Source organism: Yinghuangia soli, assembly GCF_021502675.1.
GTDB classification, from domain to species: Bacteria; Actinomycetota; Actinomycetes; order Streptomycetales; family Streptomycetaceae; genus Yinghuangia; species Yinghuangia soli.
In genome coordinates this window covers 1-40,840 of sequence record NZ_JAKFHA010000052.1, presented here as the reverse complement: position 1 = coordinate 40,840, position 40,840 = coordinate 1, and the positions used below count along the sequence as shown (strand labels likewise).

At 70.0% G+C, this 40,840-nt stretch carries 34 protein-coding genes; 20 read left to right on the top strand and 14 right to left on the bottom strand.

All coding sequences use genetic code 11. The features are described 5' to 3' along the window. Positions 1-251, top strand: a 251-nt coding sequence (locus LZ495_RS41135) for an AMP-binding enzyme (protein WP_443732568.1), incomplete at its 5' end; no start/stop codon positions are given. 56 nt (positions 252-307) lie between these two features. Next, the gene (locus LZ495_RS41130; RefSeq protein ID WP_235058360.1) at positions 308-1,243 is read left to right on the top strand and encodes an aldo/keto reductase; all 936 of its coding nucleotides are present in this window, start codon (positions 308-310) and stop codon (positions 1,241-1,243) included. A 46-nt stretch (positions 1,244-1,289) separates the two neighbouring features. On the opposite strand, the gene LZ495_RS41125 is transcribed toward LZ495_RS41130, so the two are convergent. After that, positions 1,290-1,922 (bottom strand): TetR/AcrR family transcriptional regulator, encoded by a 633-nt coding sequence (locus LZ495_RS41125; RefSeq protein ID WP_235058359.1) that lies wholly within the window; start codon positions 1,920-1,922, stop codon positions 1,290-1,292. Between the two features lie 134 nt (positions 1,923-2,056). Between LZ495_RS41125 and LZ495_RS41120 the strand changes: the two genes are divergently transcribed. Together LZ495_RS41120 and LZ495_RS41115 are read left to right on the top strand one after the other, a co-directional pair. Beyond that, on the top strand, positions 2,057-3,250 hold the full coding sequence (locus tag LZ495_RS41120; RefSeq protein ID WP_235058358.1) for an amidohydrolase family protein: 1,194 nt from the start codon (positions 2,057-2,059) through the stop codon (positions 3,248-3,250). Next, the gene (locus LZ495_RS41115) at positions 3,247-3,723 is read left to right on the top strand and encodes a nuclear transport factor 2 family protein (RefSeq protein ID WP_235058357.1); all 477 of its coding nucleotides are present in this window, start codon (positions 3,247-3,249) and stop codon (positions 3,721-3,723) included. Before LZ495_RS41120 ends, LZ495_RS41115 begins: the two co-directional genes overlap by 4 nt. Positions 3,724-3,804: 81 nt before the next feature. On the opposite strand, the gene LZ495_RS41110 is transcribed toward LZ495_RS41115, so the two are convergent. From LZ495_RS41110 to LZ495_RS41095, 4 genes are all read right to left on the bottom strand, one after another. Further along, positions 3,805-4,542, bottom strand: a complete 738-nt coding sequence (locus tag LZ495_RS41110; protein ID WP_235058356.1) for a TetR/AcrR family transcriptional regulator — start codon at positions 4,540-4,542, stop codon at positions 3,805-3,807. 96 nt (positions 4,543-4,638) lie between these two features. Beyond that, positions 4,639-5,421: a glucose 1-dehydrogenase gene (locus LZ495_RS41105; RefSeq protein ID WP_235058355.1), complete on the bottom strand. Its 783-nt coding sequence runs from the start codon at positions 5,419-5,421 to the stop codon at positions 4,639-4,641. A 49-nt stretch (positions 5,422-5,470) separates the two neighbouring features. Next, on the bottom strand, positions 5,471-6,025 hold the full coding sequence (locus tag LZ495_RS41100; protein ID WP_235058354.1) for a hypothetical protein: 555 nt from the start codon (positions 6,023-6,025) through the stop codon (positions 5,471-5,473). 84 nt (positions 6,026-6,109) lie between these two features. Then, entirely contained in the window at positions 6,110-7,051 is a 942-nt protein-coding gene (locus LZ495_RS41095) for an alpha/beta hydrolase (RefSeq protein WP_235058353.1), read from the bottom strand. 323 nt (positions 7,052-7,374) lie between these two features. On the opposite strand from LZ495_RS41095, the gene LZ495_RS41090 reads away from it, so the two are divergent. Beyond that, positions 7,375-9,327 (top strand): flavin-containing monooxygenase, encoded by a 1,953-nt coding sequence (locus LZ495_RS41090; protein WP_235058352.1) that lies wholly within the window; start codon positions 7,375-7,377, stop codon positions 9,325-9,327. Between the two features lie 48 nt (positions 9,328-9,375). On the opposite strand, the gene LZ495_RS41085 is transcribed toward LZ495_RS41090, so the two are convergent. Further along, the gene (locus LZ495_RS41085; RefSeq protein WP_235058351.1) at positions 9,376-10,419 is read right to left on the bottom strand and encodes a LacI family DNA-binding transcriptional regulator; all 1,044 of its coding nucleotides are present in this window, start codon (positions 10,417-10,419) and stop codon (positions 9,376-9,378) included. Positions 10,420-10,604: 185 nt separating this feature from the next. On the opposite strand from LZ495_RS41085, the gene LZ495_RS41080 reads away from it, so the two are divergent. Beyond that, a complete protein-coding gene (locus LZ495_RS41080; protein ID WP_235058350.1) occupies positions 10,605-12,851 on the top strand; it encodes a glycoside hydrolase family 3 C-terminal domain-containing protein in 2,247 nt (748 codons plus the stop codon). Between the two features lie 208 nt (positions 12,852-13,059). Then, a complete protein-coding gene (locus tag LZ495_RS41075; RefSeq protein WP_235058349.1) occupies positions 13,060-14,667 on the top strand; it encodes an ABC transporter substrate-binding protein in 1,608 nt (535 codons plus the stop codon). 90 nt (positions 14,668-14,757) lie between these two features. Here the strand turns inward: LZ495_RS41075 and LZ495_RS41070 are convergent, their stop codons facing one another. After that, positions 14,758-16,314, bottom strand: coding sequence for an ABC transporter substrate-binding protein (locus LZ495_RS41070; protein WP_235058348.1), 1,557 nt, complete (start codon positions 16,312-16,314; stop codon positions 14,758-14,760). A 193-nt stretch (positions 16,315-16,507) separates the two neighbouring features. On the opposite strand from LZ495_RS41070, the gene LZ495_RS41065 reads away from it, so the two are divergent. After that, complete coding sequence (locus tag LZ495_RS41065) at positions 16,508-17,119, top strand: TetR/AcrR family transcriptional regulator (RefSeq protein ID WP_235058347.1); 612 nt, start codon at positions 16,508-16,510, stop codon at positions 17,117-17,119. A 287-nt stretch (positions 17,120-17,406) separates the two neighbouring features. Beyond that, entirely contained in the window at positions 17,407-20,223 is a 2,817-nt protein-coding gene (locus LZ495_RS41060; RefSeq protein WP_235058346.1) for a family 78 glycoside hydrolase catalytic domain, read from the top strand. 67 nt (positions 20,224-20,290) lie between these two features. On the opposite strand, the gene vanX is transcribed toward LZ495_RS41060, so the two are convergent. Genes vanX through LZ495_RS41045 form a run of 3 tightly spaced genes read right to left on the bottom strand, consistent with a single transcriptional unit; the run spans position 20,291 to position 22,969 of the window. Further along, positions 20,291-20,899 (bottom strand): D-Ala-D-Ala dipeptidase VanX, encoded by a 609-nt coding sequence (gene vanX, locus LZ495_RS41055; RefSeq protein ID WP_235058345.1) that lies wholly within the window; start codon positions 20,897-20,899, stop codon positions 20,291-20,293. Then, positions 20,896-21,936, bottom strand: coding sequence for a D-alanine--(R)-lactate ligase (vanA, locus tag LZ495_RS41050; protein ID WP_235058344.1), 1,041 nt, complete (start codon positions 21,934-21,936; stop codon positions 20,896-20,898). The genes vanX and vanA overlap by 4 nt, the downstream gene beginning before the upstream one ends. After that, on the bottom strand, positions 21,929-22,969 hold the full coding sequence (locus tag LZ495_RS41045; RefSeq protein WP_235058343.1) for a D-isomer specific 2-hydroxyacid dehydrogenase family protein: 1,041 nt from the start codon (positions 22,967-22,969) through the stop codon (positions 21,929-21,931). The genes vanA and LZ495_RS41045 overlap by 8 nt, the downstream gene beginning before the upstream one ends. 266 nt (positions 22,970-23,235) lie before the next feature. Between LZ495_RS41045 and LZ495_RS41040 the strand changes: the two genes are divergently transcribed. After that, a complete protein-coding gene (locus tag LZ495_RS41040) occupies positions 23,236-24,579 on the top strand; it encodes a UDP-N-acetylmuramoyl-tripeptide--D-alanyl-D-alanine ligase (RefSeq protein ID WP_235058342.1) in 1,344 nt (447 codons plus the stop codon). 7 nt (positions 24,580-24,586) lie between these two features. On the opposite strand, the gene LZ495_RS41035 is transcribed toward LZ495_RS41040, so the two are convergent. Continuing rightward, positions 24,587-25,735: a lipid II:glycine glycyltransferase FemX gene (locus LZ495_RS41035; RefSeq protein ID WP_235058341.1), complete on the bottom strand. Its 1,149-nt coding sequence runs from the start codon at positions 25,733-25,735 to the stop codon at positions 24,587-24,589. Positions 25,736-25,932: 197 nt separating this feature from the next. On the opposite strand from LZ495_RS41035, the gene LZ495_RS41030 reads away from it, so the two are divergent. The 3 genes from LZ495_RS41030 (at position 25,933) to LZ495_RS41020 (ending at position 28,368) form a co-directional block, all read left to right on the top strand. Then, positions 25,933-26,628 carry a response regulator transcription factor gene (locus LZ495_RS41030; protein WP_235058340.1) on the top strand — a complete coding sequence of 232 codons (696 nt, stop codon included), beginning with the start codon at positions 25,933-25,935 and terminating at the stop codon, positions 26,626-26,628. Further along, the gene (locus LZ495_RS41025; RefSeq protein ID WP_235058339.1) at positions 26,621-27,736 is read left to right on the top strand and encodes a sensor histidine kinase; all 1,116 of its coding nucleotides are present in this window, start codon (positions 26,621-26,623) and stop codon (positions 27,734-27,736) included. The genes LZ495_RS41030 and LZ495_RS41025 overlap by 8 nt, the downstream gene beginning before the upstream one ends. A 434-nt stretch (positions 27,737-28,170) precedes the next feature. Further along, positions 28,171-28,368, top strand: coding sequence for a hypothetical protein (locus tag LZ495_RS41020; protein ID WP_235058338.1), 198 nt, complete (start codon positions 28,171-28,173; stop codon positions 28,366-28,368). 439 nt (positions 28,369-28,807) lie between these two features. Here the strand turns inward: LZ495_RS41020 and LZ495_RS41015 are convergent, their stop codons facing one another. Together LZ495_RS41015 and LZ495_RS41010 are read right to left on the bottom strand one after the other, a co-directional pair. Beyond that, positions 28,808-29,131, bottom strand: coding sequence for a DMT family transporter (locus LZ495_RS41015; protein ID WP_235058337.1), 324 nt, complete (start codon positions 29,129-29,131; stop codon positions 28,808-28,810). 26 nt (positions 29,132-29,157) lie between these two features. After that, the gene (locus LZ495_RS41010; protein ID WP_235058336.1) at positions 29,158-30,579 is read right to left on the bottom strand and encodes an APC family permease; all 1,422 of its coding nucleotides are present in this window, start codon (positions 30,577-30,579) and stop codon (positions 29,158-29,160) included. A 218-nt stretch (positions 30,580-30,797) separates the two neighbouring features. Here LZ495_RS41010 and LZ495_RS41005 point away from each other — a divergent pair, with 218 nt between their 5' ends. The 3 genes from LZ495_RS41005 (at position 30,798) to LZ495_RS40995 (ending at position 34,479) form a co-directional block, all read left to right on the top strand. Next, positions 30,798-32,246 (top strand): aldehyde dehydrogenase family protein, encoded by a 1,449-nt coding sequence (locus tag LZ495_RS41005; protein WP_235058335.1) that lies wholly within the window; start codon positions 30,798-30,800, stop codon positions 32,244-32,246. 185 nt (positions 32,247-32,431) lie between these two features. Beyond that, positions 32,432-33,856 carry an NAD(P)/FAD-dependent oxidoreductase gene (locus LZ495_RS41000; protein ID WP_235058334.1) on the top strand — a complete coding sequence of 475 codons (1,425 nt, stop codon included), beginning with the start codon at positions 32,432-32,434 and terminating at the stop codon, positions 33,854-33,856. Positions 33,857-33,894: 38 nt separating this feature from the next. Further along, a complete protein-coding gene (locus LZ495_RS40995; RefSeq protein WP_235053065.1) occupies positions 33,895-34,479 on the top strand; it encodes an Lrp/AsnC family transcriptional regulator in 585 nt (194 codons plus the stop codon). Between the two features lie 103 nt (positions 34,480-34,582). Here the strand turns inward: LZ495_RS40995 and LZ495_RS40990 are convergent, their stop codons facing one another. Further along, entirely contained in the window at positions 34,583-35,032 is a 450-nt protein-coding gene (locus LZ495_RS40990) for a hypothetical protein (protein WP_235053066.1), read from the bottom strand. Between the two features lie 524 nt (positions 35,033-35,556). Here LZ495_RS40990 and LZ495_RS44500 point away from each other — a divergent pair. The 4 genes from LZ495_RS44500 to LZ495_RS40975 all read left to right on the top strand — a co-directional run bounded on the left by LZ495_RS44500 (position 35,557) and on the right by LZ495_RS40975 (position 40,800). Next, positions 35,557-35,685, top strand: coding sequence for a hypothetical protein (locus LZ495_RS44500; protein WP_268822910.1), 129 nt, complete (start codon positions 35,557-35,559; stop codon positions 35,683-35,685). Positions 35,686-36,275: 590 nt separating this feature from the next. Continuing rightward, entirely contained in the window at positions 36,276-37,187 is a 912-nt protein-coding gene (locus LZ495_RS40985; RefSeq protein ID WP_235053067.1) for a site-specific integrase, read from the top strand. Between the two features lie 223 nt (positions 37,188-37,410). Beyond that, a complete protein-coding gene (locus LZ495_RS40980) occupies positions 37,411-39,336 on the top strand; it encodes an HEXXH motif domain-containing protein (RefSeq protein WP_235053068.1) in 1,926 nt (641 codons plus the stop codon). Positions 39,337-39,444: 108 nt separating this feature from the next. Then, positions 39,445-40,800, top strand: coding sequence for a glycosyl hydrolase family 28-related protein (locus LZ495_RS40975; RefSeq protein WP_235053069.1), 1,356 nt, complete (start codon positions 39,445-39,447; stop codon positions 40,798-40,800). Positions 40,801-40,840: the final 40 nt, after the last annotated feature.

Here is a 40,840-nt window from a genome sequence, read left to right as displayed (position 1 = left end):
CCGCCGTCGCCGAGGCAGCCGTCTTCGGGATCACCCACCCGTACTGGATCGAAGCCGTCACCGCCGTCGTCGTCCCCAAGCCCGGCGAGAAGATCGAACCCGACGAGATCACCGCGCACTGCCGCGAACACCTCGCCGGGTTCAAGATCCCCAAATACGTCGTGATCACCGAAGCCCTACCCAAGAACCCCAGCGGCAAAATCCTCAAACGCGAACTGCGCGACGCCTACGCGCACTTGGCCGACGGGTAGCGGCTCGCCGACTCGCCGACCCGGCCGAAGGCATCACCCACGAGCAAGGAGCACGCGTGCAGTACTCGAACGTCGGCCGATCCGGCCTGAAGGTGTCGTCCCTCGGCCTCGGCTGCAACAACTTCGGCATGAAGATCGACCAGAGCGCCGCCGACGCGGTGGTCGGCACCGCCCTGGACGCCGGGATCACTCTCTTCGACACCGCCGACATCTACGCCAAGGGCAAGTCCGAGGAGATCCTTGGCAAGGCCCTCGGCGCACGCCGGGACGAGGTGGTGATCGCGTCGAAGTTCGGAGCACCGATGGTGCCCGGCCCGTACGGCGGGGGCTCATCGCGCCGGTACATCATCCGAGCCTGCGAGGCCAGCCTCCAGCGGCTGGGGACCGACCACATCGACCTCTACTACCAGCACTACCCCGATCCCGAGACACCGGTCGAAGAGACACTGGCCGCGCTGGACGAACTCGTCCGGGCCGGCAAGGTGCGCTACGTGGCGGCGTCCAACCTGGCGGCATGGCAGCTGGCCGACGCTGCACACACGGCCCGCCGCGACGGGGTGGCCCAGTTCGTCGCCGTGCAGGCGGAGTGGAATCTGCTCACCCGCGGCGCAGAGCGCGAACTCGTACCGGCAGCCGAGCGTTTCGGCGTTGGCGTGATCCCGTACTTCCCTCTGGCGTCCGGGCTCCTCACCGGCAAGTACCGGCAGGGCGCCGACTACCCCGAGGGCTCCCGGCTCGCCGCCTTGCCGTACTTCGCGTCGGTGGCGACCGAGGCGAACTTCGCGGCGGTCGAACGGCTTCGCGCGGTAGCGGACAAGGCCGGTCTGAGTCTGGTCGGGGTGGCACTGTCCTGGCTTGCCGCTCAGCCGTCGGTGCCTTCGGTGCTGGTCGGCGCGACGTCCGCGGAGCAGGTGACCTCCAACGCCGAGGCACTGTCCGTCTTGACGCCGGACCTGCTCGCGGACATCGAAGCGGCGGTGTCCGCCTCCTGAACCGCGCGGGCCGCCTCGGCCGGGGAGGGGCGGCTCGCGCTCGACCTCACCGGCGATCAGCCTCGAGCGTGTTGCACCACACGGACGCCAGGGTGTCGAGCATTGCGGACCGTTCGCGTACCCACCGTCCGGCCATCCACGACGGCATGAACGTCTCCAGCTGGGTGATCAGCAGGTACGCGCGGCGCCGGGCCTCGGGCTTGGAGAAGTGCGCCCAGCGCTCCGGCGGCTGCAGCAGCGAGGCCACGAAGACCTTCAGGTGCTCTTGGTGCTGCTCGCGCAGCGTGTGCGGCAGTTGGTCGGCGAACATGCGCAGCGCCTGCTTGTTCTCCAGGCCGCCGGTGACGTACTCCTCCAGCCAGGCGCGGATGGTCGCGTGCGACCAGTCGGGGAGTTCGCCGAAGGCGGCGAACCGCGCGCCGGTGGTCGTCCAGATGCGGTCGGCGAGCAGGGTGACGATGTCGGCCTTGCCGGTGAAGTGCAGGTAGAACGTGGCGCGTGCGGCGCCGGCCGCGGCGACGATGTCGTCGACGGTGGTCGCGTCGTACCCCTTGGCCTCGAAGGAGTCGCAGGCCGCCGCGAGGAGTCGCTCCCGCGTGTACTGCTTCTGCTGGGCCCGCAGGTCCGGAGCCGACGCGCGGTCCGCGGAGCCGGACGACCGGCGAGTGGTGGCAGACATGCCGCCCAGCCTAGCGGCCGGTCCCTGACGGTGGGGCGATATGCGTCCACTCACTGGTCACTATGTCTTCCATTTGCCGCATCCTCGATTTAGCGTAACGGCAACGTTTAATTGTGCTTCCGGAAGGATGTGCCGTGTACGTCTACGACGTCGACTCCCACTTCGAACCGCCGTCGGACTGGCTGGACGCCTTCCCCGCGCTCAAGGCGAGGATCCCCGAGCTCTTTCCGCAGCACGAACCGGAGTTCGCGCTGCGCGGCCCGGAGCAGTTCGCCTACTTCGTCTCCGACGGCATCCGTCCGATGGCTCCGCGGTCCGAGCGGGTCCCGCTGGACCGGCTGGTGACGCCGTTCCTCCGGGCGATGTACCCGGAGAGCGGGCCGGCCACCATCGACGGCCACTGCCAGCACCCGTCCGTGGACGCCGATGCGCGGGTCGCCACCTTGGACGCCCAAGGCATCGACGCGCAGAACGTCATCACCGGGGCCGGCTACACCCTGATGCGCTGTCTCGAGGACCCCGGCCTGGCCCGCGAGACAGCCGAGGCTCTCAACACCTGCCTCAGCGACGCGATGTCGGGCCACCGCGAGCGGCTGCTGCCGGTCACCGTCACGCACTTCGACGACCTGGACTGGGTGGTCGGCGAGATGGCGCGTATGCGTGCTCGCGGCAGCCGGGCCTTCCATGTCACGACCGAGTTCAGCAACAACATCCCGCCCTACCACCCGGAGTTCGACAAGGTCTGGTCCGCCGCGACGGACCTGGGCATGGTGGCGGTGCTGCACGTGGGCCTCATGCCGCCCCGCTACCACCCCGCCTACGCCAACACGTCCGACCCGGCGCTGATCACCCGGATGAGCACCAGCCAGTCGTTCCAGGCCGCCCAGGTCTACCTGAACGCGCTGGTGTTCGGCGGGGTCTTCGAGCGTCACCCGAACCTGACCCTGCTGCTCTGCGAGACAGGGATCGACTGGCTGGAGTTCGCGGTGGCGAACATGGACGGGCGGGCCGCACCAGGCTCCGCCGCCTTGCTCGGACCCTACGAACTCCCTCTCAAACCGAGCGAATACATCATGCGCAACGTCCGCATCAGCCCACTCCCCCAAGCCGCCCAGTCCCCGGTCCGGCTGTTCGAGAACCTGCCGGGTGTCGCCGTCTTCTCCTCCGACATGCCGCACTTCGAGGGGAACCTGGCGCCGGTCGAGTTCTGGCGCGGCGAACTGGCCGACGCCGGCACCGGCGATTGGGAACGCTTCATCGGCGGCAGCATGGCCGAGGCGTACGCACGCATGGGCGACCCGCTGCCCGCTCCGGTGGCAGCGGCATGACGGCCCCCACCGCGACCACCGAGTCCGCCGATTCCTCCGATGCATGGCCTTCGCTGTCCGCGGCAGACCGCCAGGCGATCGCCGAGCTTCCGGCCCGGTTCTGCCACCACTCCGACTATGCCGAGTACGAACGATTCGCCGAGTTGTTCACCGAGGACGTGGTCACCGAGCTGATCGGCATCGGCGAATACCAAGGCCTTGAGGCGCAGATCCGGCATGCCCGCGACACGGCGGCCTGGACGTCGGGGCACGCCTGGCATCTCGTCGCCAACATGTGGATCGAACCGACGCCGACCGGCGCCACGGTCCGCTACTACCTGATCGGCATGCTGCGGATGGGGGCCGAGGGCGGTGGGACGGTCAACACCACCGGCCGCTTCGTCGACCATGTCACCCGGACTCCGGTCGGCTGGCGTATCCACCGGCGCGAGTTCACGATGGACCGGCCGATCGTGCCGCCCGACCTGAGCTGATGCTTCGGCTCGCCTGAACCGCCCGGGCGGCACGTCACCTCCGCCGACATGCCGCCCGGGCCTGTGCCGTATCCGAAGCGGCTACGACGGCGAGGAGTTGCTGAATATCGGGGACAAGGGCGCTTTGCGGGCGGCCGGCTTCGACCGGCTGCGCCGCGCCGGGGACTTGCCGGCCAGTGCCTCGATCGCAGCGATCGTGTTGTCGATCACCACGTCGTACAGGCGCGTGAAGGCGTTGGGCAGTTGGTCGAGGACCGGAGCGACGCGTTGTTGGTCGGCCGGCGTCTCGGCGCGCAGCGCCTCGTGAAGGGTCGGGAGCATCTCTCCGACGGGGCGGCGCTGGGCGGCCAGTGTGGCGTGTCCGACGATGGTCGTGCCGATGAGCGCGACCGCGAGCGCGACGTCTTCGTCATCGAGGCCGAGCGGCTGGAGGATCTCGGTGAGCACGATGAACGACGGCAGCCATGCGGGCTTGCGGGTCGACGCGATGTAAGGCAGCAGCTGCGGGTAGGGCTGCAGGTGGTCCAGGCTCAGCAGCATCCACTGGCGCAGCTGCTCCTGCCACGTCGCGCCGGCCGGCCGGTCGAACCGCATGTCGGCCGCGACCCGGTCGGCGACCGCGTGCAGGAGGTCGTCGCGGTCCGGGAAGTACCGGTAGAGCGCCATGGGCGCGGAGTTCACGGCTTCCGATACCCGCTTGATGGTCAGCGGGGTGGCCGGGTCCGCGTAGACCAGCGCGACGGCCCCGTCGATGATCTGGTCGCGGGACAGGCGCGGGGGGCGACCGCGCCCCCGCGCGCCACCGGTCTCCTGAGGCATCCACGTCCCTTTCACCGCGCCCCGCCGGCTCCGGCGGGGTGTGGCTCAAGGTTACGCACCCTGCCTGCAGGTTCGCCGCAGGCAGGGGTCGGGGTGTCAGTGGAAGAGCATGGGTGCGTCCGGTCGCGGTGCGGCCACCGGGCCGGCCAGCAGGCCGCCGTCGACCACGTAGTCGGCGCCGGTGAGGTACGACGCGCCCGGCGAGGCCAGGAAGGCTGCCATGTGGGCCACCTCGTCGACGTCCCCGGCGCGGCCCAGGGGCAGGCGTGCGAACCGGGTGTCGGCCTCGGTTCCGCTGCGGTCGCCCGGCAGCATCGCGGTGCGGATCGGCCCGGGGACCAGCGCGTTGACGCGGATGCCGGCCGGGCCGAGCTCGATGGCGGCGGTCCGGGTCAGCCCGCGGATGCCCCACTTGCTCGCCGAGTAGGCCGCGGCCCAGGCCTGGCCCTGCATGCCGCTGGCCGAGGCGACGTTGACGATCGCGCCTCCCCCGGCCTCGCGCATCACGGGAGCGGCTGCGCGTATGCCCAGGAACGCGCCGACCAGGTTGATGTCGAGGATGCGGCGGAAGGCCTCCGCCGATTCGTCCTCGACGGCTACGAGGCGCATGGCGGCTGCGTTGTTGACCAGGGCGTCGAGCCGCCCGAACCGGGCCAGTGCCGTATCGACCGCGGCGGCCCAGTCCTTCTCGTCGCTGACGTCGTGGCGGATCCAGGCTGCCGCATCGCCGAGCTCGGCGGCGACGGCCGCCACGGCGTCCTCCTGGACGTCGGTCAGCAGCACCCGCGCGCCGCAGCGGGCGAACATGCGTGCCTCGGCTGCGCCTTGCCCCTGTGCGGCACCGGTGATGAGAGCGACGGTGCCGTCGAGGTCGTACATGGGGTTGCTCCTTGGAAGTGTGGGGGTGCGTGCCGCGTGATCGCCGCAGCTAGCGGGGGACGTGCCACTGCAGCTCGATGTGCTGGCCGAAGGTGAGCAGTCCGCAGGCGAGGACGTCGGTGTGCACGAAGACCTGCATCATCGTGTCGGTGGCAGCGCCGGGGTCCTCTGGCCGGTAGACGCCGGAGATGCTGATGCGTCCGGCAAGTTCGGGGTCGCTCTTTGCCGCGGCTTCGATGTCGACGATGGCCTGTTCAAGGGCTTCCCGGGTGGGGAGGCGCATGCCGAAGTGGAATGAGTACTGCGGATTGGCACGCACGTGTGCGGTCCAGACGTCGGCAGTAGCGGCCAGGTCGCCGGTGAGCCGTCCGGCGAGCGTCTGCTCGAAAGCCCATTGCCCCGGGGTGACTTCGGACGCGTACAGCGTGTTGGTGGTGTAGTCCTCGACGGCCGGGTCGACGAAGGCGGTGAACCAGTGCCCGCCCCGGTCCTTGACGCGGCACCCGAGGAGTTCGAAGACCCGTGCGGCCAGGGCGCGCTCGCCGGGGCGATGGACGAGTTCGGCGTGGGTGATGCGGCGCGTGGCCGGGTCGGGGGCAGCCATTCGATTACCTCCACGGGCGGGTGGCTTGCAGGCGGAAGGCCGGGCCGGATTTTACGTATGCCTTACACTTATCAAAGCGATGCGTCAGGCGACACCCTCGGCAGCCACCGCCGCCCGAAGGGCCGACAGGGCGTGGTCCAGTGCGGCCGAGGCCGCGGGGACCTGCGCGTAGTACGAGAGGAATCCGTGCACCGCCCCCTGCACCTCGAGCACCTCGACCGCGCCGCCGGCCTTGCCGACCGCCTCGGCGTAGGCGTGGGCGTCGTCGCGTCCCATGTCGTACTGCGCGGTGACGACGATCCCGGGGGGAAGCCCGGTGAGGTCGTCGGCGTGCAGCGGCGAGAGGTAGGGGTTCCGCAGGTCGGCGTCCCCGGCGTAGGCGCGCCACATCGACTGCGACGTCTCGCGGTCGAGCATGGGCGCGCTGCCGTTCTCCACGGTGGACGGCCGCTCGGAGAGGGCGTCGAGCCCTGGATAGGCCAGCAGTTGGAAGGCGAACCGGGGGCCGCCGCGGTCGCGTCCCATCAGGGCGGCGACGGCGGCCAGGTTCGCGCCGGCGCTGTCGCCTCCCACCGCGACCCGACCGGGGTCGCCGCCGAAATCGCGGGCGTTCTCGGCCACCCAGGCAGCGGCCGCATAGAAGTCCTCGGCGGCGGCCGGGAACACGTGCTCCGGGGCCAGCCGGTACTCGACCGAGACCACCACGCAGCCGCTGCGGTTGGCGATCTCGCGGCACAGACCGTCGTGGGTCTCGATGCCGCAGATCGACCAGCCGCCCCCGTGTGCGAAGACCAGGACCGGAAGCCCGGACGCGTCCAGCGGACGGTAGATCCGGACGGGTACATCACCGGCCGGCCCGGGCGCCGTGCGGTCCTCGACGGCATGCACGTCGGGTCGCGGCTGCCGCGCTGCCGCGGCGGTGACCCGCTCCCGGACGGCGGCGACGGTCTCACGCGAGATGACCGGCAGGGGCGGGATGGCCGCCATGATGGCCGCCAACTCCGGGATGAGGTCGAACTCGTGCATGTGCGGCTTCATCTATGGCCTCCGGTGGCGGGCAGCTCGTGACGTGCCTCGCAGGTATCGCCGAGCGGACGGTGAGGATGGACAGTCTGTCTATCCAAGAGCCAGATCATGCACCCAAACCGCGTGGACTTCCAGTGCGCGAAACGATGACCCGCATTCATCCTGGACAGTCGCCAAGACTGCATGCATCATTCATTCACTAGATGGAGTGTCTACCGAGCTTGCGCATGCCGCAGCTGGTCACCCGTCCCGGAAGGGCCGCCTCCGTGCCACTCGGCGTGCGCCTCCGCCCTTGCTCCCGCCGCCCTACGGAGAGAGAAGCCATGACCGCATCGCCCCGGCGGACGCCTGTGTACCGCCGCCCCACGCCGGACGACCTTCCCCTTGCCGGCGCCGGGCTCGACAGCGCGGCCGTCCGCGCAAGGCTGGCCGACGCCGACGCCCGCACCCTGCTCATGTCGCTGACGATGCTGACCCGCGATGCCGGCCATCTGGAGCGCTTCGCGGCCGTGTGCGATCCGGCGAACGCCGAGACCGGGGCCGAAGCCGAGGCGGACGAGATCCGCGACCTGTTGAGCGTGGTGCTGACCGACCCGGCCTTCGTACCCGACCCGGCGCCGATGACGGTCGGGCTGTTCCAGCAGATGGCGACCGCATACGTGCGTGAACCTGTCGACGCGGAGTTCGTGCCTCTGCTTCTCGAGCAGTGCGGCTTCGACCGGCTGCCTGGTGCCCCCGAACTCCCCACCCCCGAAAAGCCGCAGCCGCCGGACGGCTTCCATGTCGCGGTGATCGGCGCGGGCCTGTCGGGCATCTGCGCGGGCATCAAACTCGCCGAGGCCGGCTACAGCTACCGCATCTACGACCGCAACAAGGACGTCGGCGGCACCTGGCTCACCAACGTCTATCCGGGCGTCGGCGTCGACACACCGAGCCACTTCTACTCGTACTCGTTCGAGATCACCTCGGACTGGCCGGAGTTCTATTCCAAGGGCGCCTACGTCCTGGACTACCTGCGGCGCTGCGCCGACGGCCACGGGCTGCGCGACCACACCAGCTTCGAGACCGAAGTGCTCTCCTGCGCCTACGACGAAGCCTCCACACGCTGGCGGATCACCACCCGCGGTCCTGACGGCCGCGAGGCCACCGAATGGGCCGACGCCGTGGTGACCGCGATGGGCTTCTTCCAGGGCTCGGTACGGCCCGACATTCCCGGCCTCGCGGACTTCGCCGGCCCCGCACTGCACACCGCCGACTGGGACCCCGACGTCGACTTGTCCGGCAAGCGCGTCGCCATGATCGGCACCGGCGCCAGCGCCATGCAGGCCGGACCGGCGATCGTCGACGAGGTGGCCGAACTCGCCGTCTTCCAGCGCACCCCCTCCTGGGTCATGCCGCGTCGCAAGGAGGACCTGACCGTCCCGGACGGCGCGCTGTGGGCAATGCGGCACGTGCCCTACTACGGCGAGTGGTTCCGCTTCTTCACCTACTGGTTCGCCTCCGACGGCAACTTCGTGCGCGTCGTGATCGACCCGGACTGGACGACGCCGGGCTCGGTCTCCGAACCCAGCGAGAAGATGCGCCAGTGGCTTCTCGACTACGCACAAGAGGAGTTGGCCGATCGCCCCGACCTGCTCGCGCGGGTGATCCCCGCGTACCCGCCGTTCGGCAAGCGCATCCTGCGGGACAGCAACTGGTACCGGATGCTGCGCCGCGACCACGTCGACCTCGTCACCTCGCCCATCGAACGCGTGGTCCCCGGCGGCGTGGTGACCGCCGACGGCAAGGAGACCGCGGCCGACGTCCTCATTCTGGCGACCGGCTACAAGGTGCTGCCGATGCTGGACGGCATCGAGATCACCGGCCGTTCCGGTGTCGCCCTCACCGACGTGTGGGGCGTGGACGACCCCCGCGCACACCTGGGCCTGACCGTCCCCGGCTTCCCCAACCTCTTCGTCCTCGGCGGGCCGAACAGCGCGCCGAACCACGGCGCGGGCGTCAACATCACCGCCGAGACGCAGGTGCACTACGTTCTGCAGTGCCTCGCGCTGCTGCACACGCACGGTGCCCGGGCGATAGAGCCGCGGCAGGACGTCCACGACGCCTACAACGACCAGGTCGAGAAGGCCTTGGAGCAGCGTGTGTGGAGCCATCCGAGCGTGCGCAGCTACTACCAGAACAGCAAGGGCCGCGTGGTCGTCTCCAATCCGTGGCGGCTCGTCGACTACTGGACGATGCTGCGCTCGCCGGACCCGGCGGACCACATCCTCGGCTGACCCGTCCCGGGGTGGCGCGGCCCGTGCGCCGCGCCGCCCCGGCGTGCGTCAGGCGTCGTCCGCACCGGCTTCGTCGATCCCCGCGGCGGCACCGGCGGCCGTGGACTCGCGGACGACCAGGCGCGTGTCGGGCTCGTAGCGCAGCGGCGACAGGGGCCGGCCCTCCGCTTCCCGCAAGGCCACCTCGGCAAGGAATCGGCCGGCCCGCACCGCGTCCATGCGCACGCTCGACAGCGACGGCACGAACAGCGCCGCCAGCGGGCTGTCGTCGTGTCCGATCACCGCCAGGTCCTGCGGGACCCGGAGGCCGGCCCGGACCGCCGCGCCCACCAGGGCCGCGGCGACTTCGTCGTTGTACGCGACGATCCCGGTGACCCCGGCCTCATGCCACGCGCGCACCGCCTCGGCCGCCGAGCAGGCCGCGTCCCCCACCGCGCGCACGTCCCGCAGTTCGGCGCCGCGGATGACGGCCCGGTCCTGCGCGGCCGACGCCCGTGCCCCCACCAGGTCGGCGATGCGGGGGTCTGCCGCTGCCGCGAAGGCGAGTCGGCGGTGGCCCAGGTCGTACAGGTGGTCCACTTGCAGGCGTGCTCCGTCGCCGACACCGGGAGCCTCGTCGAGCGGGACCTGCGCGTCCGGGCCCGGCACGATGCGGGTGATGCCGGCCGCCCGCATGGACGCGACGTCCTGGTCCTCGAAGCGGGCCCAGCCGACCACGACATCAGGGTTCAGCGCCTCCCAGAGCGGGCGGGCCATGCGGGCGGCCGAGTGGGTCTGCGTCACCAGCGAGTACCCCGCTTCGTCCAGCGCGCGGGACGCCTCCTCGAGGTAGGTGCGCATGCTGAAGTCGGCGGGCCAGTCCGGCAGCATCAGGAGCACGATCCGGCTGCGACCGCCGGCCAGCGCGGTCGCGGCCTTGTTCGGGCGGTAGCCGAGCCGGGCGGCCGCTTCGCGGACCCGGGTCCGCGTGCCTTCGGAGATCGTCTGGCCCGGGGTGTTGTTCAGCACGAAGCCGACCGTGGCGCGGGAGACGCCGACGGCCTGGGCGATGTCCGCCGCGGTGACCCGGCGTGCCGGTGCCGGTTTGGGCACGGATCCCCCTTGTTCTGCTGAGCTGCTTGCGCGTGCTAGTTCCGCAGCATAACGTACGTCGCACCATGTACTAGCGCGCGCTAGCTTGTGCTGGAAAGCACCCGGCGCCGGGTGACGCCCGGCCGATCGCGCCGCTTCGGGCCTTGCCGGGCGCAAGGCTGCCGCCCGCCTCGAAAGGACCCCTGGTGCCCGACGCCACTCCCGAATCCCTCAGCCTCGAAGAGAAGGCCGCACTGCTCACCGGCCGGGACTTCAGCACGACCCGGCCCATCGAGCACGCGGGCATCCCGTCGATCGTGCTGGTCGACGGACCGCACGGTGTCCGGCCGCCGGACGCCGCGGCAGACCACCTGGGCGTGAACAACAGCCTCCCGGCCACCTGCTTCCCGCCGGCAGTCGCCGTCGGCTCCAGCTGGGATCCCGAGGTCGCCGCCCGGGTCGGTGCGGCCGTCGCGCGCGAGGCCCGGGCGTACGGCATCCACGTCGTGCTCGGCCCGGGCGTCAACATCAAGCGCTCTCCGCTCTGCGGCCGGAACTTCGAGTACTACTCCGAGGACCCGCTGCTGTCCGGCGTCCTGGCCGCAGCCCACGTGAAGGCCATGCAGGCCGGGGGCGTCGGCGCCTCGGTCAAGCACTTCGCGGCCAACAACCAGGAACACGAACGCATGCGGGTCAGCGCCGACGTGGACGAACGCGCGCTGCGCGAGATCTACTTCCCCGCCTTCGAGCGCGTCGTCACCGAGGCCCGGCCCGCGACCGTGATGTGCGCCTACAACCGGATCAACGGCGTGCCGGCCTCCGAGAACCGGTGGCTGCTGACCGAAGTGCTGCGCGACGAGTGGGGCTTCCAGGGCCTGGTGGTGTCCGACTGGGGTGCGGTCGGCGACCGGGTGGCGGCGTTGGCCGCGGGCCTGGACCTGGCCATGCCGGCCGACGACGGCACCGGACCGGCCAAGATCGTCGAGGCGGTCCGCGACGGGTCCCTGGACGAGGCGGCCGTGGACCGGGCAGTGGGCCGCGTAGTCGCCTTGACCGACCTGGTCGCCGACGCGACGAACGGCCTCGAGGAGGACGAAGAGGAGCATCACGCCCTGGCCCGGGAACTCGCCGCGGAGTGCGTGGTCCTGCTCAAGAACGACGGCGGAGTACTCCCGCTCGCCCTGGACACACGCATCGCCGTAATCGGGGAGTTCGCTGCGGCATCGCGGTTCCAGGGCGGCGGCAGCTCGCACATCAACGCCACCCGCAAGCCTGCTGCCGTGGACGCCATTCGCTCCCTCGCCGCGGATGAGGGCCGTGCCGTCTCCTACGCCCGCGGCTTCGCCCTCGACGCGTCCGCGGATGCCGAGGCACTGCTCACCGAGGCGGTCGACGCGGCGCGGAAGGCCGAGGTCGCCGTGGTGTTCGCGGGCCTGGCCGAACGCGACGAATCCGAGGGCTTCGACCGCGAGACCCTCGATCTGCCCTCCGCCCAGGTGGACGTCATCCGCGCGGTCGCTGCCGTCGCAGCACGTACGGTGGTCGTCCTGTCCAACGGCGGCGTGATCTCCCTCGAGGGCTGGCACGACGACGTCGATGCCATCGTCGAGGGCTGGCTGCTGGGGCAGGCCGGCGGTGAAGCCATCGCTGACATCCTGTTCGGCGCTGCGAACCCGTCCGGGCATCTCGCCGAGACCATCCCGGTGCGCCTGCAGGACAATCCGAGCTACCTGAACTTCCCCGGCGAGAACCTGCAAGTGCGCTACGGGGAGGGCGTGATGGTCGGCTACCGGCACTACAACAGCATCGATCTGCCGGTCCGCTACCCGTTCGGGCACGGCCTGAGCTACACCACGTTCGAGACCCGCGACGTCTCCGCGGTGCTCGCCGGTGACGACACCGCGACCGTGTCCGTCACCGTGGCCAACACCGGCGGGCGTCCCGGAAAGCACGTCGTGCAGGTCTATGTCGCCACGACCGCCGGCCCCGTGCGCCGACCCACCCGGGAACTGCGCGCGTTCACCAAGGTCGCTCTGCGGCCCGGGGAGTCGCGGACCGTCGAACTGAGCCTCGACCGAAGGGCTTTCGCCTACTACGACATCGTCCGGGGAGGCTGGGTCGTCGCCGGCGGCGAGTACCGTGTCCAGGTCGGCCGCGACGCCGCGGACATCGTCGCCGAGACCACGCTCACGCTTGCCGGGGACGTCATCACCCAGCCGCTGTCCCTGGACTCGACGGTCAACGACTGGTTCACACACCCGGTCATAGGCCCGAAGCTTCTGGACAAGCTGAGCCAGGGCATGCCCGAACTGAGCCCCGAGGAAGCCGAGGAGAACGCCCGCATGATGCGCATGGTCGACTCCATGCCCATGCGCCAGTTCGTCGGCTTCGTCGGCCACCTCGTCACCACCGAGCACCTCGACGACCTGGTCGCCCTGTCACACGAAGGCTGATACCGCCTGCCCCTTCCTGGTGCCCGGCGGCTCCTCGCATGACGAGGAGCCGCCGGGCACCCGTCGTTTCCGGCGCCGGTCGGCAAGGGCCTCTAGTAAATGCGTATGCCTTACGTTAAATATGTCTCACCCCGTGCCGCGACTGCACGGCATCGCCGTCGAGGCGTCCCCTCCGGCTGCACCCACCCGTTTTCAGGAGGCACCGCGCGTGGCAGCAAGACCCATGGCACCGAGCACATCCCACCGGCGCACCCCGATGCGCGCCTTCGCCGCGGCCGGCCTGGTGGCCGCACTGGCCCTGACCGCCGGCGCCTGCGGGGGCGGCAGCACCGGCAAGGGCGGCGGCGACGCTTCCGCCCCGGCGAAGTCCGGCGGCAAGATGACGATGCTGGCCGTCCAGGATTCGGCGACCCTCGACCCCTTCCGCGTGTCCAACGTCGCCTTGGCGGACGAGCCGCGCATGGCGGCCTTGTACGACCCGCTCTTCTACCTCGACACCAAGACCCGGTCGGTCGCTCCGCACCTCGGCGAGTCGCTGACCACCGCCGACAACGGTGCGACCTGGACCATGAAGCTGCGGCCGGGCGTCGTCTTCAGCGACGGCACCCCGTTCGACGCCGCGGCGGTCAAGGCCAATTACGACACGCACGCGAACCCGGCGACCCGTTCCGTGCACATCGCCGTCGCCATCGGGATCAAGACCGAGGTCGTGGACAGCACGACCGTGAAGCTCACCCCGGTCGGCGCGCCCAACCCCAACCTCGACCGTGCGATCGCAACCGAACTGACGTACATCATGGCGCCGTCCGCCATCGCGAAGGGGCCGGAAAAGTACGGCTCCGAGCCGATCGGCGCGGGTCCGTTCGTGCTCTCGAACTGGGTACGGGGATCCGAGCAGACCTTCACGCGCAATCCGAACTACTGGCAGAAGGACAAGGGCCTGCCCAAGCTCGACCAGCTGTCGATCAAGAGCATCCCGGACATCAAGCAGCAGTACAACACCGTCAAGTCCGGGCAGGCGGACCTGTTCATCAGCTCCGACGGCCGCGTCCTCGAACAGGCCGGCAAGGAGCTGAACCTGGCTCCGTTCAAGACCGACGGCGGCCAGATCGTGCAGTTCAACCTCCGCAAGGCGCCGTTCGACGACGTCCGCGCCCGCAAGGCGATCACGCTGGCGTTGGACCCGGCCGAGATCCCGAAGACGCTCAATAACGGGTACACCCCGGCAAAGAGCGTGTTCACCGCAGGCGGCCCGTTCGCCGACCCGGCAGTCGTCCAGCCGGCCCAGGACAAGGCCGAGGCACAGCGGCTGCTCGACGAACTGGCCGCGGAGGGCAAGAAGGTCGACTTCTCCTACCTGGTCCCGCAGAACCCTTCGTCCGTCGCGGTCGCCGAGTTCATGCAGAGCCGCTTGAAGGAGTTCAAGAACGTCTCGATGCGGATCGAGCCGTTGGAGATCGGGCAGTACATCGCCAAGTACGCGGTCCAGCGGGACTACCAGGCGACCCTCACACAGATCTGGGCGGTCGACCCGGAGCCCATGCTGTACGGCTACTGGCAGTCGCAGAGCCTGTTCAACCTCAGCGGCTGGAACAACCCGCAGGCCGACGCCGCCCTCGCCGCAGGCCGGGCAAGCACCGATCCGGCGGTCCGCAAGCAGGCCTACGGCGAACTGCAGAAGGCGATCGTCGCCGACGTCCCGCTGTGGGCGTACGCCGAGTCGGACACCGGTGTGATCCACAGCAGCAAGGTGACCGGCATCGAGCACTACAACGCCGGCGTCGTCTTCATGGACCGGCTCGGCCTCAAGGGCTGACGGCGTCAGCCGCCGCGAGACGTCCGCGTGTGCCGGGGCCACCGCTGCTGCGGTGGGCCCCGCACCCCGGCACACGCGCGCTGCGTAGTACTAACCGCGGAAGCCGATGCGGTCGAACAGCACGACGCCGTCGCCCATGACCTGGATGCCGGTCACCTTGCGGCCGAACACGACCGTGTTCACCGCCTCCTGGTAGACCCAGAACGGCAGATCCTTGTTCAACTGGACCTGCACTTTGGTGTATGCCTCGGACCGCTGGTCGGTCCGGGTGCTCAGCCGTGCCGCGGTCATCGCCTCGGTGACCTGGGGATCGCTGTATCCGGTGATGTTCGCCGGGCTTCCCGGGCGCAGGAAGTCGAACAGGCTCGGCTCCGGATCGTTCATCCACAAGGCCGACAGCGCCATGTCGAAGTCGCCGGTGATCAGCCGCCGTGTCAGCGTCACCACGTCGACGCTCTCGGCATGCATCTTCACGCCGGCAAAGCGCTGGACTTGCTGCTGCATGTAGAGCGTCTCGGGCTCCAGGGTGCCGGGCGTGCTGCCCGTCGTCATGAACGAGAACTCCAGCGGCCGGGTTCCCGCGGCGGTCAGGCGTTCGAACGCCTGCCGGGCCTGGTCGGCGTCGTTCTCACGCGGCCTCAACTGGAGGTTCGCCAGCGAAGAGGCAGAGTCGAAGATCCCGTTCGCGGGCGTACCGGCCCCTTCGTGGAAGCGCTCGTTGATCTCGCCGGCGCTGAGGCTGTCCACCACGGCCTGCCGGGCCGCGGGGTCGTCGAACGGCGGTCGCCGGGTGTTGAAGACGACCATGAGCCCGCCGTTCAGGTTGAGCCCCAACGTCCCGAGCCCCATGCGCTTGGCGGCGTCCGCGACGGCCGGATCGGTGATCTCCCCCAGGTCGACATCGCCCGCATCGATCGCCGTGGAAACGGTGGTTCCCGGTGCCTGCACGCGGGCATCGATCTCGTCGAGAAGGGGCCGCCCGGGCTGCCAGTACCTCGGGTTCCGGCGCAGGGTCAGGCTCTTGCCCGGTTCTCGGGCGGCCAGCACGAACGGCCCTGCACCCACCGGATCGACGCGCAAGGCGGCCAGATCGCCGAGTGCACGTGGCGATGCGATGTAGTTCAGTCCGCTGGCCACCGCGCGATCGAAGTTGGCGTTCGGACTTGGCAGTTCGATCGCGAGATGGAGCGGGTCGGCGACAGTGAGGCGAAGCCCGACGGCGCCGGACGCGTACGACGAGCCGGTCTTGGGGTCCGCGTGGAGCTCCCAGTTCGCCTTGACCGCGGCAGCGTCGAACGGCGCGCCGTCCGAGAACTCGACCCCTGGGCGCAGCGTCAGGGTCCACACCTTTGCTGTGGCGTCCGAGACCAGGCTCTCGGCGATGTGCGGTTGGACCGTGCCGGTGTTGGGGTCGGACCAGACGAGCGGGTCGTAGATCGCGGAGAGCAGGTTGCCCCAGGCGATGGCGAAATTGGAGGCGGTGAACGGGTCGAGGGCAGGCGGGTCGGCGATGATCCCCAGACGCAGGACGCCTCCGGGCTGCGGCGTACCGAAGGCGTCCGGGGCTCGGCCGCCACCGGAGCCGCAGGCCCCGACCGCAACGAGCGTCGAGGCTGCCAGGAGTGCGCTGATGCGTCGGCCCCTCATCGGTCGGCCGTTGAGCGCGAACCCCATGGCGCGACGCTTACGGGAAAGCAGAATCACGGTGTCTGGACCCATTCAGTCTCTCGGTGGCGCAGCTTGCGCCACCGAACCGGGAAGGCCGGAGCGGCCGGGTGATCGCGGGAGCTGTGGGCGCGCCGGAGCAACGAGCAAAAACCTGCTGCACTACGGTTTGGACGTGCCGAACACCGACCCCGCCCGCAAAGCCCCGGGGCCCCGCCGCCGCTATCCCAAAGGCGAGGCCAAGCGCGCAGAGATCCTGCGCACCGCGCTGGAGGTACTGGCGGCCGAAGGCGACCGCAAAGCGTCGCTACGCGTGATCGCCGACCGCGTGGGACTGACGGCGACCGGGCTCACGCACTACTTCGGAACGCGCGAGGAACTGTTCCTCGCCGTGCTGGACGAGCGGGACCGGGAAGCCACGGCGGCGGCCGAGGGGGTGGCCGATTCCCTGGAGGCCGTGACGCGGACCGTCGAACACAACCTCGGAGTCCCCGGACTCGTGCGGTTGTACGTGGCGCTCACCGCGTCCGCCGCGGATCCGGGGCACCCGGCCGGCCCCTATTTCGCCCGCCGGTACCAGGGGTTGCACGGGGCGCTACGCCGCGGCATCGAAGCGATGCAAGCGGACGGCCGCGCGCGCACCGACGTCGGCGCCGACGAGCTCGCGAGGCTGGTGATCGCCGCAATAGACGGACTCCAGATGCAATGGCTGGTCGACCCGGAGGTGGACATGATCCGGGCCGTCGACGGACTGGTGACGATGATCACGAGCTTTCCCTCGGACTGACCGCCTGGCCGTCGGCTGCTGCTCCCCGCGCTGCCGCACCGTCTGGAACGATTCATTCCGGGTGATCGAGGTGCAGCCTAGAGGCAAAAACAGAAGAGCACCAGGTTTTCTTGAGCAAACCCGCTAGTACGGGCCTTCATGCCTTGCCCGAGGGCGGACTATCGCCTACCGTCACGTCATCGAAACGTTTCAAGTCCGTTTCAGAAACATGCCGGTCCTCTGGCGTACGACCGCGTGCTCCGAGCACCCGGTCGTACGTGACAGATCGCCCGATGCCGAGGAGCACCATGTCGGAATCCCCCGCGGCGACGCTCGCCGTGGCCCCCGTGAAGTTCGAGCACCTGAGCGACGGCCTCGGCATCGGCCACGCGCGTCCCCGCCTGTCCTGGATCACCACCACAGTCACACCCGACTGGCGGCAGCACGCCTACGAACTTCAGCTGATGGCCGCAGACGGCGCCCCCGGGGAGTCGGTCGCCGTCCAGTCCGACGCGTCGGTGCTGGTGCCCTGGCCCTTCGCCGGTCTGGCCTCACGTGAGTCGGTCGGCGTACGTGTGCGCGTGGCCGGCTCCGACGCACCGAGCGGCTGGTCGCCCTGGAGCGAGGCGGCCTGGGCCGAGACCGGGCTCCTCGCCGAGGGCGACTGGACCGCGCGATTCATCACGCCGGATTGGGACGACGACACCACCCGCGACAATCCGTGTCCGGTCCTGCGGCGCCGCTTCGACATCCGCACCCCGGTCCGATCGGCCCGCCTGTACGCGAGCGCCCTCGGCGTGTACGAGGCGGAGCTGAACGGCAAGAAGGTCAGCGACACCGTGCTGGCCCCAGGCTGGACTCCCTACGGCAAACGCCTGAAGTACCAGACCTACGACGTCACCGATCTCCTTGCCGTCGGCTCCAACGAACTCACGGCCACGTTGGCCGACGGCTGGTACCGCGGACGCCTCGGATTCGAGGGCAAGCGCGCGCTGTACGGCGAACGCCTCGCCCTGCTGGCCCAGTTGGAGGTCACCTACGACGACGGAACCGTGCTGGTCGTCGACACCTCGGACGGTACGGGATGGCAAGCCGCGCCAGGCCCCGTCCTGCGCGCGAGCCTGTACGACGGCGAGACCTGCGACGCGCGGATCACACCGGACTCGTGGCACGGCGTACGGACCGAGCCCTACGATCTGGCCCTGCTGACCGCGCCCACCGGCCCCCCGGTCCGCCCGACCGAGGAACTGGCGCCGATCACGGTCACCGCCTCGCCCTCCGGCAAGACGATCCTCGACTTCGGCCAGAACCTGGTCGGATGGATGCGCATCACGGTCGACGGCGACGCCGGCCGAGAGGTAGTGCTGCGCCACGCCGAAGTCCTCCAGGACGGCGAACTCGCCCTCGAACCCCTGCGCACCGCGGAAGCCACCGACCGCTACATCCTGCGCGGCGGCGGCCCCGAGACCTGGGAACCGCGCTTCAGCTTCCACGGCTTCCGGTACGCCGAGATCGCGGGCTGGCCGGGCGACGTCGACCCCGACGCCGTGCGGGCCGTCGTCGTCCATTCCGACATGACGCGCACCGGCAGCTTCAGCTGCTCCGAGCACCTCGTCAATCGCCTGCACGAGAATGCCGTGTGGAGCATGCGCGGCAACTTCCTCGATGTGCCCACCGACTGCCCGCAACGCGACGAACGCCTGGGCTGGACCGGCGACATCCAGGCCTTCGCCCCCACCGCCTGCCAGTTGTACGACAGCGCCGGGTTCCTGACCTCGTGGCTCCAGGACCTCGCCCTGGAGCAAGGCGACGACGGCACTGTGCCCTTCATCGTGCCCAAGGCGGCCGCCTCGGGCTCCGACCTGCCCACTGCGGCGTGGGGAGACGCGGCCACCATCGTGCCGTGGACGCTCTACCTCCGCTACGGCGACGCAGGCGTGCTGGACGCCCAGTTCGACAGCATGCGCGCCTGGGTCGACAAGGTCGCCGAACTGGCCGGCCCCGACCTGCTGTGGAACTCCGGCTTCCAGTTCGGCGACTGGCTCGACCCCTCCGCCCCGCCCGAGCAGCCCCAAGCCGGCAAGACCCCACCGGACGTCGTGGCCACCGCGTACTTCGCGCGTTCCGCCCAGATCGTGGCCGACGCCGCCACGGTCCTCGGCCGCGACAAGGAGGCGCTGCACTACAGCGACCTTGCCGCCCGCGTCCGCACCGCGTTCCAGGACGAATACACCACCGCCAACGGCCGCGTGATCCCCGACGCCCAGACCGCCTACGCCCTCGCCCTCGAATTCGACCTGCTCCCCCACCCGGAGCAACGCGCCCGCGCCGCCGACCGCCTGGCGGCCCTCCTGCGCGAGAACGGCTACCGCATCGGCACCGGATTCGTCGGGACTCCGCTCATGTGCGACGCCCTGGCCGACCACGGCCACCTGGATGCCGCGTACCGCCTGCTCCTCCAGCAGGAATGCCCCTCCTGGCTCTACCCGATCACCCAAGGTGCCACCACGATCTGGGAACGCTGGGACAGCCTGCGCCCCGACGGCACCCTGAACCCCAGCGGCATGACCTCCTTCAACCACTACGCGCTCGGCGCCGTCGTCGCCTGGCTCTACCGGACCGTGGCCGGCCTGGACGCCGCCGAACCCGGCTACCGCCGCCTGCGCATCGCCCCGCGCCCGGGCGGCGGCCTCGGCCACGCCCGCGCCGACCTGCACACCCCCTACGGCCCCGCATCCGTGTCCTGGCACCGCGACGACGACACCCTTACCATCGACGCGCAAGTGCCGCCCAACACCACCGCCGAGGTGGAACTCCCCTACGGTGGAACGCCGTTCACCGTAGGTTCCGGACAGCACACCTGGACGACCGCCGTACCGTCCGAAACCACACGGGCCCCGCTGACCGCCGACACCCCCATGTCGGAAATGCTCGACCACCCCGAGGCCATGGCCGTCCTGCGGGAGACGCTGGCCAGGCACTGGCCCGAAGCCGCCGCCCACATGGACACCGAGTCCACGGGCAGCGCCGGCTACGCCGAGGTCTCACCCCGCCAACTCGCCGCGTTCTTCGCGGGGGGCGACGCCTGGCTGGCGGAACTCGAAGGACTCCTCGCCGCTCTCTGAACGACGAACCAGGCCTGAGGTATCGACGCGCACGCCCACCGCGTCACGCAGGCGAGCGTGCCGCCGGTCAGGCGATGGGGAAGTCGAAATACGTGTCCGGGTACGGCTCGTCTTTCAGCGTGTAGTGCCACCACTCGCACTCGTACGAGCTGAAGCCGCTGGACGTCATGATGGTGCACAGGTCGTGGCGGTTCCCGGCCTCGATCGGGCCGATTCCCTTGGCCCCGTGATGTGAGGCGGAGTCCATCAGGTCGTGGTCGCCGCCCATGGCGGCGAGTTCGCCGGTGGCGAGGTGATAGAGCGTCAGGTCGACGGTGCTGCCGCGGCTGTGACCTGATTTGGCGGCCACATATCCCTTTTCGAACATCTCGGCCCGGTCGATGTTCGGGTAGTGCCGCCGCTTCGTCCGGCCGTCTTCCGGCTGCTGCGGCCAGCGCACAAAGCAGTCGACCGCGCGTTGCGGGCGGTAGCCGTCCCACAGGAGCAGGCCGAAGCCGAGGTCCCGGGCCCTGTCGCGCGCGCTCTCCAGGGCCGCGCACAGCGTCCGGGTGCCGACGATCCGGTTGACCAGGTAGCCGTCCACCGGCTTGCCGGTGAAGTTGTCCCAGGTGGCGTACTTGGCGTCCCAACGTATCCCGGACGCGAAATCGTCGACGAAGACGAAGTCGTCGTTCATCGGCGCTTCCCGGTCAATGCCAACGCGACCAACTGGTCGAGGACTTCGCCGAGCGGCAAGCCGGCGGCCGCCATCATTCTCGGATAGCGGCTGTAGGAGGTCAGACCGGGCAGGGTGTTGACCTCGTTGAGGACCACTTCTCCGTCACCCGTGAGGAACATGTCCACGCGGGCCAGCCCCCGGCAGCCCAACGCGCGGTACACCGACTTCGCGGCCTCCTGGACCCGCGCTCGCGACTCCGCCGAGACATCGGCGGGCACGATTGCGACGGAGTTCTCGGAGCCAGTCTCCGGCGCGTCCTCCTGATGGATCCGGAAGAATCCGCCGGACAGCGCGATGTGGTCCAACTCGCCTGCCGTCAGGTCCTGTTCGTTGCCCAGAATGGCACACCCTATCTCGCGGCCGGCGACGGCCTCCTCGACCAGCACCTTCGCGTCGTATCGTCGTGCCGTTTCCACCGCAGTCGGCAGTTCTGCGCTGCGGGACACCTTGCTGACCCCGAAGGACGACCCGGAACGAGCCGGCTTCACGAAGACCGGATAGGAGAGCCGGTCGGGATCGATCGTGTCGTTTTCCGTGACGGTCCAGAAGTTCGGTGTGGCGATTCCGGCGGCGCGCGCGACGAGGTAGGTCAGGGACTTGTCCATGGCGAGGGCCGAGCTTTGCACGTCGCAGCCCACATAGGGAATGCCGGACAGCTCGAAGAGGCCTTGTATCGCGCCGTCTTCGCCGAGCTTGCCGTGCAGCACGGGCAACAGGACGTCCAACGGGACCGATGTGTATTTCCCCTGCGTCAACACGAGCAGTCCGCGTACGCCCCGGTCCGGCGACAGCACCGCCGGGCGGCAACTTCCGCTCTCCCAGTGGGCGGTGGGGCCGTCACAGAGTTTCCAGACGCCGTCCCTGGTGATCCCGACATAGAAAGGTTCGTACTTTTCCGGGTCGAGGTGACTGGCCACCTCCTGCGCGGACTTCACGGAGACGGGATGCTCTTCGGAGTGACCGCCGAATATGATGCCGATTTTCAGCCTAGCCATGCCGGTTCCTGCTTTCGAATTCCAGGCAGTTGACGAGGGAATTTTTGACGGTGTCGCGCAGGGCGCGGTCCGTGTAGTACGCGGTGTGCGGGCTGATCAGCACGTTCGGCAGCTCCTGCAGCCGCAGCAGGGACTTGCTCTCGACGGCTCTGTCCCGCCAATCGGCGTAGAAGATCCCTTCCTCGCCTTCGAGGACGTCCAGCGCCGCACCGCCCAGTCGGCCGCTCTCCAGCGCCGGTATCAGGGCCTCGGTGTCGATCAGCGCACCGCGTCCGGTGTTGACGACGATCGCGCCGGGCTTCATCCGCTCGATCCGTCGGCGATCGAGGAGGTGGTGGGTGGCCGCGGTCAGCGGTGTATGGAGAGTCACCACGTCGCTGCGCCGGACCAACTCGTCGAGCGGAACGTAGTCGACATCGCTCTTGGGGCGGCTGTCGCAGGCCAGCATTCGGCAGCCGAAGCCGCGCAGCCGGTCGACGACCGCCGAGCCGATGCGCCCTGTTCCGATCACCCCGACGGTGAGGTCCCGCAGCTCTTTGCCGCGTACGTCGTTCAGCCGGTAGTCGTGGAGGTCCATACGGCGCACGACGGATTGCGCGTCGCGTATCGCCATCAGTATCAGCATCAGCGTGTAGTCGGCCACGCTGTCCGGCGAATAGGCGACATTCTCCACGGTAATGCCGGCGCTTTCCGCGTACGTCAGGTCGATGTGGTTGTATCCGATGCTTCTGGTGGAAAGATAGGTCACGCCGACCCTGCTGAGCGCAACCAGCGTGGGATTGCTGATCCGAGTCTTGTGACCCACGCTGATGCAGCGGTTTCCGCGGGCCAGCCCGACGTTGGCTTCGGACACCGCGGCGGCGGTGATCGTCGGCGTCACACCGAGGCGGGGCGCCATATCTCGGAACAGGGCCGACTCGTCCTGCCCGCAGCCGTACACGGTGATTCCCGTGGTCGGGGCCGCAGAAGAGAGCAAGGGCACCGGCGATCGCGTGCGGCGGGCCGGTGGGCAAGCTGATTCGCGGTACGTCATGCGTTCATTCAAGGCGGCACGGTGTTGTCGCAGCGTATGCGCATTTCGATATGCCGACGATAGGTTGCGCACAGGTCATGCCTGGGTGGATTTCCTGCCGAACGGTGGGTACTTTCCGGTAGCTTGTCGTCCGCATATCGAAACGCGCATACGCTCCGGCAACATCACCCCGCATTGGCTGGAGGCATGACCAACAGCGAATCAGCCTCCGTCGACGTCCACCACGTCGGCCCGCGCCCGTGCGCCGGCCTCCACCTGGCCCGGGCGTGATCCCGCTCAGCCTCGGCGAGATCGCCGAAGTCGTCGGCGGGACGGTCGCGGGCGACCGCGCCGTGACAGTGACCGCGCCGGCCGTGCTCGATGGCCGGCAAGCCGAACCAGGCGGCCTCTTCGTCGCCTTCGCCGGCGAGCACGTCGACGGCCACCGGTTCGCCGAGCAGGCGTCCCGGGCCGGCGCGGCCGCCGTGCTCGGCTCCCGGCCCACGCCGCTGCCCACCGTCGTCGTCGAAGACGTCCGGGCCGCACTGCAGGCCCTCGCTGCACACGTCGTGGCCCGGCTGCGGCGCGGGCTGACCGTTGCCGCACTGACCGGCTCGCAGGGCAAGACCGGCACCAAGGACCTGTTGGGGTCCGTGCTTTCCGGCACCGCGCCCACGGTCGCCACGATCGGCTCGCTCAACAACGAACTCGGCGTGCCGCTCACCATGCTGCGCGCCGACGAGGCCACCCGGTTCCTCGCTCTGGAGATGGGCGCCCGCCACGTCGGCGACATCGCCGCGCTCACCGGCCTGGTCGCGCCCGACATCGCCGTCGTCCTCAACGTCGGCCAGGCCCACCTCGGCGAGTTCGGCTCGCGCGCGGCCATCGCCAGGACCAAGGGCGAGTTGGTGCGCGGCCTGGCGCCAGGCGGCACAGCGGTCCTCAACGCCGACGATCCCCGGGTGGTTGCGATGCGCTCGCTCACCGACGGCCCCGTATTGACCTTCGGCCGGACGGAGTGCGCCGACGTGCGGGTGCTCGATCTGGCGCTGGACCGGCTCGGCCGGCCGTCCTTCAGGCTGCGAACCGCTGCCGCCTCGGTACCCGTCGCGCTGCCGCTCGTGGGTGCCCACCAGGCACTGAACGCGTCGGCCGCCGCGGCGGCGGGACTGGCGGCCGGCGTACCCCTCGACGTGGCCGCCGCCGCGCTGGCCACCGCCGCGCTGTCGAAGTGGCGCCTGGAGCTGCGCGATCTCGCCGGCGGCGCGACCCTGCTCGACGACTCCTACAACGCCAACCCCGACTCGACCCGCGCCGCCCTGGACGCGCTGGCGGCGGTCGAGGGCGGCCGCCGCATCGCCGTCCTCGGCGAGATGCGCGAACTCGGCGACACCGGCGAGGCCGAGCACCGCGCCGTGGGAGAGTACGCCGCCGCCCGGGCCGACCTGGTGGCCGCGGTCGGCGAAGCCGCCCGGCCTATCGCCGAGGGCGCGGGGAAGCGCGGGGTGGTACTCGCCGACAACGGCGCGGCCGCCGACTGGCTCCGCGGTCTGCTCGCCGCCGGCGATGTGGTGCTCGTCAAGGCCTCCCGAGGCGCAAACCTGGACGAAGTCGCGGCCGCGCTCGTGTAGTTCGCACTCATCGGCCGCGATTCCGCATGTGATGCCGCATGTAGAGCTCAAAGGCCCGGTAGACCGTCGGCCGCAGCGGCAGGTCCCACTCGCCGGTGTAGCGCACCGCCTGACCGCCGGCGCCCGCCTTGAACTGGATCAGCCCGACGTGCGGGTCGTCGGCGTCGAGGGTGGGGGTGATGCCGCGCAGGTCGTACACGTCGCAGCCGACCGCCAGCGAATCGCGGATCATCGCCCATTGGCAGGCGTTGGAACCGCGCACCTCGCGCTTCTCGGTGGCGGAGGCGCCGTAGGCGTACCACGCATGCGCGCCGACGCGGACCAGGATGGCGGCGGCGACCAAGTCGCCCTGGTGGCGCGCCAGGTAGAGCCTGATCCGCTCGGGGTCCTCGGCGCTCAGCGCCGCGAACATGCCCTCGAAGTAGCGCAGCGGCCGCGGCGTGAAGCGGTCGCGCTCGGCGGTGTGCACGTAGAGGTCGTGGAAGGCCTTGAGGTCCTGGCCGAGGTCCTCGCCGAGGTTTTCGCCGACGGTGACCTCGACGCCCTCCTTGGCCGCCTTCCTGATGTTGCGGCGCCAGAGTTGGTTCATGCCTCCGAGCAGGTCGTCCTCCGTCCGGCCGACCAGCGGGATCTCGTACTTGAACTGCGGATGCCCCGTCCCGAAGCCGTCCTGCGGGCTCTGCAGCAGCCACCCGGCGTCCCTGAGCCGCCCGGTCACGCGGGCACCGACCGGGCCGGTCGGCCCGCCGGACAGGTCGGTGAGCCGCTCGACGCCCGGATCGGCGAGGCCCTCCTTGACCTGGGCGGCGCTCCACGTGTGCGTGCGCACCGGCGGACCGAGCCGGATCGCGAACGCGCCCTGTGCCTTGAGGTAGGCCGCCAGCGGATCGAGCCACACGTCGAGCTCGCCGGTCCAGTCGATGTCCGGACCCTCCGGCAGGTACGCCAGCGTGAAGCGCCGGAGCCGCGGCACCGGGCGGTGCAGGACGAGTCCGGCGCCGACCAGCCGCCCACCGTCGAACCAACCGAGGGACTCGCTGCGCCACTCGGTCTTGACGCCGCCCCAGGCCGGGGTCTGCAGGAAACTGACCGACCGCTGCGCCCGCACGTACGCCAAGTGCTCGGCGGCGCTGATCGGCCTGACGGTCGGACGCACACCCGTAACCCCCCGGTAGTCGGCGGTTCGGCGGACAGGTCCGGTCTCCTCCAGCGCGCGAAGCGACGCCAGAGACCGGGCCGCTGCTCGTGCTGCTTCACGGTAGGACATGCCTCCAGTCAAGGCTGCGCGGTGTTGCCGTCCCGTATGGCGATTTCGATACGCCGGCAATATGCGGCGGCTCGTAGCCTGGCGACATGCGCGTGTTGATCCTCGAGGACGAGCTCTATCTGGCCGAGGCCATCCGGGATGGCCTGCGCCTGGAGGCGATCGCCGCGGACATCGCCGGTGACGGCGACACCGCCCTGGAACTGCTGAGCACCAACACCTACGACATCGCCGTCCTGGACCGCGACGTCCCCGGACCGTCCGGCGACGAGATCGCCGAACGCATCGTCGCCTCCGGCAGCGGCATGCCGATCCTCATGCTCACCGCCGCCGACCGCCTCGACGACAAGGCCTCCGGGTTCGGGCTCGGTGCCGACGACTACCTCACCAAACCGTTCGAACTCCGGGAAGTCGTCCTCCGGCTCCGAGCACTCGACCGCAGGCGTGCCCACCACAGGCCCCCCGTCCGCGAGATCGCGGGCCTGCGGTTGGACTCGTTCCGCAGACAGGTCCACCGGGACGGCCACTATGTGGCGCTGACCAGGAAGCAGTTCGCCGTACTCGAAGTCCTCGTAGCCGCCGAAGGTGGTGTGGTCAGTGCCGAAGACCTCCTCGAACGTGCTTGGGACGCCAACGCCGACCCGTTCACCAACGCCGTACGCATCACCGTCTCGGCACTGCGCAAGCGGCTCGGCGAACCCGGGATCATCGCCACCGTGGCCGGCGCCGGGTACCGCATCGACACCCGATCGGAGGGCAGTCGGCAAGGAAGAGAGCGTGCCTAGACGGCCCGGGGCGAGCGTCCGCCTCAAGTTCACCCTCAGCTACGCCGGATTCATCGTGCTGGCCGGCCTGCTGCTGCTCGCGGCGGTGTGGGTGTTCCTGCTGCGCTACGTCCCCGACCGCGCCATGCTCATCGTTCCCGACGACGACTTCGGCAACGGCAGCGTCTTCCCCGTCCGGTCGCGCCTCCTGGAGGTGTTCGCGCCGAGGGCGGCGGCGGTGCTGGCGTTCCTGCTGCTGTTCGGCCTCGCGGGCGGGTGGTTCCTCGCCGGCCGGATGCTCGCCCCGCTGACCCGCATCACCGACGCCACCCGCCGGGTCTCGACCGGATCGCTCGCCCACCGCATCCGCCTCGAAGGCAGCGAGGACGAGTTCCGCGAACTCGCCGACGCCTTCGACGCCATGCTGGCCCGGCTCGAAGCACACGCCATCGAACAACAGCGGTTCGTGGCCAACGCCTCGCACGAACTGCGCACCCCGCTGGCGATCTCGAAGACGCTCATCGACGTGGCCCGCACCGATCCGCACGGCGACACCCACGAGGTCATCGACCGCCTCCACACCGTCAACACCCGGGCGATCGACCTCATCGAGGCGCTGCTCCTGCTCGGCCGCGCCGGTCAGCGGTCGTTCACCCGGGAATCCGTCGACCTGTCCCTCCTGGTGGAAGAAGCCACCGAGACACTGCTCCCGCTCGCGGAGAAGAACGACGTCGCCCTCGAGACCGGAGGCGACTTCGCCGCCACGCTCGGATCACCGGCGCTTCTGCTGCAGCTGACCACGAACCTCGTGCACAACGCGATCGTCCACAACCTGCCCGCACAAGGGACCGTGTGGGTCGACACCAGCGTCCGTGCCAAGACCGTGGTGCTCACCGTCGAGAACACCGGCGAGAAGATCAGCCCGCAGCTGGCCTCGACACTCACCGAACCGTTCCAGCGCGGCAGCGAACGCGTGAGCACCGACCATGCGGGTGTGGGCCTCGGCCTGGCAATCGTCAACACCATCACCCGAGCACACGACGGGACGCTCACCCTCACCCCCCGCGCCTCGGGCGGGATCCGGGTCACGGTCGAACTACCCGCGACAGCCCAGCACATCGACGGCTGACGGTGAGGATGCGCCCGCAGACCACCCACCTCACCCGACCCGCCGCACGCGCCGCAGTCCTCGCCATCCAGGACGCCATGGAGCATGTCCGGGCCGGCTCCGCAGCATGTCGCCGTTGGTAGGCTCGCCGGGCTTGAACGATGTCGCTGCGGGGAACTCCGACGACGACAAGGCGCAACCGACCGGCACCGGCGCTGCCGCATCCTCCGCGTCGACCGGTGGGAACGCCGCTCCCGCGTCCGGCGGAGGGAACGCGCCGACGTCGGCCCAGCCTGCGAAGGTGCTGGCCGGACCGGTACGCGTCATCCTCACCGAGGACGCCGGCAACGTCGACCTGGACCCTCGCCCAGCCCGGGGAGAAGGGCGCGGATGCATGGATCGGGTTCAACCTCCCGGACCTGACACTCAACCATGCGGGCGAGGTCATCGCGCTTGTGCCGGCCGAGGGCCCCGAGCCGACCCGCGACGACTGCGCGCAGGCCATCGCCAAACGCGGCTCCGAGAGCAGCGGCAAGTTGGCCCAGGGCATGCGCGTGTGCATCCAGACCGAGGAAGGCCACACCGCCTACCTGCGCATCAGCGCCGCCCCCACCCGCAAAGCGGTTACCTTCGAGGCCACCGTCTGGGAGTGACCCGCAAGCCGGCGCAGGACGAGGTGCAGCTGCGCATCGGACACTCGGCCGCCACCCTGGTCGAGAGGGTCCAGGCCGGCCATGAAGCCGGCCCGGCGACCCGGCGAACCTTCCCAGTCACAGCACTAGTGCGACGTCGGCCCGTGGTGGTGGATCGTCTGGGAGCCCTGGGCGACCGCGTTGACGGTGCCGCTCCCCCTGGCGGTGTTGTGCTGCACGATGCGCGGCGCCTGCCGCGGCACGCCCGATTCCGCAAGGTCGCCCCGACCGCCCCGTTCCTGTCCCCGACAACGAATATAGGTTCGGGCCAACGGAGTTCGTGGCCGATCGAGCACACTGCCCCACACCGAACGGGCTTTCCAGGGACCGCAGGCATGCGCGAGGCCAGGCACCTGAAGGTGCCTGGCCTCATGCAATTCGGGGTGCGGGTCGGGCCGGGTCAGTGCGCGCCGGTGGTGTTGAGGACGACGACGCCGCCGACGATCATGGCGATGCCCAGCACCGTGGGCAGGTTGACGGCCTGGTGCAGGAACAGCACGCCGATGACCACGATGAGGGCGGTGCCCACACCGGACCAGATGGCGTATCCGATGCCCACGTGCAGCCCTTGCTGGAGTGCTTTGGCGAGCAGGTAGAACGAGGCGCCGTAGCAGACCAGGCAGACCACGGACGGAAGCGGCCGCGAGAAGCCTTCGGTGGATTTGAGGAGGCTGGTCGCGAGCACTTCGACCACGATGGCGAAGGACAAGAACACATACGGCATAGGGGAGTTCGCTTTCCGGGGCGGCGTCAGCGGCGGCGGTCCTGGACCTTGGTGCGGAACAGCCAGAGTGCGACGGCCGACGCCAACACGGCCAGGGCGATGCCGAGTTCCTTGTAGCCGCCGTAGCCGGTGATCTTGAAGCCGGTGGCGCCGACCACGAGGATCACCGCGAGCAGCGCTGCGAGCAGCCAGGCGAACGGGACGAAGAAGCCGGGCAGCCGGATCGGCCGGGCCAGGTCGGGGCGGTCCCGGCGCAGCATCGCGAAGCCGGAGATGGCCAGGATGTGGGTCAGGATGTAGCCCAGGTTGCCGGTGACCACGATCGCCAGCGGGGTCTTGAGGAACACCAGGGCCAGGATGTTGATCACCAGGGCGACGGTGAGGGCCCGGGCCGGGACGCCGCGCTTGTTGAGCACGCCGACCTGCTTGATCGTGGTGCCTTCCTTGCCCATGTTGTAGAGGACCCGGGAGCCGTCCGCCAGGCCGGTGATCATGATGAGCAGCAGCGAGGCGATGAGGAACACGACCATCAGGTCCGCCGCGCCGCCGACCAGGTCGTTGAACGCGCCGACGTAGAAGGTGGTCGGGTCCTCGGCGATGCGCTCCTCGCCGAGGTAGCCGGACAGGGACAGCGGCAGCAGGATGAACACGCCGAGCGAGAAGAGCACGCCGGCCCGCAGTGCACGCGAGGTGTCGCGGACGGTGTCCTTGTACTCGGGGGCGAAGGTCGCGCAGACCTCGACGCCGAAGGACGTCCACGCCATCACGTACAGCCATACCAGCGACTCGCGCAGGCCGCTCGCGCCGTGCAGGTTCCAGTGCAGGCCGCTCGCGCTCCAGTCGCCGCTGAAGAACGGCACGACCAGGAAGACGGCGAGCGGGACCAGCAGCATGCCGCCGGTGACGTAGACGACCCACATCGCGACGTGCAGGCCGAACATGGCCGCCGCGAAGAGCAGGAACACGATGCCGATGCCCACCGCGATCGGGAAGGTGACGGTCGCCGGGCCGAGCTCCCACGACCAGTCCTGGCCGGGGAACCACTGGGCCTGGACGAGGGAGCCGATGATACCCGCGTACACGGACAGTGCCGTGGTCCATGCGAACCAGTAGCCGATGCTGGCGAGCGGTCCGACCCAGGGTGCGCGGGTCTTCCAGCCTTCGGTGGCGTAGTGCGCGATGCCGCCGGAGGACTCCGGGAACATCGCGGCCATCTCGGAGTAGATCCAGTTGGCGCCGGTGGCCAGGACCATCGATATGGCCCACAGAGCGATCGCTCCCCAGGCGCCCAGACCCCCGATGGACGCGCCGAGTGAGGCGATGAGTGCGGCCGGCATGGCCAGGGACATGGCGAAGCCGTCGTACCAGCGCATCTTCTTGGCCAGCGCGGGCGGCTCCTGGGGAGTGGCCGGCGGCGGCGGGGATGCGGAGGAGATCTGGGCGGACATGTGCGTGCCCTTCGAGCGAAGTAGCGGTGACGGGGATCCGAGGGGTCCCGTTATAGGCGCGGCAAATTGACCCTGTCAACGGTTCGCTCTGCTGATTCGGCAAATGAGACCTCTCTGAGTTGTTGATTCGTAGGTATTGACAGCTTCAACTTGCTGGGGAGAGTCTGAGGGCATCGCGCAGCCGCCTGCCGCGGCCGGCCCCGTCCGAGAGGTTTCCCATGAGCACCACGAGCCCCGCCCAGTACCAGCTCTTCGTCGACGGTGCCTACGTGGACGGCACCGGGCCGGACTCGTACGAGGTCCGCAGCCCCGCCACCGGCGAGGTGGTCGGCACGATCCCGCTGCCGTCCGCCGCCGACCTGGACGCCGCCGTCAAGGCCGCCAACGAGGCCCAGGCCAAGTGGGCCCGCGTCAACGTCTGGGAGCGCGCCAAGGTCTGCCACCGCATCGGCGACGAGCTCGCCAAGCGCGTCGACGAGCTGGCCCGCCTCCAGACGCTCGAGCAGGGCAAGCCGCTGGCCGAGTCGGTCGCCGACATCGAGGAGGCCGCGCAGCTGTTCCACCTGCACGCGGAGGACGCGGTCCGGCTGCACGGCGAGACCATGCCGTCCACGATCGGCAACAAGCGCATGTTCACGTACCACGCGCCGGTCGGCACCTGGGGCATCATCACGCCCTGGAACTTCCCGCTGCTGATGCTCGCCGAGTTCGTCGCCCCGGGCCTCGCGACCGGCAACGCGCACGTCGTGAAGCCCCCGGCCAACACGCCGCTGACCGTCCTGCGCGCCATGGAGGCGTTCGTCGCCGCCGGCCTGCCCGAGGGCCTGGTCAACATCGTGGCGGGCGAAGGCGCCACCGGCGACGCACTGGTACGCCACGACGGCATCGACGCGATCGGCTTCATCGGCTCGTCCGCGACCGGCGCCAAGATCCAGGCCGCCGCGGGCCTCAAGCGCTCCATCATGGAGTGCTCCGGCAACGGCCCTCTCGTCGTGCTCGCCGATGCCGACCTCGACGCCGCCGCGAAGGCCGCCGTCTACGGCGCGCAGCTCTGTTCCGGCCAGGTCTGCTGCGCGACCGAGCGCGTCGTCGTGCACCAGGACGCGCACGACGGGTTCGTGGAGGCCGTGCTGCGCGCCGCCGCCGACGTCGTGCTCGGCGACCCCTTCGCCGGCACCACCAACCTCGGCCCGCTCAACAACGAGGGCGTCGCCGCAAAGATGGACCGCCACATGGCCGACGCCCGCGAGCGCGGCGCGCAGATCCTCGTCGGCGGCGGCCGCCGCAGCGGCCAGCCCACCGACCTCTACTACGAGTTCACCGTCATCGACGACGTCCCGGTCGACAGCCTGGTCTCGCGCGAGGAGTCGTTCGGACCGGTCGTCCCGATCATCACCGGCGCCAACGACGACGAACTGCTGCGCATCGCCAACGACGACAAGCTCGGCCTGCAGGGCGCGGTGTTCACCCAGAACATGACGGCGGCCTTCCGCTTCATGGAGGAGATGGCGGTCGGCCAGGTCGTCGTCAACGACAGCACCTGCTTCTGGGACATCAACATGCCGTTCGGCGGCGCCGGCAACCGCGGCACCGGCTGGGGCCGTATCGGCGGCAAGCACACCCTGCTCGACATGTCCGACCTGCGTACCGGCGTCATCAGCCTGTGAGGCGAACCCGGTTGCCGCGCAACAGAGTTCCGTATCCCGGAGTTCCGCCGCGCGGCAGCCGGGTCCCGGCGGCGCCCGACCGGTCTCCCCTGTCCGGTCGGGCGCCCACCGACAGCTGACCGCGCCCGCCGCTACGCGCCCGCTCCGCCGTGCGCACGTACCGCCCAGCAGCCAAGGAACCGCCCATGAGCGTCGACACTGTCGCCCGCCCCGTACGCGACGCCCACCGCAGTGCGCTCCGCGCCACCTCCACCGCGCCTTACTGGCTCGACCGCCCCGAGCATCCCGAGGCGCTCCCCCGGCTCACCGCCGACACCACCGCCGACCTCGTCGTGGTGGGCGGCGGCTACACCGGACTGTGGACCGCGCTGCTGGCCAAGCAGCGCGACCCGGGCCGCGACGTCCTCGTGCTGGAGGCGGGCACCTGCGGGCATGCGGCGAGCGGCCGCAACGGCGGGTTCTGCTCGCCGAGCCTGACGCACGGGCTCGCCAACGGCGCCGCCCGCTGGCCGGACGAGATCGCCACCCTGCAGCGGCTCGGCAGCGCCAACCTCGACGCCTTCGAACGCGACCTCGACACGCACGGCGTCGACTGCGGCTTCGCCCGCACCGGCAAGGTCTCCGTCGCGGCGACCCCCTGGCAGGCCGACGCCCTGCGCGAAGCCGCCGCCCTCGGTGAGCGGCACGGCGATAAGGCCACGCTCCTCGACCGCGACGAACTCCGCGACTGGGTCGACTCCCCGCTGTGGAGCGCCGGTCTCTGGCAGCCCGACTACGTCCTGCTCGACCCGGCCCGCCTGGTGTGGGGGCTGCGCGCCGCATGCCTGGCCGCAGGCGTCCGCATCGCCGAGCGCACCGAGGTCACCGCGCTCGATGCGAAGGGACCCGACCGCGTCCGGCTGGCCACTGCGTACGCCGAAGTCACCGCCCGCCAGGTCGCGTTGGCCACCAACATCTTCCCGCCGCTCCTCAAGCGGCTCAAGCTGAGCATGGTGCCGGTCTACGACTACGCGCTGACCACCGAGCCGCTGACGGACGATCAGCTCGCCGCCGTGGGCTGGACCGGCGACCACGGCATCACCGATGCCGGAAACCAGTTCCACTACCTGCGCAAGACCGACGACAACCGCATCCTGTGGGGCGGCTACGACGCCATCTACCCGTTCGGCGGCCGCGTCGACGAGGCCCTGACGCAGCGCCCGGCCACCTTCGACGTGCTGGCCGAACAATTCGCCGAGACCTTCCCGGCCCTGGCCGGCGTCTCCTTCTCCCATGCGTGGGGCGGCGTCATCGACTCGACCACCCGGTTCTGCATGTTCGCCGGCACCGCGGCCGCCGGACGGGTCGGCTACGCCCTCGGCTTCACCGGACTCGGCGTCGGCGCAACCCGGTTCGGCGCCGAGGTCGTGCTCGACCTGCTCGACGGCCGCGAGACCGAGCGCACCCGGCTCGAGATGATCCGCCGCAAGCCGCTGCCTTTCCCGCCCGAACCGGCGCGCTACCTGGGCATCCAGGCGACCCGCTGGTCGATGGCCCGCGAAGACCTGCACGGACGCCGCAACCTGTGGCTCCGTACGCTGGACCGCCTGGGCCTGGGCTTCGACTCCTGACACCGCACGAAACCATGAACGGGGAGACGCGTCAGAACATGGACGACCAGCATCCGGCGACGCCGGGAGCTTCGGCGCTCCGCAGCGCACGAGTCGCCGCGGGACCGCTCGACGACATCGACCGGCGCATCATCGCCGCCCTCCAGGCCGACGGACGCCGCGCCTACAGCCAGATAGCCGAAGACCTCGGCATCCCGGCCTCGTCCGTGCGCTACCGCGTACAACGCCTCGAGGAAACCGGGGTACTGCAGATCGTCGGCATCGCCAACCCGCTGACCATCGGGTTCGACCGGCTGGCGATGATCGGCATGCGCGTCCGCCCCGGCACGGCCCACCAAGTGTGCTGCGAGCTGCGCGAATTGCCGGAGACCTCGTACGTCGTCATGACCGCCGGGCAGTACGACGTCATGGTCGAGGTGATCTGCCGGGACACCAGCCACTTCACCGACCTGCTCAACCGCCGCCTGCACCTGATCGACGGAGTGGTGTCCACCGACTCCTTCTTCGTCCTCGAAGTGCACAAGCTCGCGTACGGCTGGGGCGTCGGCGGCGTCGAGACCGGGCTGCTCGACACCCCCGGCGCGCACGGCAACGGCGCGCTGGACCAACGGCCGGCGCGCTGACGCATCGCCTCCGGCCGGACCGCGCAATTCTGCGGAAAACTGCCCCGGACCGCAGTCCTGCCGGCGAAGTGGTTCCGGCAGGACCGCGTGTCGATGTCAGGGATCAGGTGACCCGATTGTCGTTGATGAAGGTCTTGTAGCCGCCGGTGCCCGCCGCGGCGCCGATGAAGCTGAGGCCGATCTGCACGTTCTCCTGGAGGTCGTACACGCCGCCGTTGCCGGCGCTGCGCGTGACGCAGGAACCGTAGCCCCCGGTGACTGTCATCTGGTACCCCGGGCCGTACGGTTCGGCGACGTCCACCCAGGCCGAGTAGCCGTTGGCGGCCGAGTCGCAGACGGAGATGACGTCCCCGTTCTCCTTGACGTAGACCGTGACGCCGGAGGCGATGTACCTGTGGTCCCACGTGGTGGGGACCGGGTCCGGGGCGGCCGAGGCGGTCGGCGCGGCTATGGCGCTCAGCGCTGCCAGGGCCGCGGCCCCGAACAGGCCGCCGACGACGCGATGCGCGCGCCGGGAGCGCTTGGTGGTGGGGCTTGTGGTGATGCGGGGCATACGTGTCCTCTCGCAGGTCGGTCAACTGCGGTCACCGTAGAACCCATGATCACGCTGGGGTGCCGCGCTGGCGTGATGTGGATGACGCACGGCTCCCTTTGACCCGAATTGCGGTTATACCAGAGCCGGTTGCCCTCGATAATCCGTCAGGTCCCGAGGCGAGCGGATGCGCGAATTGGCCTGATGCGGCTGATCGAACCGGGCACCCGGCGCGGTCGCGACCGCGGTCGCCACGGCCGGCGGATCGAACGAGCCCTCGGAAGCCGCGACGTCGCCGACCGTGGCTCCGGTTCAGGTTCCGTGACGAAGCATCGATGGCGCGACGGGGTGCGCGGGCGATGGCGCACCCCGCCGTATGTGCCCGCGCTCGGATCGGTGTCCTGACACCCCATCAGCCCGTCGCGGGTGCTGATAACGCGAAGCGTTCACCCTTTTTGCGCGAGCCGGGGAAGCCGCACAGGCAACGCAATGACCGGGTCCCTACATTGTCGCCAGCAACGCCCGACACCACAGCTGGAGAGCCCATGAACCACGCCGCTCCCCTCCGCGCCGACTCCCCGCCGGCCCGAGGCGTCAGCCGGATCAGCGGCGTGACCACCGCCCGCGCCGCCGGACAAGCGTTCGCAAGCTTCGTCGGCAACAACCAGAGCTGAACCCGGACGGCACCGGTCGGCCACGAGCGGCCGAACGGCGCGATGACGATACGCGTCTGCCCGAACCGGCTACGTGGATCACCAAGTGCCCCGTATTCATTGCCCGTTCCCCTTGGCGCCGATGACCGCACGACGCGAATCGCCGCCACCTGCCGGACCGCACAGCCGCGGCCCTGGGCGTCGAGACCAACGGTCTGCCGATCTTCTTCCCCAGGGAAACGGGACGACGCATCCCCTCGGCGGACCACACCGACGGAAGACCCCTCCATCTCCTGCCCTGACCTGCTGCGCCTCGTCGCGTGCCCGTGTTCGGGCCACGCGGGACACGGTCGGCGGACGCTGAGGGTTCCCACATTCATGAGCAATTTGCGCGCCCTGTGCGCGCCTGCGTCGGACCAGGAGGCAGCCGAATGAGCTATGTCGCAGCAAACCCGAACGTCGGGTCCGGCTACGCCTCCGCCGACCCGGCGACGCCGACTGGCTCCGCGACGGGAGACGTACCCAGGAGAGTGCCAAGCGTCGCCGTCCCGACGGGACGGCCCGAGGCATGCGGTGGCTGGCCGCCCGAGGCCCGCGCACTGTGCGGTCACTTGCGTGAACTCACCGACGAGGCCGGAGAGTTGGTGTACGGCCTCGACGACTCGCTGCCGGACCTCGTCGGGGCTTGGATCGCCTCGCTGCGTTCCGACCGGACCCGCCATGCCTACGCACGCGCGTTCGTGGTCTGGGAGGAGTACGTCCGGGCACGCGGCGTCCACCCGCTGCGGGTCGACTTCCCGCTCGCCGACTCCTTCGCCGGTCATCTGAAGACCGCGCGGTCCCTCAAGCAGGTCGGCGGAGGCGGGAACTCGGGCGCCCCTGCCCGATACGCACCCGTCGGCCCCCCGTACCAGCCGACCACGCAGACAGCCCTGCTCTCCGGAGTCAGATCGTTCTACGTCCGCGTGGTCCGCCGCCAGGGCCTCGCAGTAAGCCCGTTCGCGTTCGCCGAGCTGCTCGCGGTGTCCCCGCTCGGTTGCGGAGGCGGCAATCCGCCTTCCGAAACCGCGCTGCTGATCCAAACCGCCCGCCAGTACTCGCGGCGCGCGTTTGCGCTCTGCACGATGCTGTACCTGATCCGCCCTCGCATGGGCGAACTGCTCGCCCGCGACGTGGAGCATCTCGGCTACGACCGAGGGCACCACACCCTGCCGTTCACGGCCCAGGACGGCCGCACCCGACCGGTCCCGATACCGCCGCTCGCCTGGCACGCGCTGGACCTCTATCTCGGCGGCCGCAATTCCGGCCCGTTGTTCATGATGCACAACCGGCGCCGCGTCACCGAGGACGTGGCACGGAAATGCCTCCGCGACATCGCCATGCGCGCCGAACTGCCGGACCGACCAGACATGTTCGCTGCTCCGGCCAACAGATACCCGGACCTTGCCGATCGTGCCGTGGGCCCCGAGGCAGCGACGGGAAGGCAGGAAGCGATCGGTGAATCATCGATGCGAAGACCATGAGCGCCATCGGATCCCAGCAACTCCGCGCCTTCGCGAAACGGCGCGCCCCCTGCTTGCAACGGGTCGAAACCCGTTGACCGGTGCGCAAGCCGCTGTCCGCGTACGCGGGTGCTTCGGGCAGCTGATCGCAGCGGCCGGGCAGGCAGGTGCGGGAACGGTCTCCCGTTGCCGGCCTGCCTGCCCGGCGGCATCCCGCCAACGCACGGACCACGGAGAGAACGTCATGCTCGAAGTCCCCGCACCGCACGAACCGGGCTCGCCCAGCCCTTCAGCCGGCAGCAAGCCGCGGCCCCGGGGCCCCCTGCCCGAGACCGTTCTGGAGGCTCTGAGCGGCTCCGGCGGAAGCCTGGAGGCCACCTGCGCCTTGCTGGACACCGTATTCGAGACGCGGATGCTGCAGGTCTTCGAGGTGGTCAGGGCCGTGCGCGCGCAAGCCGCGGCGGAGCCGCTCGGGGCACCGGATGACGCATGGGCGTACCTCGAGGCCGCCCAACGGGCCGAACCCGGTGCTGTGCGGGGCCTGTTCCTGCATCCGCAGACGGGTCTGTGGGCCGCTCAACTGCTGCGCCGCCTGGCAGAACCGACCTCGGACGCGTCGGATGCCGGGCGCCCGCCGCTCTGGGTCGAGGCCGGCTACCTGAGCCAGTTGGCGGTGTCTGCGATGCTCCGCGCGAACCTGGAGGGCACACTGACGGTGCCGTTGCGGAAGGGCACGGTGGTCCTGCCCGGTCTCGGACGCCTCCGGCTCGGCAGTTCGGCAGCGGATTGGGACCGCGCCGTCGCCGACGTGCACGACGGCCGCATCATGCTCCGGCACGGGAACGTCACGGTCCCCGTTCCCGCGGACCCGACGGCGCAGACCGACGCGTGGGAGCCGACGCGCATCCTGCGCGTCGAAGCCAAGGGCGGGGCCGTCTCGATCGGCATCGGTGTCGAGGTCGACGATCTGGGCCCCTGGGGATTCGGCGACGGCGCGGATCCGGTCGACCGCCTGGACACGCCTGCGGCCGCACGCTGGCAACGCACCCTGCAGGGCGCCTGGAGTGTTCTGGTCCGCGACCATTTCGAAACCGCTCCCGCCATCGGCTTCGGCGTACTGACCGTGATGCCCCTGCCCCGCGCCGAATACCTGCGGCCGCGCAGCGCCTCGACCTCCGACGCCTTCGGATGCGTCCTGATGTCCGAGCCCGAGGGATGGGACGAGGAATCCCGGGCCGTCCAGGCCGCGGTGACCCTCGTTCACGAGATGCGCCATTCGCTGCTGAACGGCCTGCTCGCGCTGACCCCGCTCGTCGAGGACCACGACGGACTCTTCCACGCGCCCTGGCGCGATGACCCGCGACCGCTGACCGGCATACTCCACGGCGCCTACTCGTTCTCCGCCGTCACCCGCTTCTGGCGCGAACAGCTCACGCGCGAAACGGCTTCCACACCCGAACACCTCTTGGCGGCATTCGAGTTCGCCCTGTGGCACCGGCAGACCTCACAGGTCGCCGGCCGTCTGGCCGCGAACCTCCATCTCGCCCCCCAGGGCCGGTCCCTGGTCGCGGGCCTGCGGCGCGACCTCGCCAGTTGGGACATGCGGGACGTCCCCGAAGCCGCGGCGCGCATGGCCGCACTCGCGGCCCGGTTCCACGCATCGGGATGGCGCGCACACCACACGCGGGTCGATCCCGCGTTGGCATCCGCGTACGCCGACGCCTGGGAGGCCGGCGGCCCGGCCTCCCCGCAGGGGACCTACCTGTCCCGCATCAGCCCTGATCCTCAGGCATGCGGACTGGACGCCCTCGGATACGCCGCCCGCCATCTGATCGTCTCGTCCGCCCTTCACCAGCAAGGACGCCCCGCCCCGGCCGACCCGGACGACCTGCACGCGGCCGACGTGGCGCTCCTGAGCGGCGACGAGGAGGCCGTCGACTTGTACGCGTACGAACTCGCCGAGCCCGGCGCCCGGCCGGCGGCCTGGGCCGGACTGGGACTCGCCTTGCAAGAGCGCGGGCGTCCCCAGGATGCTCCGGCCGCGGCGGCGCTGCTCGACCGCCCCGAACTCGCCCTCTCCGTCGCGGAACTCCTCCGCCGGCGCCGCGGCCGGATGCCCATCCCGCTCGCACTCGCCCGCTGGATGACCGACGCCGGCCCGCGTGCCTGATCGCCCCCGAAGCGCGCCCGGGCAGCCGTCCGCCCCCGAAGAATCCCACGTGAACGCCGCCCCTCCCACGGCGATCAACTCCCCCTCTACCAAAAAGGATTCGTCATCATGCCCAGTGAGCACGCACTGCCCAGCAGAAGAACCTTCGGCCGGCGGGCGGTGGGCCTGGGCGCCGCGGCCGGCGCCGGCGCGGTGGCCGTCGCGGCGACCCAGTGGTCGGCCGACGCGGACACCGCGGGGTCCACGTATGCCGTCAACGTGCGCGACCACGGCGCCAAGGGCGACGGCAAGACCGACGACTCGGACGCCATCCGCGCCGCCGTGACGGCGGCGATCGCCGGACGCGTGGGCGGGGCCGCGCAGAAGGAGGTGTACTTCCCGCCAGGCAACTACAAGGTGACGAAGAAGGACACCTTGATGTGGTCGCCGACCGGCGGCAGCGCGGACCAGATCTTCGGCCTCCGGTTCCGCGGCGCGGGACCGCGCGTGACCAACATCGACTTCGCGACGACGTTCGGTGCGAACCCCGACCCGAGGGAGAACAACCTGATCACCGCCGCGGTGCGGCTGCGGTACACGTACTTCCTGGACATGAGCTTCCGCTCGACCAACCCGAACAACCGCTTCGCGTACCTGTGGTCGCGCGACGGCGACGACACCGCGCTGCACTACCCCCAGTACGGGGTCGGCCAGAACCAGTACTTCGTGTACCAGAACGTCGAGTGGCGCGGCGTGTGGGACCGGGTCATCGGCCTCGACGGCGACAAGCAGGCCAACAACAACAGCGAGCACCACTTCCTGATGTGCTCGACGGACACCCAATCGCGCTACACGGACGCGTTCCTGCACTGCGGCATCACCAACCCAGGTGCGAACTCGCAGCAGAACCAGTTCCTCAACTACTTCATGATGTCCTGCAACTTCGCGCTGGCAGGCGGCGACTTCTTCCGCTTCGACCGGGGCGGTTCCATCAACGTGCTCGGCGGCTCGTGGTCGATGGTCGGCACCGACCCCGCGCGCTACTTCTACATGCCGCTCGGCAACGGGGACATCACCGCGACCCGGCTCAACGTCAACGGTGTGCGCTTCGAACCCAAGCAGAGCCCCGACCAGAGGATCATCGACTGCGGCTGGGGCAACGGCAACGTCACCTTCACGTCCTGCTCCGACATCGCCGCCGTGCAGGTCCCCGGCGCCGCCAACTACAACCTGCACCGCTACACGGGCACGCAGAACCGGATACCGATCGTCCGCTACCAGGACTGCATCCTGGCCGGCTACCACCTGGTCGACAATCCGGGCGCGGCACTCTCCAAGGGCAAGATGATCTACGAGGGCTGCCGGTTCTACCACTCGAACCAGGCACTCGGCCCGGCCTCCGGGACGTCCTTCCTCCGCTACACCGGCCCCACCGGCCGGTACGCCTTCCGCGACTCCTGGGACACCGCCGACATCAGCGGCTGACGTCAGGACCCGACGTAACGGATCGGCTCTGCGCCGCACT

Bases quoted from the DNA above. Each gene is read 5' to 3' on its own strand.
- vanX (WP_235058345.1), bottom strand. From the start codon at position 20,899: ATGAACGACGACTTCGTCTTCGTCGACGATTTCGCGTCCGGGATACGT.
- LZ495_RS44500 (WP_268822910.1), top strand. From the start codon at position 35,557: ATGAACCACGCCGCTCCCCTCCGCGCCGACTCCCCGCCGGCCCGAGGC.
- LZ495_RS40990 (WP_235053066.1), bottom strand. From the start codon at position 35,032: ATGCCCCGCATCACCACAAGCCCCACCACCAAGCGCTCCCGGCGCGCG.
- LZ495_RS41125 (WP_235058359.1), bottom strand. From the start codon at position 1,922: ATGTCTGCCACCACTCGCCGGTCGTCCGGCTCCGCGGACCGCGCGTCG.
- LZ495_RS41090 (WP_235058352.1), top strand. From the start codon at position 7,375: ATGACCGCATCGCCCCGGCGGACGCCTGTGTACCGCCGCCCCACGCCG.
- LZ495_RS41110 (WP_235058356.1), bottom strand. From the start codon at position 4,542: ATGCCTCAGGAGACCGGTGGCGCGCGGGGGCGCGGTCGCCCCCCGCGC.
- LZ495_RS41115 (WP_235058357.1), top strand. From the start codon at position 3,247: ATGACGGCCCCCACCGCGACCACCGAGTCCGCCGATTCCTCCGATGCA.
- LZ495_RS40995 (WP_235053065.1), top strand. From the start codon at position 33,895: ATGGACGACCAGCATCCGGCGACGCCGGGAGCTTCGGCGCTCCGCAGC.
- LZ495_RS41105 (WP_235058355.1), bottom strand. From the start codon at position 5,421: ATGTACGACCTCGACGGCACCGTCGCTCTCATCACCGGTGCCGCACAG.
- LZ495_RS41045 (WP_235058343.1), bottom strand. From the start codon at position 22,969: ATGACGTACCGCGAATCAGCTTGCCCACCGGCCCGCCGCACGCGATCG.
- LZ495_RS41010 (WP_235058336.1), bottom strand. From the start codon at position 30,579: ATGTCCGCCCAGATCTCCTCCGCATCCCCGCCGCCGCCGGCCACTCCC.
- LZ495_RS41095 (WP_235058353.1), bottom strand. From the start codon at position 7,051: ATGCACGAGTTCGACCTCATCCCGGAGTTGGCGGCCATCATGGCGGCC.
- vanA (WP_235058344.1), bottom strand. From the start codon at position 21,936: ATGGCTAGGCTGAAAATCGGCATCATATTCGGCGGTCACTCCGAAGAG.
- LZ495_RS41060 (WP_235058346.1), top strand. From the start codon at position 17,407: ATGTCGGAATCCCCCGCGGCGACGCTCGCCGTGGCCCCCGTGAAGTTC.
- LZ495_RS40975 (WP_235053069.1), top strand. From the start codon at position 39,445: ATGCCCAGTGAGCACGCACTGCCCAGCAGAAGAACCTTCGGCCGGCGG.
- LZ495_RS41015 (WP_235058337.1), bottom strand. From the start codon at position 29,131: ATGCCGTATGTGTTCTTGTCCTTCGCCATCGTGGTCGAAGTGCTCGCG.
- LZ495_RS40980 (WP_235053068.1), top strand. From the start codon at position 37,411: ATGCTCGAAGTCCCCGCACCGCACGAACCGGGCTCGCCCAGCCCTTCA.
- LZ495_RS41005 (WP_235058335.1), top strand. From the start codon at position 30,798: ATGAGCACCACGAGCCCCGCCCAGTACCAGCTCTTCGTCGACGGTGCC.
- LZ495_RS41100 (WP_235058354.1), bottom strand. From the start codon at position 6,025: ATGGCTGCCCCCGACCCGGCCACGCGCCGCATCACCCACGCCGAACTC.
- LZ495_RS41000 (WP_235058334.1), top strand. From the start codon at position 32,432: ATGAGCGTCGACACTGTCGCCCGCCCCGTACGCGACGCCCACCGCAGT.
- LZ495_RS41070 (WP_235058348.1), bottom strand. From the start codon at position 16,314: ATGAGGGGCCGACGCATCAGCGCACTCCTGGCAGCCTCGACGCTCGTT.
- LZ495_RS41030 (WP_235058340.1), top strand. From the start codon at position 25,933: ATGCGCGTGTTGATCCTCGAGGACGAGCTCTATCTGGCCGAGGCCATC.